Raw genomic sequence first — 57671 nt, forward strand, 5'->3', positions numbered from 1 at the left:
AGTTCCATCAATACACTGACTTCTTCTTCAGGTCGCTTCCAGTTTTCACTTGAAAAAGCGAACAAGGTTAAAGACTCAATACCAGTTTGACGAGCAAAGCGTACCACTGCTCGAACAGACTCAACACCTGCCTTGTGCCCGAAAGTACGAATTTTCCCTTTCTTTTGCGCCCAACGACCATTGCCATCCATAATGATGGCAACATGTTTAGGGCCAGCAACAGATGCTGGCCCTACTGTATCAGTCGTTTTGGCTGCGTTTGACCGCTTCCCAATCATAATACTTGTTACACTTCCATCAGTTCTTTTTCTTTAACAGCAAGCATGCCGTCAACTTTCTTAATGAAGTCATTCGTTAAAGACTGAATATTTTCTTCCGCTGCGCGGCTTTCATCTTCGCTGATTTCTTTCTCTTTAAGTAATTCTTTTACGTCGCTGTTGGCATCGCGGCGGATGTTTCGAATTGAAACTCGACCGTTTTCTGCTTCATTGCGCACTACGCGAATAAGATCTTTACGACGCTCTTCGGTAAGCGGAGGAAGTGGAATACGAATAGAACCACCAGCGCTCATTGGGTTTAATCCCAAATCTGCCTGCATAATGGCTTTTTCAACAGCTTGAATAGCACTTTTATCAAAAACAGTCAGTGCTAATGTACGGCTATCTTCCGCAATGACGTTAGCCACTTGCTTAAGCGGTGTATCTGTACCGTAGTAAGGTACCATAATGCCATCTAATAAGCTTGGATGAGCACGGCCTGTGCGAATTTTGCTAAACTGGCCTTTAAGTGCACTGATGCTTTTATCCATACGCTCTTGCGCATCTAATTCAATTTCATCAATCACGTTATATTTCCTATTTTCTTAATTAACTATTGTCAGCGTGACAAATTAGGGTGCCAACTTGCTCACCCATAACAACACGTTTCAAACAACCTGCTTCGTTCATGTTAAATACACGAATAGGTAGGCTGTGATCTCTAGCAAGTGTGAACGCTGACAGGTCCATCACTTTAAGTTCTTTCTCAAGTACTTCTTGATAAGAAAGTTGATCATATAAAGTAGCGTCTGGGTTCTTAACTGGATCATCGCTATAAACGCCATCAACTTTTGTGGCTTTTAGTACGGCATCGGCTTCGATTTCGATTCCGCGTAGACATGCGGCTGAATCGGTTGTGAAAAAAGGATTGCCTGTGCCCGCTGAAAAGATAACCACGCGGCCAGATTTTAATAAGCTAATTGCTTCTGCCCAGTTGTAAGCATCGCACACGCCATTTAACGGAATAGCTGACATCATACGCGCATTAACAAAGGCACGATGCAGAGCATCACGCATGGCTAAGCCGTTCATTACGGTAGCTAGCATACCCATGTGGTCGCCTACAACGCGGTTCATGCCAGCTTTTGCAAGCCCTTCGCCGCGGAACAAGTTACCGCCACCAATAACCAAACCTACTTGAACACCTAGTTCAACAAGTTCTTTGATTTCTTGGGCCATACGGTCAAGTACTTTAGGATCGATGCCAAAGCCTTCTTCGCCCATAAGGGCTTCGCCACTTAGCTTTAACAGAATGCGTCGATATGCTGATTTCGGTGTGATACTCATTATTCGATATGTCCTCGTAAACCCATTTTGTCTTATGCTTTTCTATTGTTTGCACACTGCCTTCGCAGGTAAAAAGAATAGGACAAAATGCTTTCGTAAACGTTTAAAGATTTTACCGCTCTGCGAATTAAATTATCCTAGCAAAACGGTAACTCGCGGGTACTAGCTATAAAAAAGCACCTCCGAAGAGGTGCCTTGTAGTTTATCTGACATTAGCACAATGCAAAAGATAAACGCCCAATTATTTCTTGGCCGCTTCCATTTGTGCTGCAACTTCTGCTGCGAAGTCTTCAGTTTTCTTCTCGATACCTTCACCCACTTCGAAACGTACGAAGTTAACAACATCAGCAGAGTTGTTTTTAAGCAACTCAGCAACGCTGATTGAAGGATCTTTAACGAAAGGCTGACCAGTCAAGCTTACTTCACCAGTAAACTTCTTCATGCGGCCTGCAACCATCTTCTCTGCGATATCAGCTGGCTTACCAGACTGCATTGCAATACCGATTTGGATTTCTTTCTCTTTCTCAACAACTTCAGCTGGAACATTTTCAGGCTTAACGAACTGAGGGCTAGCCGCTGCAACGTGCATTGCAATGTCTTTAGCCAACTCTTCGCTGCCACCAGTAAGAATTGAGATTACGCCGATACGACCGCCGTGCACGTATGCACCCAATGTATCGCCTTCCACGTTAATAACGCGACGAGGAGAGATGTTTTCACCGATTTTCGCTACTAATGTGTCGCGAACGTCGCTTACTTTAGCACCGTTAAGTTCAGACGCATTCAACGTGTCGATATCGTTGATGTTGTTCGCTGCTGCTATTTCTAGCAACTCGTTACCAAACTTAAGGAAACCTTCGTCACGTGCTACGAAATCTGTTTCACAGTTGATTTCAAGCATAGTCGCACGACCGTCTTGAACTTTAGTAAGGATTACACCTTCAGCTGCGATACGGCCTGCTTTTTTAGCTGCTTTCGCTTGGCCTGATTTACGCATGTTTTCAATGGCTAGCTCAATGTCGCCATCCGTTTCAACCAGGGCTTTCTTACAATCCAGCATACCTGCGCCTGTACGCTCGCGCAGTTCTTTAACTAGTGCTGCAGTCACTGCCATTTTTCAATTCCTCAGCAATAAATATAAATTCGGTTAGGTAAAAGGGGCGTTATCGCCCCTCTCAATACGTTTCGTATTGTTGCACTATCATATGCTTTTGATATGACAGTAAAGCGAACAGAATTACTCTGCTGCTTCTACGAAGTCGTCTTGCTCAGCTTGTACTTCTAGGTTGCTTTCGCGACCAGAGATTACAGCGTCAGCAGCGGCGTCCAAGTATAGTTGAACTGCGCGGATTGCATCGTCGTTACCAGGAATGATGTAATCAACACCATCTGGGTTAGAGTTAGTATCCACAACACCAACTACTGGGATACCCAAGTTACGTGCTTCTGTGATAGCAATGTGCTCGTGGTCTGCATCAACAACAAAGATAGCGTCTGGTAAGCCGCCCATGTTTTTGATTCCGCCAAGGCTGTTTTCAAGCTTTTCCATTTCACGCTGAAGCATTAGGGCTTCTTTTTTGGTCAGCTTTTCGAAAGTACCGTCTTGGCTTTTCTGCTCAAGTTCTTTCAAACGCTTGATTGATTGACGAACTGTTTTCCAGTTAGTCAACATACCACCTAACCAACGCTTGTTAACGTAAAACTGGTCACATTTAACAGCTGCATCTTTTACCGCATCGCCAGCAGCGCGCTTAGTACCTACGAAAAGGATTTTCCCTTTCTTAGATGCTACGCTTGATAGGTAGTTAAGAGCGTTGTTGAAAAGTGGAACTGTTTTTTCAAGGTTGATGATATGAACTTTGTTACGTGCGCCAAAGATGTAAGGTTTCATCTTAGGGTTCCAGTAACGAGTTTGGTGACCGAAATGCACACCGGCTTTCAGCATGTCACGCATAGAAACATTTGCCATTTTAATTTCCTCTCGGGGTTAGGCCTCCATATACCCATTGTATCGATCCCACCTATAAAATAAGTAGAACACCCCGATACGCAGTGTTGGTATATGTGTGTTTTAATTAAATTTAATTTACCCTTTTGACCAAGTGCTTTTGAGGGCATTCCGTCAGGGCGCGCGCTTTATACCATATTAAGCGTATCCACTCAAGTTTTACTGCCAGTTTAGCCATTACTTGCATTCTTTAAGACTGCCCCTATACACATTCAATCCTAATGGCTAAAATATACCTATATATAGATATATTCTGCGCGTTAACCTCTGCCCTATTTTACAAGCGGTAGCGTAACGGCCTAAATAAACGAATAGAGAGACGCTGTGTCAGCTATTATTAAGACCTCTGAAGAAATCGAAAAAATGCGCGTTGCTGGAAAACTAGCAGCCGATGTACTCACTATGATTGGCCCCTATGTGAAAAAGGGTGTGACCACAGATGAGTTAAATACGATATGCCATGATTATATTGTTAATGAGCAGCAAGCTATACCTGCGCCATTAAACTATGGTCACCCGCCTTTTCCTAAATCAATTTGTACGTCGGTAAACCATTGCATTTGCCACGGCATTCCGTCTGATAAAAAATTGAAAGATGGTGATGTTATCAATATCGATGTCACCGTGATTAAAGATGGCTATCATGGCGATACTTCAAAGATGTTCACAGTAGGTAAACCTGCAATATTGGCTGAGCGTCTAACTCGCATTACGCAAGAATGTTTATACAAAGCGATTAAAGAAGTTAAACCAGGCATGACGCTGGGTGATATTGGTCATATTTGCCAAACCCACGCAGAAGCGCATAACTATTCAATCGTTCGCGAGTACTGCGGCCATGGTATTGGTGCTAGCTTCCATGAAGAGCCACAAATTGTGCATTACGGTAAGCCTGGCACTGGCGATGTACTTGAAGCAGGCATGTGCTTTACCATTGAACCTATGGTGAATGCCGGTAAGCGTTACTCGAAAATTCTTCCTGATCAGTGGACCGTGGTAACGAAAGACAGAAGTTTAAGTGCACAGTGGGAGCATACCTTACTTGTTACTGAAGACGGTGTAGAAGTACTAACCCTGCGTGACGAAGAAGACCTTCCACGCGTCATTTCGCACAGCTAAATTTTCGCACACTGACAAATCATTGGTCAGTTTCGACAAACACCTCTTTGCCTAGTGTTTTATAGCGGATATCTAAACATATAGCAGCGTAAACCCTGTTTGGTTGCTATATGTTTTCTGCCTCTATTACACCGTCTTTTCTTATTCCTTTCTATTTCCTTTTTATTATTAGTGGCTACTATTAGTGGCTACGATTGTAACGCCAAAGCTTTTTTGTAAAAGCGACAGCATACTAGTTAACGCGCTGTTCTTTTTAGCTAATGCATTGGCTATTTTGAACTATCATTTTGCCTGTCTTGAAAACAGTGCCTTCTTATTACATCCTACAGTCGCAGCAGACCTATAACATTTTTGTATATTTATTCACAATTAGACCTTGAGTATGCAACTAATCGGCACTGCGATTTCGTTTCATTTCGTGATAAGGTTCGGTGTGTTCAAAAAGCTGTACGCATAGAAGGTGTAATTTGACGCTGCAATCCCTAATAAAAAATATTGATCAAATAACGTCGGTTGACGACTTAGTTGCCATCAAGTCGTGTGTGGAAGATAGCTACGCATGGATAAAAGCGTCATTCGATAGTATTCCTGTTAACCAACTTGTCACGGGGCGTGCCCAATTTGTTGATGCCCTTTTGTGTCACTTGTGGCACCTCTATGGTTTAGACAATGAAAGTGAATTAGCATTATGTGCCGTAGGTGGCTATGGACGGGGGCACCTTCAACCTTATTCTGACATCGATTTACTGATAGTGAGCAAACGAACCCTTAAGCCTACTACCCAAGAAAAAGTCAGTCGCTTCATTACGCTGCTTTGGGATATTAAGCTTGATGTGGGTCAGTCGGTGCGTACCATCAAAGAAACCGTCAGCCTAGCAAAAGATGACATCTCCATTGCTACTAACCTAGTGGAAAGTCGACTGCTTTGTGGCAGCGAATCTATTTTTGAAAAGCTATGGGATGAAGTTAATGGGCGAAATTCTTGGACGAGTAAAGCGTTTTTCTCGGCCAAGTACGATGAACAAAAGCGACGTCACGCTAAATTTAACGGTACAGCCTACAACCTGGAACCTAACATCAAAGAAAACCCAGGCTGCTTAAGGGATATCCAGTCTATTGGTTGGGTAGCAAAAAAACACTTTAAAGAATATGACGGCTGGAACCTTGTAGGTCACGGTTACTTTACCGAGCAAGAACACAGCGAATTAATTACCTGTAGAATGCATTTGTGGAAAATGCGTTGTGCCTTACATCTGGTTGCAGGGCGAAGTGAAAACCGCCTTCTTTTTGATTACCAACCTGATGTTGCCACCATGTTGGGGTATGGAGAAGAAGGAAAAAGCTCAGTTGAAAAAATGATGCGTGATTTCTTCCGCACCGTTGCCCGAGTTTCTGAATTGAACCAAATGCTTTTGCAACGGTTCAAGTATGACATGCTTAATCAGAGTGTTCAGCGTACCGCGATTATTAACGACAATTTCGAATTACTCGATAATATGATTTCGCCTCGCCATGAAAATGCATTTTCTTCGCCAGAAGCCCTTTTAGACTTTTTAAATGTGGTCACTAATACCCCTGAAGTTCAAGGTTTAAGCACCACCTGTATTCGCCAAATAAGAAACGCACATCGTGCATTTGAGGATGCTTACTTTGTTGAGCGCCCCGCATGCCGTGAAAAGCTCATGATCTTGCTTAAACAACCCGACTTTTTTAATTTTGGTTGGGACATTATGCATCAGTACGGCATTCTACAAGCTTACTTACCTGAGTGGGATGCCATCGTAGGGATGATGCAATTTGATTTGTTTCACGCCTATACAGTGGATGAACATACACACCGCTTAGTAAAGCACGTGAATTACTTTTTCTCGAAAGAGAACAAAGATTTTCCACGCTGCGGCCGCATCTGTCGTAATTTAGACAAGCCAGAAGTGTTGTATATTGCCGCTATATTTCACGATATCGCTAAAGGTCGTAACGGCGACCACTCAACGCTAGGCGCGATTGATGTGGCTAAGTTCTGTGAACAGCATGACGTACCGGCGAACGACGCGGCCATGATAAGCTGGCTAGTGGAAAACCACCTGCTAATGTCGGTAGTGGCACAACGCAGAGACATTTACGACCCAGACGTTATCAGTGAATTTGCTGGCGCGGTAAGAAGCCACAACCACTTAAATTTACTTTATACCCTTACTCTTGCAGACATTCGGGCAACTAACGATAATTTGTGGAATGATTGGAAAGCATCTCTGCTCAGAGAACTTTATTTAATGACGCAAAAAGCATTAGATAACGGGTTACAATGCCAAGTAACATTAAGTGAGCGAGTAACCACTCACAAATATCAAGCGCAACAAATTCTGCACGAGCGCGGGGTTAGCTCTGAATCGATTGATGGATTATGGGCGCGGTTAGATGATGACTATTTTGTACGATTCAAGCCCACCCAAATTGCATGGCATACCGAAGAAATCGTTAAGGCTCAGGATGATTGGCTAACACCAGATAGCGACCAGCTTTTAGTTAAAGCCAATGACAACAGTGCAAAAGGCGGCACGGAAATTTTTCTTTTCGGTAAAGATAGAAAAGCCTTATTTGCACAAGTAGCTTCCGTATTAGACAGTCGTAATTGCTCTATTCACGATGCCCATGTTACCGTAACCCGCGATGGCTATGTGTTTGACAGTATGTTGGTGCTTGAAAATGATGGTTCAAGGCTAACATCTGAGTCCCGTATTCAATCGCTAGAAAAAGCGATTAGCACTCAGCTTGAAAAACCAGGCCGTTCACACGAAAATAAGCGTAAACTACCTCGTCAAATGAAACAGCTAGACGTGCCAACTAAAGTACGCTTTTTCGGTGTGAGCGATGAAGCCACACTCGTTGAGTTAGAAGCACTAGACGCGCCCGGCATTTTGGCTAAAATTGGCCATGCTTTTGTTGATACCAATGTCACCTTAAAGCTGGCAAAAATTGCGACTATCGGCGAGCGCGCAGAAGATATATTTATTGTCAGTAATGATGCTGGCAAAGCATTAACCCAAGAACAACAAGTGAGCTTGAAAAAGCGCATTTTGTTTAAACTCGATCAACTTGAAGATATCACGATACCATGAATGAATTGAAAGCCATTATTGAAGACGCCTTCGAAAACCGCGACAACATTAGCCCTTCTTCTGCCTCTGCAGAAGTGAAACAAGCCGTTGCCGATGCTATTGCATTGCTTAATAGCGGTAAAGCGCGTGTAGCTGAAAAAATCGCGGGCGAATGGGTTGTTCATCAGTGGTTAAAGAAAGCCGTTTTGCTTTTCTTCCGCCTACACAACAACGACGTTATTGAAGGCGCTGAAAGCCGTTACTACGACAAAGTGCCTTTAAAATACAGCAACTATACTGCTGAACAATTTGCTAATGATGGCGCGCGTATTGTGCCTCCTGCTGCAGTCCGTACTGGTACCTTCGTGGGTAAAAATGCGGTTGTTATGCCTTCGTACGTAAACATTGGTGCATTCGTTGATGAAGGCACCATGGTAGATACATGGGCAACGGTGGGTTCTTGCGCACAAATCGGTAAGAACGTTCACTTATCTGGCGGCGTAGGCATTGGTGGTGTTTTAGAGCCACTTCAAGCGAACCCTACTATCATTGAAGATAACTGCTTTATTGGCGCACGCTCTGAAATTGTTGAAGGCGTTATTGTTGAAGAAGGCGCGGTTATTTCAATGGGCGTTTACATTAGCCAAAGCACCCGTATTTATGATCGTGAAACCGGCGAAGTACATTATGGCCGCGTACCTGCGGGCTCAGTAGTGGTTTCTGGTAACATGCCAAGTCCAGACGGTAAATACAGCCTATACGCTGCCATTATCGTGAAGAAAGTAGACGCTAAAACCCGTGCTAAAGTAGGAATTAATGCCCTACTACGCGGTGTTGAATAAGTCTGTATTCACGTATTAAACGTTTTGCATTAAAAAAGGGCGCTTAGCGCCCTTTTTTGTTTTTCGATATTTGATTCGAAACGCGTTACACGCCTAGCTGCGCTTTAATACTGTTTACCCACTCAATAACCATGGCTTCAGGTTCAAGGGTTTCAAGGGCATCCACTTCTAGCATATCGGCTACCGCTTTGCCTTGCAGCTCTAACAACAACTCGTTGAATTGACGACCAGCACCACAAAAGCTTTCCCCATAACTACTGTCACCTAACGCAGCAACAGCGAAAGGCTTGTCGTTTAACAAAGGGAACTCGTCTTTCAAGTCAGAGAAGACAAATTCTAAATTTGGTGGAACATCGCCTTGGCCAGTCGTAGAAGTAATCAATAAGATAGCGTCAGCATCGGTAAAGTCACTTACTGAAGGGTCGCTCTCAAGCTCGCAATCTACGCCTTGCTCTGCAAGATTTTCTTCAACCTGCTCTGCTACATGCTGCGCATTACCATACACGGTACCTGCAAAAATTTTTAATGTTGCCATTACTTCCTCATCATCTTTTCAAATCGTATGGGTTCCCGGTTAGGCAGTACACTTTCGTGGCCCAAACCTTAAACCTGGTATTCTTGCCACGCATTTAACACTCGTTGCATTTCTGAATGCATTCTAACAGACACCGATAGCCACTTTTTAGTTATCGGGTGATAAAAACCCATCTGCGTACAACTTAAGGCCAAATTTTGAAAACTAAAGTGGGTTTGCAAAAATTTGTTCTGTTTTCCGTCCCCATGAGTGGTATCACCCAGTATAGGATGTCTGATATGCACCATATGTCGGCGTAACTGATGTTTACGGCCTGTGGACGGCAAAAGTTTTACCAACGAATAGCGGGCAGTTTCATATTTGCCAACGGCGAAAGGTAGCTCATAGTTCGCTAAACTTTCGTATACCGTTGTAGCTTGTTGCGGTGCCTGTTGCGGGCGCTTGTGTTTATCGGCAATTTTATCGTAGCGATATTTGAGCGCATAATCGATAAGCCCTGAATGTTTAACGTAGCCACGCACAATAGCGTGATACTGTTTTTGTACCTGCTTATTCATCAACTGCTGGCCAAGCTGCGCTGCCGTTTTACTGTCGAAGCTAAACAAGAGTACACCAGATGTAGGTCTGTCTAATCGGTGGGCGGGGAATACATGCTTGTTAAGCTGATCCCTTAAGGTCTGCACCGCAAAACGCGTTTCATGCCTGTCGATAGGACTTCTGTGCACCAGTAAGCCAGGCGGTTTATCGATGGCCACGATATGCTCATCTTGATATAAAATATTGAGCGGTGGATATGGTTGCTCACTCGTACTGCCAGCATTTTTACTTGGGGTTTCACATTGGGTTAAAGGAAATTCTTCAGGCATAATTTACTTCTTATTGCGTTCGGTCAGTTTATCAAGTGCAAGCAACTGAACTAGGATAGGGTCGGGACAGTCTGGCGCATACATGTGCGCTGCAGGCGAAATTGTCATCTTCCCTGGTAACTGGCCTACTGCTATTAACTGATGACATTTAGGCACAAAGACATAGGCCAGCCACTCGAAAAAAGACAAGGTATCAATAGAAAAAGGCGCAGTACTGGCTAATTGCGCTTCGCTAGGTGCTTTGCTCGGCCAACGTTGCGTTTGGCGCAGCGCAGCTTCTAGCGCATTTAAATGATGCTCGAATTCTTCTATCAACTTCATCGTCATAACAGGGTTAACGGCTTGGCATGTAAATCAGAGCGGCAGTATACCAGAGGCAGCACGCATTCCGCTCGCGCCTTTAAAAGAACAATGCCTTTGCCAGTCGGCGGGTAATATATGCTAAACTTTGCGCCCTAAAATCAGTTTTATGAAGTGAGAACGCCTGAAATGAACGCAAACAGTATTAACTCTATCAGCGAATTTTTATTGCATGCAGGTACAGAATATATTGTTTTTGATATGGGTCGAAGACTCACTGCTTTGGACAATCAGGCGTTTTTGGATATAGAAAATGGCTCAACCGTGGCGCCCTTCCCTCGCCAGCAACATGCGTGGTTCGGCATCGTTTTTTGGAACAAGAACAGCTCAAACCAGCACTATATTTGGTTTATTAAATTACCACTGGACGAGCAAGGGTTGGTTGTTACAGCTACACGAAACCATTTCCTTCAAATTATCGTTGATGCACTAGGCCAATCAATTTCTGATGACTCTGAAGCGGCCAATACATTGCCAGATAACCCCTATTCATTTGTGCCTGCGCAGTCATTACTTGCGCAATTTAATGCACTGGTTCGTGCAAAGCTGAACCAGCCTATTAGCGCCAGCGCACAACACGTTATCGCCTATGTAAAAGCGCCTCAGGTGGCTGATTGGCAAAATATTCCCTTACAAGGGATTGCGGATGTAGTTACCCGGCTAGATACCATGGAAAATGGGCAAGAAGTGCAAGACTGTGTGCTCAGTAACTTTTCGCTTTTTGCTGAACCGTTTCAACGGGCTTTTATGGAAATGGCCGAAGTTGCCACCGTATCCGAGCCACTTAACCAATGCATGCTTTCGGTGTTAGACGGCGATGAAGTGAGTTTAGCTGCGCTACGTGGTTTATCTTGTGAAACCAAAAACGACACTATCTATACGCAATTAGTTTCGCACTTTGAAGCTAAGAAATTGAATCGCTTGGATATATTAAGTGTTATTGCCGCACGCCATTTTCAACAAATGGACGAGAAATTATTGTTACTATTTTTTGAAGCGGTTGCCGAGGTTGATAGCAAAGAAAACTACAATGGCGAAGTATTCCGCGGCTTCTTCTCAGATCTTGTTCAAGTACCCCAGTTACGTGAATTAGTGCTAGGCATACTAAGAACCCCAGAACGCAGTGACTTACTTGCCAGCGCAATTGGTACTTTGTTCTCGCAAACCAAGGGATAATGAATGACGCTTCTTGAATTAACGTTATGGTTAGGCTTGGGCTTTGTCGCCTTTCAGTTTTGGCGCATACGAAGTATTTCGGAATTTACCGATAGTTACTTGCGCCAGTATTGTAAAAACAATCAACTGCAACTGCTCAGTATCGCCAGAGCCAAAACCCGCATTACCTTCAACTACAGTAAGCCCGATTGGCATAACATTTTTGTGTTTGAGTTTTCAGGCAATGGGGAAGACAGATACAGCGGAGAAGTTGAATTGGTAGGTAAACATATTATTAGAACTACCTTGCCACCCCATAGGGTAAATTAAGTTTATCAGGCTTGTGCCACCCGCTATACAAATAGTCATTAACAAGATAACGGTGCCGAACAACACTGGATGACTAGTAAAATTAACACCTAGCAAAATTGACGTTTTTAGTGGTAACGCTAAAAATTACGCAAAAAAAGGGGTAGCCTCTCTGCTACCCCTTTTCCTGGAATTTTGAGTTTCCCTCTCTGCGTTCCTTTGCGACTAAAATCTTCCCGATTAAAATCCATATACGCCCCTTTCCATCTTCTCTCGCGTGTTCCAGTGCGAGTTACCCATCCTTGCGTAAGTCCCTTTCCATTTATCCTTAACATCCCACCTATCCTACACGTGGGGGCCTCATCCTAAGGCTGTTCCTTGCCAGCAAAAGCTGGTGTTCCTATCCTTTCATCCTTTCTACATTACACATCCTGTGCAACTTGCTCAATCCATAAGCGGTCCGTTCGTTCCTGAGCTGCCTTGCTCTTACGCATCCTGCGCAAACTATCCCTGCTTAAGCCTTCCAAGCTTTCCTTTACGATATATCCTATATCTTTCCTTTTTATGACGATCCTTCGCCAAATCCTTTCTACTTCCTGTTGCGATTCCTTATCGCTTACGCTTTCCTTGCTTGTCCCTTTGGTAATTCCATTTCAGCACGTCCGGTGCGCTTATCATCCCTGTGATGCTTCCTGCTTTTCCCTCTCCCCTCACTCCTGTTGAGGGATTCTCTTCCTTAAGTTGTCCAAGGCTGTCCTTAAAATCATCCTGACTCATCGTGTTTCCCTGTGACGCCATTAATAATATCCCTACCAAGAATTCCTGCTAGGCAGAATTACAATAAATTAAGGAGAAAGTAAGGAGTTACTATGATCTAAAAATGAAAAAACCATATAAATCAACAACATTAGACTTTAGTCTAGATATAAACCACGAAAAAAAACCCACATTTCCTACACTTTTGTAGGAAATGTCGTACAAAGCTTGTCGTCATTATGACCAATTGCGAATTTTGTGGTGTCTGTCATTCGAAACGAGAATCTCGTTCAAGAGAAAAATTGCACAAATTTACATCAATATGGAAAAGTCATGGCTCACTTTGGTATTGAGCTTAGTTAGTTTGCACGTAAAATTAAGCGCTTATGAAAAGAGGAGCGAAGACTCCTCTTTTGTGAAAGGGCCTAGTCGTTATTTATTGTGGATAAATGGTCTGCTAAACCGGGTATGGAGTCAGCACCATGAACGACTTCTATGCTTGAGTTGCTGAAATCATCGCCTATGGGCTCTATTCTGCCTCCCAAACAAGCGCCCAAAAAGGCTTCAGTAACGGCAAAAAATGAAAGGTTATTTTCCGGCTTATTAAAACCATGTCCTTCATCTGGGTAAAGTACATAAGTGACTGGAATATCCCGCTCTTTCATTGCATCTACAATTTGGTCAGATTCTGCTTGTTTCACCCGTGGGTCGTTTGCACCTTGCCCAATAAGCAAGGGTTTAACGATTTTGTCTACATGAGTGATAGGGGAGCGTGACTTTAACAGTGCTAGACCTTCTTCAGTGTTAGGATCGCCAATGGCTTGGTAAAATATTTGGCGAAAACTCTCCCAGTAAGGGGGAATAGAATTAAGTAAGGTCTCTAAGTTGGACGGGCCAACAATGTCTACTCCGCATTTAAAGGCCTCAGGTGTAAATGTCAGGCCGGTCAATGTGGCATAGCCACCATAACTTCCTCCCATAATAGCCACTTCATCGGTTTTTGTTATACCGCGGGAAACCGCCCAATTTTTTGCATCGATCAAGTCATCATGCATTGCGCCTGCCCACTCCTTATTCCCAGCATTTAAAAAGTCTTTACCGAACCCTGTTGAGCCGCGAAAGTTAACTTGTAAAACGCTATAACCTCGATTGTTTAGCCATTGGGGCATAGCACCAAAACCAAATTCATCCCGCGCCCAAGGACCGCCATGGACCAGTAATACCATTGGAGAAGCATGTTCAGCTATACCGTCTTGATTTGGGTCAGAAGCCAAAGGCAAAGACAAATAGCTCACTAAGTCTAAGTTGTCCCGTGAAGGGATAACCACGCCGTGCATAGTTGATAATGGAAGAGTGTCGATTTCTGGTTGTGTGATAAATAAATCGTTTAATGTGCCCTCTATGGTATTAAATACTTTGTAAACGGGTGACTGGTTGCTGTTATCGGTAAATACGGTCCAGAGGGAGTTATCTAATGTTTGTGCCAACACTTGGGAAGCGCCACTAAGTTGGCTGTTTAATTGACTGATCTTTGAGGTAAAAGTTTCGTCAATAGCGTACCAGACAGGCCGAACATAATTTAACGCATACGCTAGAGGTTGATGATTCCGAGGAGAAAATAACACATTAGACAAATCTACTTTTTCGTCGCTGGCGATAACTTCAACCGTATCTTGCCCTATTGGGAGATATACAAGAGCTGCGGTATTACGCTCTCGGGTATCGAGCATATATATACCGCGATTTTCATTATCAAAGCCAAGAATTGTGGTGGTTTGTACATCTGAAAATGGAATACTAAACCACAGGCTCCACTTATTATTCGATTTGCTAAACACTTGATTTGAGCCATCGGCAGCGCTCTTTACCGCAAGGCGTATCGTTAAGTCATTGTCTAGCTCGTAATACCCATAGCCATCATTCTGCTCAAGTAACGTACGCTTACCTGTTGCCACATTTACGCTATAGATATCATGCCACTTAGGATCGCGATCGTTCATCCCTACTATAACTATACCCTGATGATGTTCGCTTTGTTTCATTTGGGCGGCTTGTACCCCGTCATAAGGCGTTAAATCTGCTATCTCGCCACTATCAATATCAATTCGATAGAGATGCCAGTTTTCATCACCATTTTTGTCTTGAGTGAAAAAAATCTGACGACTGTCTAATGACCAAAAATGAGTGGGAATGCCGCGCCCTGTATCTTGGGTCATTGGCTTGGCGTTGGCGATATCCCCGAGTTCGGCAACCCAGAGATTCATTACGCCATCGACCGGCGCTCTGAAACTCATTTTATTACCATCTGGGCTAATTCTTCCCTGATAGCGACTTGGGTTTCCAAGCAAAACTTGTCGTGGAATTAGTGAAGATGAAACTGCTTTGTGTTCAGTTGAGAGTGCATTTGCGCTTTTGGTCTGTAATGTCTGATTTGTACAAGCAACTATCGAAAGTAGGCCGCTAATAATTATTGCGCCGTGTAATAGCCTTTTCATGAAGTTCCCTTAAATTTGGTATTTAGAAGTGGCCCAATACCGCTTACAACACTCTTGGTCCTTGTGTATTTGCATTATAAATATAGCTTAAAAATCACCCTACAGAATCAGCTTATTAGTTATCTCTAGCTTGCTTTACAAGTAACTGAAAGAGGTCCTCATTACGAATGATGATTGCCAGGGCTTTTTCAGGCGCACTAAAGCGAAGTTTTTTTTTGCTTTGATTGATCGCAGAAAGAGAACGCACTAAAATACTGTATAAATAACCAGTACTTTTTAGAAGTGTATGCTTAAATTTATTCCTATCACAGCGCAAGCGGGCATCGTTGGTTTCGAATCGCCAGCAGCAGAATATACAGAGCTAGGTTTGAGTCTAGACTCCCTCCTTATCGACAAACCGGCTGCTACCTTCATTGGCTACGCGCAAGGCAAGTCGATGATGGACGATGGCATTCACGATGGCGACCTGCTGATTGTCTCAAGGGCTGAAGACATTTTAGACATGTGCATTATTGTGGCGACCTTAAACGGCGAGTTCGTGTGTAAGCGTGTAGACAAACGCCACGGCTGCTTACGTTCTTCATCCCCATTGTACAAACCTTACTTTTTAAAAGAAGGCGACGAGTTTTCAATAGAAGGGGTGGTAACGCGCTCTATTAGGCTTCACAAAAAACTTTCCCACCGATTAGGAAGTGAGTAGTGTTTGCGCTGGTAGATGTCACGTCCATGTATGCATCAGTAGAGAAAATCTACAACCCTAGCCTGCGAAACAAACCTGTAATGGTTTTGAGTAATAACGATGGCTGTGTGGTCGCGGCCTGCCCTATCGCCAAAAGATTAGGATTTAAAAAGTTTGTTCCCTACTTTCAGGTAAAAGAGGAAGCCAAAAAAGCTGGGGTTGTTGTGTGCTCGTCTAACTATGAGTTGTACGCCGACGTGTCTTCAAAAATGTTTTCTGTGATGGCGCAATTCTGTGATGAATTGCACGAGTACAGTATTGATGAAGCTTTTATGCGCTTTTCGCCACGCCTAAACGATAGCGAATGGCTGGCCCTAGGGTATGAGATAAGAAAAACCATTTGGCGGGAGGTAAAGCTTCCCGTGGGTGTTGGGTTTGGTCCTACTCCAACTCTTGCTAAAGCCGCTAATCACGCTGCAAAAAAGCTAGACGGTTTTCGAGGTTCAGCGGTTATTAATACGCCACAGGAAAAGCAGGCATTATTATCCCGTATGGCAGTAGCAGATGTATGGGGTATTGGTGGGCGCTTGGAAAAACGATTGATGGCCATGGGCATTAATAATGCCTACACACTGTCACAACAATCTCCCGCTAAAATGCGTAAGTATTTCTCTATCGTACTGGAGAACACCGTTAGAGAACTTCAAGGGGAACTAAGAATGACGTGGGATGAAATAAGACCCGCTAAAAAAGAAATTTATAGCACCCGTAGTTTTGGAAATAGAGTGACCACACAAGATGAATTAAGAGCAGCGTTAGCGACCCACGCTGAAATAGCCACTAAAAAACTCCGCGCTCAACATTCCCTTGCTCACAGCGCCACCTTTTTTGCGGCCAATTCTCCTCATGACGATGGCAAATATGTAAAGCAATCGGCGCTTTCTAACTTTGCTGTGCCTACCAATGATACGCGACATATTATTCACGCAGCATCTGAAGCGCTCAATAAACTGTTTATTCCAGGCGTGCGGTATTACAAAGTGGGGGTGGGTCTGTTGGACATTTGCGACGAGACACATCGCCAAGACGATTTGTTTACGCCCAGTACAGACAACTCGGCATTAATGGCAGTGCTTGATAGTACCAATGCTAGGTATGGCAAAAACACGATGCATTTTGGCGCTAGGGGCTTTCAACAAAATTTTGCCATGAAAAGAGACTTTTTGACGAAAAGAGCCACTACCCGTTGGGAAGAGATCCCGAAAATTAAATGTTGAGACGCTGGATAGCTTGCTCTGGCTTTTACAAAAGTTGCGAGCATTGCATACAAGTAACTTAAGACTTTTGAGCAAAATACGCCATGATTTCAGCCTTGGTCATTTCTTTCGTTTTATTCGAAAAGCAATAATAGTGTGGGCGTTGATCGCTGAAGTACTGCATATCCATTTCCAGCCCATCTAGTGCTTGAAATATACCGACAGGAATATTGTACTCGCCGGTCTCATTAAGCCTATAAAAAAGGTGGGAACCACAGTTGCCACAAAAACCGCGAGAAGCCCAGTCTGACGACTGATGAATGCTTACATTATTGCCAGCGGAGGTTGTGTCTTCAAATTTGACCTGCGTACCGCATTGTAATGCGAACAGCGCCGAGCCGCCCCACTGTCTGCAAGAATCACAATGGCAAACTGTGAATTTAGGATTAATATTCTCTGCAACAACGTTAATAGCCCCACACAGGCAACTTCCTTGCGCGCTTAGCATCAGCGTACTTCCTTATTAATAATGACGTAAAATTTAACCCAGTGTGCGCATTTTTTATGACACTTTATGCAGGCTTTCGCCTAAACATGACATCTCCTTTCACGTGAGATAGGCTTAGCTCTCCCACCACGTCATAGTTATCGTCGTTAAAAAAGGGCTTATGTTTAGCTACTGTAACAAACACTGCTACCCCTTCACTTTTAGCATCTTCTTCCACCACACTGTCGATAGCACCCAATAGTGTATGACCGAGTCCATGGTGCTGATAATCAGGGTGAACGGCAATAAAACTTAGCATATGAAAGTTAACAGCAGGAACTAATGCGCGTACCTTTTCTTCTTTTTCTAGCATTTGCTTTGTACCAAAAAGGCCAGCGGTAAGTAACATACGCAAACGCCAATGCCAGTAACGCCCAGAACCAAATGCAGCATCTGGCGCGGTAAGGCAAGCAACCGCGAGTAGTCTCTCGCCATCGAACAACCCAACAATAGGCTGTTCCGCCACCCAAAAAGCGTTCAACTCTTCTCTGATAGCAGAGCGCAACCGGCTTTCATAACCTTCTTTTTCAGCTTGAAATATGTCGCTAAAAAGTGGGTCGTCTACGTACGCATTAAATAATATAGAAGCAGCAACCTTCAAATCATCCACGCCGAGGTAAATTGCTTTGATAGACTCAAGGGAAGACACTAGTGGCTCCATTGCTTTATTGACTATAGCGTCATTGGCTATGGGGTCATTGACTGTGGGTTGCTCACCCCCTTGCGTATTCATCACTTGGCTGTCGGTTAGGGTGTCATTTGTCATGGGTGCTGCCCTCATTAATCTACGAATTTATAGTCACAGAAAGCAAAAAGTGACCAATTAATGGTCACTTTACGGTAAAAACACCAAGATGTTAAATTAATGTTACCTTTAATTCATTAGGTGGTAAGCGCTATCACCCCAACCTACTAGGCCACTATCTTTAAATACTATTGGGGTACATTCATCTTTCGTTGTTATGCCATCACCCATGGTTCTTTGAGTACGATAAAACAATACGCGATAGGTACCGTCTTGCTTTTCATAAAGCTCGTTGAAATCAGCCACACCCATTTTTCTTAAGACGCTTTCATAGCTCATTCCTTTTTCAAGGTTCGAGATATGTTTGCGGTTATTGTACTCTCGGTCTTCTACATCAGTACCGTAATGGCTATCACTTCCCCCACCTACAGATACCACGCAACCCGTAAGTAAAAATGATGATGCTAATGCGAGCGGTAAGATAATCGATTTCATGTGGTTTCCTCTGATTTTTATCGTTTATAATTTTGTTATATGCAATAGAGTAATCAAGAATGAGACCAACTATTTAAAATGCTGATTTTAATAGGTTTATTTTAAATTAGTGGTGGTTGTATTTATAAAGCGTGGTTTATTACCTTAATTAATGGTCAGTTTGACACAAATTATTGGTTAAAAAACCTAGCGAAATCAATCTGGAATGGATAAGCTGAACGTCTTGTAATTTATTGGTCAACGAAATGTCACTGCAAAATAACAATCTGCAGAAATTAATGATTGTATGTCAGCAAATGGTGCAAAAAGGGACTTCGCCTTCTGTTGCACTACTTAGAGCAAAAGCGCCTTTTAAAGCATCGGTAACAGAGGCTATTGAGGCTATTAAACATTTCAATGCTGCCAATGGCGCATCTGATCCTGCATCTATTAACGGGAAGGACGTAGAGACAATTGCGTCGCTTTCAAAGCGGGTTGCAGTGCTTGAACAGCAAATGACGGTGCTACAACAGCGGCTAGAAGCATCTATTAAGCCCTCTTAATAGACCCTCCTTAAAAGGGCCTAGTCTCGTATTACAGCAGAACCGCTTAATAGACAATGACGCTGCTCGCATTCAGCGCCAGCTACTTCAGCGCCACCAATATGGGCAACGATTAGATGCCGTGTATATTCTAACCGGCATGACACAGGACCTTATTCAGGTCGTAGTGTGGCGATAAATGCAGGTAGGCTTGGCGAAATAACTTTTTTAGGTGGCCTTCCAACTTGCTCTAATACCACTTCTCCAGTGCTATTTAACACACTTAAAACAAAATCATCCTCATCGGTTAAGGCGAAAAAGAGGGTAGGTTCTTGCTTAAGTCTCTTTTTCATTAACAGGTGCCCAATTAAGTTTTGTTGAAGCCGTTCAAAGTCTTCTTCATTCCAAACTTGCAATAGCTCACAAGACCCATGTTCAGCTACTACCGGTAGATTATTACTGAAGAATTGAGTAAAGAACTGACAAAAATCTGCGTTGAGCGTAATGTCCAATGCCTCTTCGACATTCTTAAAACTTAGCGCTGAATGCTGACTATCACTTTGGCGCTTAGGCTCCCACGGTACCAATTCTCCTTCATTTCCCTGCTTTAAGTAGCAAGGTGAGGGCCATTGACTATCATAAGGTATGGTCAGCGGGCTACCACTGCCCTCGTAGCGAGAAGTGAATGCACCGATAAGTTGGGTTAATTCATTACTAATTGTTAAGGCCATTATGGGGTTACACCAATATTTTTGAGGTACACTATAGGTATAAGGTGCCAAGTTCAAGTAAGACGGCACATCTAAAACAGTTAAAATATATAGGTAAATATGACTTCGAAGGCAAACGATAAAATTTCTATTTCTGCCCCCAAAGATCTCTCATTGGGAAAGCAGGTTGAATATGAATTTCATTACAACCCCGACCTACTTCAGGGCGTGCCCCGTAGCTTAAGCCGAGATACGTTATCGTTGGATGCTAACGCCCTGCCCTTTACCGGTATTGATACATGGACTGGGTATGAGCTATCTTGGCTCAACAAAAAGGGAAAGCCTAACGTAGCCTTGCTTGAATGTTATGTACCTATCACCTCGGCAAATCTCATAGAGTCGAAATCATTCAAGTTGTATTTAAACAGCTTTAATCAAACCGCTTTTGAAAGCTCTGAGGATGTGCGCGCCACATTGGCATCAGACCTGTCAAAATGTGCGGGTGAACCCGTAATGGTTAGCTTAACGCTTCCCAATCAATTCAATACACTAACATTCAAAGAATTTGAAGGTGTACTGCTTGATGAACTAGATATCGCTGTTGAAACTTACGAGCCTGACACATCGCTCTTAAAAGTAACGAGCGATAAAAAAGCCGAAACCTTGGTTTCTCATTTGCTGAAATCGAATTGCCTTATTACCAGTCAGCCTGACTGGGCAAGTGTGCAAATTCGTTATGAAGGGAAAGGCTTAGATCATGAAGGGCTACTGAAATATTTGATTAGCTTCAGACAACACAATGAATTTCATGAACAGTGTGTAGAGCGTATTTATTGTGACATTATGCAACACTGCCAACCTGAGAAGTTGACAGTATGCGCGCGTTACACAAGGCGAGGAGGGCTCGACATTAATCCTTTCCGTTCAAATTTTGAAACACCCTATGCAAATAAAAGGCAAGCTCGCCAGTAATTTAGCGCACAGATTTAATAAAAATCACTAAATGTGCAGGATGACTTCACCTAAGGTTGAGTAAACAACGATTATGGACGCCAAACAGCTTCAAACCTACAAGCAACACAATACGCTACTTTCACAATTTATCGTTCGCTTGTCTGCCTTTTATGAAGGTTTTTCCGACAAAATTGATAGTGAACTACAAATATTGAGAGGGCATTTGTCTGGTACGCCAAACTTTACTCTTGCCACGGTGAGCATCAATAAGCTTAATAGCGCGCTTCAACATCAAGAACTGACTTTAAAAAAATACAGTATTGAAACCGTCGCCTTGTTAGAAAGTGCAACTAAGCGTCTTCAAAAAGTCGTGTTTGAAGATCAAGTACTTCAAAAACGAGCCACACAGCAATTGATAACCCTGAACCAGCCGGTTGGGGATATTTTTAGTATTTACAAGCTGTTCCAGCAAGCTATTGAGTTGCATCATGCGGCATTGGCGAGTAGCGCAGCAAGTGAGCCTGCGGTTGGAAATAGTAAAGGTGAAGCACCTGTACTAGAAAATAATAAAAAGAGCAATAAAGACAATACGGTAAACCCTCTTTATAAGTCTATTTTAGAGGAACTAAACCAACTTATTGCCAGCTACGCTCAACGCCAACCTGATGATAGTCAATTAGTTGATATACAGAAAAAACTAACGGAAGGCATGTCGGAAGACCAATTGCTGAAAAGCTGTGTTGTTATTCTTCGAATGATAGTGCAAGACGCGATGGCTGAAGCCAGCTTAACCGGCAAGGTTATTCAAAGCTTGCATAACTCCTTAGGCAAAATGGGCGGAGACGTTCAGCTTAGTATGGAAAACAGCCGCACTCAGTTTGAGCAGCGACAAGTTGGTAATGCGCAGTTGCAATCACATATTGAAAGTATTGAAGAAGCGGTATCACACAGCGACTCTTTGGAGTCACTTAAAGAGCATACGCAATTCTGTGTTCAAAATATTGCCAGCACATTGAATGAACAAGCGCAGTTAGACTCTCAAGGCCAAGAGTCATTAATGGGGTTACTTGGCTCAATGCAAAGCAGAATTGAGCAGCTACAAAAGCAAACGCTTACCTATAAAAAGAAGCTGGCTGAACAAATGATGCTCAGTCAAACCGACCCGCTTACCCGCTTGCCTAACCGCCAAGCTTATAATGAAAAGTTATCGAAGGCGGTTCAGTCTTGGCAAGATAACGGCGATGACTTGGCGGTGGCCGTTATCGACATAGACCACTTTAAGTCAATCAACGACCGTTTCGGTCATGCTGCCGGTGATAAAACACTACAAGTGGTAGGCAAGAATCTTAAGCAGCAGTTAACAGAGAACACCTTTATGGCGCGCTGGGGCGGTGAAGAATTTGTTTTGCTTCTGCCAGGCATGAGTAAGCAAAAAGTCACCAGTTTGCTTGAAACTATGAGAACTAAACTCGCCTCTTTACCGTTTAAATTTAAGCAAGAAAAAGTCACCATAACGGCATCATTTGGCGCTTCATTTTTCAAAAAAGGTGACACACCAGACGCCGTTTTTGAACGGGCTGATAACTTGCTATATCAAGCTAAAAATAGCGGTCGAAATCGCGTTATCACTGACAGAGACGAATAAGTATGAAGAAAGTGCAGTTAAATCCTGTTGGTTGGATGAGTCAGTTGTCGCAAATTGAAGTGGCTCAATTGCAAGATACAACAAATAGCGCACTTTACGGCATGTTTCGAAACTGTTGTTTAGCAGTACTCAATAGTGGTGTCGATGAAGATGATTATGAAGTGCTATTTGCACCTTACGAAAATTTCGATATCAAGTTGGTTCGAAGAGAGCGTGGCGTCAAAATTGAATTAGTCAATCCACCCGAAGTAGCTTTTGTTGATGGCACCTTGGTTAATGGTGTGCATGAGCATATTTTTGCAGTGCTTCGCGACCTGCTTTTCATGGGTAATAAGTATGCTTTTACCCACAAAAGTGCGCCTGTCGACAGTGTGAGCATTACCGACATGGTGTTTGACATGTTACGTCATGCTCAGGCACTTGAAGGAAACGATAGCCTTAATACTGTGGTGTGCTGGGGCGGGCACTCTATTAATCTAACTGAGTATAAATATACGAAAGAAGTGGGATACCAGTTAGGTCTTAGAGAAATGAATATTTGCACAGGCTGTGGACCAGGTGCAATGAAGGGCCCAATGAAAGGGGCTACCATTGGGCATGCAAAACAACGCTATAAGGCAGGCCGTTACATTGGTATCTCTGAACCTAGCATTATCGCAGCAGAGCCACCCAACGCGATTGTTAATGAACTCGTCATCATGCCAGATATTGAAAAACGCCTTGAGGCCTTTGTTCGCCTAGCCCATGGCATTGTGATTTTTCCTGGCGGTGTGGGTACTGCCGAAGAGTTGCTTTATTTGCTTGGCATTTTAATGAATGAACGAAATGCCCAGCAGCCCTTCCCTGTGATCCTTACCGGTCCAGCGGGTTCTGAGGCTTACTTTGAAGCCATTGATGTATTCATCGGTGCGACGATAGGGAAAGAAGCACAGAGTAAATACCAGATCATTGTTGACGATCCTGAAGAAGTAGCTCGGGTTATGCGCACAGGGCTTGGGCGAGTTAAGAAGTACCGAGAAGCAATGGGCGACGCCTACAGCTTCAATTGGTCACTGAAAATAGAAGAAGATTTTCAGCGCCCCTTTATTCCTACTCATCAAAGCATGTCAGGTTTAGCTTTACATCATGATCAGGATAATGCCTCGCTAGCGATAGCGTTAAGGCAGGCATTTTCAGGTATTGTGGCGGGCAACGTCAAAGCGGAAGGTATTCAGCACATTAAACAGCATGGACCATTTAAGCTAACAGGGGATGCCAAGTTAATGGAGCGGGTTGATACACTATTAGAATCTTTTGTTTCTCAACAAAGAATGAAGCTTCCTGGCTCTGCATACACACCTTGCTACACAATTGAGAAATAACTAGACGCATTTCCTTACGTTTAACACTTACCGTCGACGAACTTTTTACGGTACACTGTAGACTTAAGTAGTTATTCAAACAAAGGAACTGCGAAATTACAGTTTGTAACCTATATACATGTTGTAAATTGTTTATATTAGCGCAGAAAAACGAAAAGTTAGGGTTATGAACTCCAAGGTAATTCGACTCATTTTTGCTGGCATAGCATTGTATGCAGCTTTTGTATTTCTAGTGATTTCAGTTTATCCCGATAAACCTGAAAATATGGACTGGAAAGACCGCGAAGAATATAACCGCGTGCAAATTACCAAATTAAAGCTGGGTAGCACCCGAGAGGAAGTGCTGGCCTTGCTTGGTTCGCCTGATATTACCGAAGCCAAACGACAAAATGAAAATGCTATTCAAGTGATGTTTTACCGTACCCAGCACGTTCGTGCTGATGGTTTAACCACGCAAGACGAATGCACGCCATTATTGTTTGAAAACGAGAAACTAATTGCGTGGGGCGACGGGGCGTATTCAAGTTACCAGCAAAGCTAGCCAAATGGAGCTCAATGATGCTTCTGAGCTTTCGGACGCTCTGCTTTCGCTACCTGCACTGACTTCATCGCCTCAAAACACTGTTAACACTTGTCTTCAGAGAGCTAAGCTTACACTTTCATTTGCTCAAGCCCACCCCGCCATTCCTTTAGCCCTTCAAAAATGTACGAGTGATATTGATACTCTCACCCGGCATATGTTGAACCTAGCACTGTTTGGCAAGCTCAATAACTATAACGACCACTTTTTACAGCATATTATTGCGGCTCACTTGGCTACGTACTATTTAGTCGCTTCTAATCTGGCTTCTTCTAATTTAGCTAAGAAATCGAAAGATGAGGCAATCAGTCAGAAAAAAGCACTGTTTGCGTTCATCAACGACCATCATCTCACCATGTGGCGACAAATTATTGCGTTGCAAAAAGTGCTTTTCAGCTCACAATCAATAAAGCATGTCGGCGAAGCAAAATTAACATCTTTGCAGCGCATAAGTTTGATAACCAGTGTGTTCTCCTATTGTTCTGAAACCCACTCAAGGTCGAGCCTTCTGGCGTTTATCGCTCAGCGTGTACCTACAATGCAGCGAACTTTCCTGCATCCTATTGCATCACTCATTTCAATACCTTCGCCTGGGGCTAGCGTGTACGTAAAAGCGCACCCCGCCATTGTAATTGATATACAAAAACAGCATGCGCTTGTGCATTCACCTAGTAGAGACGAAGACGAGAAAATACTATGGGTTGAACGCACTGCACTTTTGGCCCCCAAAGACCTGTACCTGAGTTTTGAAGCATTCACTGGTCAATATCAAGCATGTGAGAATGCCCGAAGCGTGAAAGGAGAGCAGCCTTTTTTACCCGCCACTTTCCCTATTCAGCGCCCTCCCTCTGCCCTAATAGCGATTATTGACGAATTACAAAAAACTGATGTGGATGTACCTAGTTTATGTCAGAAGGTAGAGAAGGTACCCAGCTTCCAGCAATTCTTGCTTTCCACTGCAAGCTTAGACAATCGCCTTAAGCTCACCGTAACAAGCCTTAAACAAGCGATACTAACCTATGGTTTGGAAAGAGTGGGCGATATGCTGGTACAACATGCTTTGATAGAACGCTTAACCCAACACCAATATCCGTTGCTTGCCATCAGCAAACAATTTACCTCTTTGGCGTGTGGTACTGCGGCGCAGTTAGCATCAATAACAAAAACCAAATTTACTCCTCAATCTGCCGCGCTAGTAACCACATTTTTATGTGCGCCCTTATTCACGCTGCCAGGATTAAAAGTCGCGACGAAACTACCGGTTAGTCAAAAAGACTACTTTCAGATAGATAAAGCCTTCAAGGTTAAAGGCGTTTCTTCATGGCACGCTATTTCAGGTGAACTTGCTGGAAATTGGCACCAAAGTGCAACATGGCGAGCGGTAATTCATCAGTCAGGCAGACGACACGCAGAGGTAGCCGCGTCTTTGAAAAAGGAACACGCTATTTTACAACTCGCTTTTGGCCTTGCCAGAGAGTATTTGTTCCCGTTAGATGCACGAGATGCAGCCACAGATAATACCTTCGACACCTTAGTAAGAAGCATTAACTTGAAAAGAGAAGATATCCGCAACGTGATGGAAAGACTTGGCGAATATCTGTTTTGCCCACTTAATTTGCACTAGTAAAATTAATCTTTACGAATGGCTATAACTTAGCCCCGCTATCGTATAAAATACGCCGCTTAGCGCCGCTTCAAAAAACTACCCCTAATTTTCATAATAATAAAAAGATGAGGCGGTCTTCTTTGGCGCGTTTCGCTCGCTAAGCTAAAATGTAGTAAACCTAACGATTTTGACAATAGAATTATCAGAGGATCCTTCCACATGACTCAGCAACACATTACAGTCATTCGCGGTGACGGCATTGGCCCAGACATTATTGATGCAACCACTAAAATTTTAGATAAAGTTGGCTGTGATTTTGCCTATGACTACGCAGATGCAGGCTTAGTTGCCCTTGAAGAGCATGGTGAACTTCTGCCACAAGCAACACTTGACCTTATTGCTAAAAACAAAGTTGCACTTAAAGGCCCACTAACTACACCAGTTGGCGAAGGTTTCACATCAATTAACGTTAGCTTGCGTAAGCAATTTAAACTTTACGCAAACTTACGTCCTGTGATCTCGTTCAAAGGCACTAAAGCGCGTTACGAAGATATCGATATCATTACCGTGCGTGAAAACACTCAAGGTATGTATTCAGGCCTTGGACAAGTGGTTTCTGAAGACGGTAACGAAGCTGAAGCAATGAGTAAAATTACTCGTGACGGCGCTGAAAAAATCGTTACTTTCGCTTACGAATTAGCGCGTCGCGAAGGCCGTAAGAAGGTTACCGCAGTGCACAAAGCTAACATCTTGAAGTCAACTTCAGGTTTGTTTTTGAAAGTGGCTCGAGAAGTGGGCGAACGCTACCCAGATATCGAATCTACAGAAATGATTGTAGACAACACGTGCATGCAGTTAGTAATGAACCCACACCAGTTCGACGTGATTGTTACCACTAACTTATTCGGTGATATCCTTTCTGACTTATGTGCTGGCCTTGTTGGCGGCCTTGGTATGGCTCCTGGCGCTAACATCGGCGAAGACTGTGCTATTTTCGAAGCTGTTCACGGCTCTGCTCCTGATATTGCTGGTAAGAACTTGGCTAACCCAACATCTGTTATTCTTGCTGCAGCTCAAATGCTTGAATACTTGAACATGGGTGATAAAGCAGAAAAAATTCGTAGCGCATTAAAAGACGTTATTGAAACTGGTGACCGCACTACTCGCGACCTTGGTGGTGAAGCCGGTACAAATGAATTTACTCAAGCGTTGATTGACCGCCTTTAAGGTTAAATAGACGTTATTGATAAAGCGGGCTTAAAGCCCGCTTTTTTGTATCTGTCTCTTACTGCATACATTTTTCCCCTGCTTCCTCTCCCTCTTCCCCCCCAAAAAAAAGAAAACAAAAGAAAAGAAAAGAAAAGAAAAGAAAAAATATGGCACGCCTCAACCTAGTGTTGGCACTTCGATAAAACTGTCCCAAAACTGGTCTTTTCATATTTGCCTCTGTAGGTAACATCAACGCTGTACAAATGGTGTACACCTCAAACAAGGAATGACAATGAAAAGACAATTAACAAGCCTTATGGTTTTATCTGCGCTATTTATTTACACACCAGCCATATCGGCTACCCCATTAGATAATGATGCTTCATCATCAATGGTGAGTGTTGGTATAGCTAAAAAAATCGACCTTAATGTCGCTAGTATTGAAGAGCTTCAAACATTACCTGGCGTAGGTATTTCTAAGGCAAAAGCGATTATCGCTTACCGACAAGATGTTGGGCCGTTTTTAGAAGTTGCACAAATAACCGAAGTAAAAGGCATTGGTGAAAAGATGCTATCTAAGCTACAAGGTTATGTTGTAGTAAAAGACTGAGTAATTCACTTGGTGTTACTCAGTTTGGAAGACTCGCACAAAAAAGCGCGCCGTAAGCGCGCTTTTAAATAGCTGTAATGTTAGATGCTATAATTTTAGATGCTTAGGCTAGCAATATACTCTTTAAATTCTTGGCCTAACGCTGGGTGTCTAAGCGCATACTCTACGTTAGCTTTCATGTAACCCAGTTTACTACCACAGTCATGGCTCTTACCTTTCATGTAGTAAGCGTCAACTTGTTCCACCTTCATTAATGCATCGATAGCATCTGTAAGTTGAATTTCATCGCCGGCACCAGGAGGCGTGAACTCAAGTAAGTCCCAAATCTTCTCAGATAGCACGTAGCGACCTACAACCGCTAAGTCAGACGGCGCTTCATCAAGGGCAGGCTTTTCTACCATTTTGTGTATTTTAGCAGACTCACCAGGCTCGATCGCTGCGCCATCAAGGTCTGCAATACCAAATTTGGTCACATCTTCTTGAGGAACTTGCTCTACCATAACTTGGCTAACACGAGTGGTATTAAACTTAGCAACCATATCTGCAAGGTTATCTTTTTTCGGATCGCTTGCTGCATCGTCAATGATTACATCTGGCAATACTACCGCAAAAGGCGCATCACCAATGATTGGACGGGCACACAATACAGCGTGACCTAGACCATTCGCCACACCTTGGCGTATATGCATGATGGTGACATCTTTTGGACAAATTGACTGTACTTCTTCAAGTATCTGACGCTTAACACGCTTTTCCAATGTGGCTTCAAGCTCAAAAGACGTATCGAAGTGGTTTTCAATACTGTTCTTACTAGCATGGGTTACCAATATGATTTCTTTGATCCCTGCTGCAACACATTCTTTCACAACATACTGAATTAGTGGCTTGTCTACCACAGGAAGCATTTCCTTAGGAATTGCTTTTGTAGCAGGAAGCATTCGGGTGCCTAGACCCGCAACTGGAATAACGGCTTTCTTTACTTGACTCATAATTTAATGTCCTTGTACTGATAATCCTCAACCTAAAATGAAGTATGCAATCCACATTCCATACTAACAACTTCATTTTGGCTCGAAACGGTTACGCATTAATAAAACGTAAAGTTCACTTCATAATGATTTCTATTATAAAAAATAAAAAGCTTCATCGTGAAGCACATATTTCAATTCACAATACATACAACTGGTGCTGATTAGCGTAATACCATTGAAAAATAATGTTTTTGAAATAAAAGGATTTGCTTAATCAGCGCCCCTTTTTAACTCATCACCATGCACCAACAACAATCACCTGCACATCTTTGGTGAAACTTTACGTTCATTAAGCAATGCTTTTAAAACTCCAACTAAAACCATTGCATAAACAACTTAAAGCCTACTTTGCACTACGCTCTTGAATCTTTCCTTGCTTCCCACCGATGCCGTCAATTAGCCCTTTCAGTAAATAATGCCCACGTTTCTTACCATCGGGAAAGTAGAACCGATTAACAATATATCGTAGCGGTATTGCGGGAAGATGACGGCACTTCCAATAAAGTGGCACATACCCCCTTCTAGCTAAGAGTAATACGTTCCTCATTTGGTAGTAAAGTCGAATTGGTGCACCTTGCTTGAAGGTTAGGCCTAGCACCTTTACACGATCATCACCTTGACGGTGCGGCATGCATACTGATAAAGACTGGAATATAGAAAAACCGAGCTTATTGGCTCGCCAGCACCATTCATGATCGACACCGTCTATGAATAGGCCTGTTTCTTTATTTCCGACCGTAGAAAATGCAGAAGAAGATAGCATCATACCTGACGCAATAATTTGTTTTACTTCTCTAACCTGGCTATCGATTTGACGTCCCTTTTGAACCCGGCCTACGGCAAGTTTATCGGTAAATCGACAGTGTATTGAAGGGCCAAGGGCCGCTATCTTATAAGACTGCTCAAGCGTATGGTATTGGGCTAATAAGTCTAACGCCATATTCGCCGTAAAAAGGCTATCTTGGTCTAGCACTACCGCATGGGACATACCATTTTTAAATAGGTAATTGAGGCCTATATTTTGAGCCTCAGCAATGCCTACGTTATCAGGGTAATGGAAATACTTGCAGTGAGAAGACAGCGATAAGACGTTTTTTTCAGAAGAATTGTCAACTAATACGATAGGCCATTCACAGTGCATGAACCCATCGATAAGTGATTGCACATGTTGAATATCAGGGTGATAAAGTACAACGACAATTCCACAGTTCAATGTTTGCCAAACCTATCCAATAAATGACGATCGAGTTTATACGCTAATTTAACGACTTTCCCAGGCATTAACCGAAGCGTTAGTACACCACATGCATATGCGGCATTATAAGGCGTTAGCTTTTTTAGTTTAAGCATGGCATTAAACCTTGCTCTAAATTCGTTGAGTGACTTACTAAAGCCTCTACGCTTATAAAAGTTATTTACTCGCCTGAAATTCAATAAACGATCTTTAAGGTTTCTAAACACAAAGCCGTTAGAAGCCAAGGTCACCCAAAGAAAATAGTCTTGAGTGTTCATCAGGTTGCTATCGTATCTATAGCCCTGTTCAAACACCGTGTAACGTATTACCACGGTAGGATGATTCAGTGAGCACCGCCGCGGCAATATACTCACAATTTGCTTGTGAGACGAAGGCATGACTCTCGCGCCCACTTTGATACCGTGCTCGTTGATTTCAGTTAGCGCCGATCCCAATACTGATATATAGGCATGCTTACGTAAGTAGCTTATTTGGCGTGCGAGTCTGTTTGGAATGGAGATATCATCCGCATCCATTCTTACGAAGTACGCAGGACTCAACGATAGTCCCCATTCGGCCGCTTTGTTCATGCAGCTGGCTAAACCAGGTTTAGTCGCGTTTTGGGCTAGTACAACCCTATGATCGGAAAAGGCTTTATCTTTAAGTTTATTCATCATCTTAACGGAAATTTCTCCGTCAATGACAATGATATAAACAAAATCTCGATAGGTCTGATTGAGAATACTGTCAATCGCTTGTTCTACCCACTCAACCTTGTCGCCCCCATAGACAGCCATGGCCACCAAGGTTTCAACACATTTGTTCTTATAGTTGTTGTGAAGAATTGAAAGGTTTGAGTCCAAACAGAATTACCAATTTTAAAGCGTTGAAACATTGGAAAAGTAAAAGAAAAGCGCTTTCTAATCTTATTACACCGGCGTTCGAAATTTAGTTCTAGCATTCAATTTATCAACGCATTAGGAATATTACGCTAAAGCTTTTTGATAAAGCGAAGCACGCTCCAAATATTTTGAATGACGATACTATACAAGACAAGTAGACAAATAAAACCCCAAAACATGATGTATTCTGGTACTAAGTATATCTCACCCACAATCCCAATTACGCAATAACAGGCACCCATACACAAAATCGCAATGAGAGATTGACGGCTCGATAAGCCTGCTCGCATAAAAATATTGTGTAAATGTTGGCGGTCTGGGCGAAGCATGGATTGGCCCTTACGTGCACGGCGATACATTATTGCAGCCATATCCATTAACGGCAATCCAACTAACCACACCGCGGTGATTGGTCTGAATGCAGCACCAGCACCTTGAGTATGGTCGACAAGCAACCATACAATCGTTAGGCCCACGAACATACTGCCCGCATCACCCATAAATATTTTATTTCCTTTAAAGCCCTTCCAACTTAAGTTAAAGGCCAAAAACGGTACGATGGCAGCCACTATAATTAAAGGCTCCATAATGGCAGCACCGTTGCCAGTAAAAGTTAGAAACCCCGCTAAAGTAAGCAGAATAACTAAGCTCATGCCCCCAGCAAGGCCATCGATGCCATCAATCATATTAAAGGCATTGATAACACCCACCACGCAAACAACAGTAAAAAAATACCCACTAATATTTAGCGCAATATCACCATTGCCAAAAATATTACCTAAAGACGTGACATAGTTTTGCGCACTCCACGCCATAATTGAAGCCACACCGAATTGGCACATCAAACGCCCTTTAGCGCTTAAATCGAAACGGTCATCAAGCATACCGAGAAGCACAACAAAGGCCGAGGCAGTAAAGAATAAAGGATTATTTTTCATCCAGACATCAGTAGCAACACTTGCGACCAATACCGCCATAAAAATAGCCACACCGCCGGTCAACGGAATAATACCCGCATGGCGTTTTCTCGCGCTAGGCTGATCAACCAAGCCGAATTGATGTGCTAGCGGTGTCATCACCACTAACAAAATAAGGGCTACAAAAAACGCAGTAAAAAGAGGAACAAACTGCAGGTACGCTAACATATTAAACAAAACCTCGTGCCACCACGGCCATACCACCAGAAATCAGTGCTTCACTGATAGGTGTTCTTCCAAAGTGTGACATGTGAACCAAATTGGTATCCATATTAAAACAACGTCCTTTAACGGCCTACCGAGGGCTTCATTCTTTTATTTGAACAGGATAGGAAAAACTCCCTTATCATAATAAACATTCTTTGTTGTAACCACCCTTAGTAGCAAAAACTTTTGTAACAGAATGAATACTGGCTAATAAGCACCAATACTTTGAACAAATTTCATACACCACCCCCTTAGTGCACTGTCTTTAGAACAAATAAGCATCCATCGAATTGCAATTCATGCCGAACGCGTGACGAAAGCATGTTTTTTTTTATTCTTATGGTATCCTAGCGCCAAATTGCTATATGGATATGACAGTCAATGTTAAATACGCAAAAAAGGGCTTTCTTACTCGTTGCGCTTACCAGCTTGCTTGCGGCGTGCAGTAATGTGCCTAAATCGACAACCGCCGATATTCCACTAGTACACGCATCGCTAGCATACTCTTTGTCTGCCGAAGAAGATGTAGCAATAAGCATTCCAAATTTAAATTCATCGTTTAGTCAGGTGCAGAATATTCAGATTATGCTTGAAGGCATTGATTACCAAGCGACTAAATTGTACACCTCGGCCACCGGTAACGACTGCATTCGATTTCAAGCTACGCTTTCTGCTACCCAGCCTGAAAACGAATCTACCAAAGACAAGCTTATCGTTTGTAAACGCGGCGGAGCTTGGTCTATTTTGAGCCCATTAGTAGCCTCGGCTCAATCACGAGGAGAATAAGTTGAAGTTGTTAAATTTAGTTTCTTTTACCGCCGCAGCTGTACTTTCAATCGGTTTATTATCTCAAACGGTGAATGCTCAGAGTGCAGAGCAAATAGAACAGCTAAGACAACGGGCTCAACAGACAGGCTCGTCATCAACCTCTAGTGCTGCAACAGGCGTGTCTCCTCTCAGCGTTCAGAGCCAACGTACTTTGCCAGGCGCAGGTAGCACGCAAAATACAATGGGGCAATTTAGCACTCAGCCTAGAGACGGACTTTCTCTTCCGGGTGAGCCGACTATTGAAAGTGTTTTCCCGCAACAACAAGCCATGGCCAACCCACCGTTTGCTGCGAACTTATTTCTTGGTGGTTTCGAATCAGAGAGAACCACAGGTTTAAACGATAACTATTTGGTTGCCCCTGGGGATAAAATTTCTATATGGCTTTGGGGTGCAATCAACTATTCAGATGTTTCCACTGTTGATAACCAAGGCAACATCTTTATACCCAATATTGGCCCAATTCGGGTTGCTAACACACCAGCGGGTACAGTAAACCAAACAGTAAGTAGTAAAATTCGTCAGGTTTATACCAATGATGTAAATGTATACGTCAACCTACTTACATCAACGCCTGTGGCGGTATACGTTTCTGGACCAATCTTACGACCTGGCCAATATGCGGGCCTAGCATCTGACAGTGTGTTGTATTATTTGAAACGGGCGGGCGGTATCGATTTTCAACGTGGCAGCTTCCGAAAAATTGATGTTATTCGCAATAATGAAATTATAGCTACCGCAGACTTATATGCATTTTTCAGAAACGGTAAGCTTCCAAAGGTATCGTTTAAAGATGGTGACACTATTTTAGTGCGTCCTATCGGCAATACTATCGTGGTTGAAACCGGTGCCCGAAATAGTTTTACTTTCGAGTTTTCAGATGAAGAGCTTAACGGTGAGATAGTTAACTACTTTGCTCGACCAGGCGAGTTTGCTTCTCATGCATCAGTCGCTGGCGTAAGGGACAATAAGCAATTTGCACGTTACTTGAGTCTAGCCGATTTTGAAGCCCTGCCCCTTAAGGCTGGTGACACTGTTGAATACGTGGCCGACAACGAAGCACAAATCTATCGAATTAACGTAGCTGGCGCATTCTCAGGTGCATCACAATTGATGGTAGACAAAGGCACACGTTTACTTGATGTGCTGGATCATATTGAAGCGGATACAACCTTATCTGATACGCAAAATATCTATCTTCTGCGAGAAAGTGTTGCGATAAAACAAAAAGAGATTATTGAGCAAGGTTTGGAGCGCTTGGAACGCAGTATGTACACTGCCCCCATCAGCTCTACGGGTGAAGGCGCAATTCGTGCACAGGAAGCTCAACTTGTGGCTGACTTTATTGCGAGAGCCCGTCAAGTTGAGCCACAAGGTCGAGTGGTTGTGTCTGAAAATGGCGACACTGCGAACATCCTTTTAGAGCCAAATGACACTATTGTGATCCCAGAAATTACGGATCTTATACATATTGGTGGTGAAGTTTTACTTCCGCAGTCAGTTGTATTTAACCCTGATGCAGATACCGAAGACTATATTGCATGGGCAGGTGGCTTCACCGAACGCGCTGAAGATGAGCGTATTTTGATAGTACGCAAAAATGGCAACGTTGCTTTTGCCAATATCGATAACGGTATTTTAACTGCTAATGGCAGTGGTGCTCATCTATTACCTGGTGACCAGATTATTGTGCTGCCAGCCATTGATACTAAAGTGCTTCAAGCAGTGAAAGATATTACTCAAATCGTGTATCAAATCGCCATTGCTGCGAACGTAGCCACAGACTAGTTATGGTAACGTTCAAAGAACAAGTTTACGCTTGGAGAAGTGTGATTTTCGCACTTTTCCTGCGTGAGTTTCAAAGTAAGTTCAATGATAAATTTGGGCTTAGCTGGGCTTTTATAGAGCCTTTTATTTTCATTGCCGCACTTTCGTTTATAAGAGGCCTGATAAGCGGCGACGATGTTCACTCTATACCACTTTTCATTTTCATGATGATTGGGTTGGTCGGCCTCCAAACACTGACTACTAACCTTCAATCGGTATCAACATCCATCCGACGGAATAAACCATTATATGCTTTTAGGCAGGTTCAACCGCTTGCAGCTGTTGTAACTGCGGGCTTTGTTGAATTATCAATAAAAACCGTAGTTATCGCACTACTGGCTTTGGCACTCTATCTTTTGGGTGATGGCTTTGAGATTCATGACCCACTGATGTTGATCACTCTTTATATCCTACTTTGGTTGTTTTCTGTTTCAATTGGCTTGGTGTTTGGTATTGCGCTAGCTTTTGTTCCTGAAGTAGACAAAATTAAGTCAATGCTTACACGTCCCTTGATGTTTATCTCGTGTGTATTTTTCAGCCTCCAAGATATGCCTGAATATCTCTGGCCATATTTCACTTGGAATCCTCTTGTGCATTTTAATGAGCTTGCCCGATATGCTTGTTTTGAGTCTTACGGACATAAAGGGGTATCTTTTAGCTTCGTGGTTGAAATCACCATTGTATTTTTATTCTTAAGCCTTTCTCTTTATCACATTACGTGGAAAAAGGTGCTGTCACGATGATCAAACTAGAAAACGTGACAAAAAGCTACCCAAGCAAAATGGGGCCCCAATATATTTTTAAGAATCTCAACTTTGATTTCCCGACTGAAAATAATGTGGCCATCTTGGGTAAAAACGGTGCGGGTAAATCAACCTTGTTTCGTATGTTAGCGAAAAGCGAATACCCAGATAAAGGGCGCGTGCTTACTAATAAAGCGATGTCATGGCCGGTAGCGCTTCAAACTGGCGTGCATCCACAAATGACAGGACGTGAAAATACGCGCTTCATCGGACGAATAAATAATGTGAAGTCGTTGCCTGAATACGAAGAAAAAGTTCAAGCATTTGCTGAGTTAGATAAGCGCTTTGACTTACCCGTGCGCACTTACTCTTCAGGCATGCGGGCTAAGTTTGTGTTTGCTTGTTGTATGAATATTGATTTCGACATCTATCTTATCGATGAAGCCACATCTGTAGGCGACCCATTGTTTAGAAAAAAAGCCAGAGCGTCACTTAAAGAAAAAAGTGAAACGGCGGGGGTTATCATGGTAAGTCATGAACTGGATCAAATTCGAGAGTTCTGTACATCCGCCGTCATTATAGATGACGGCAAATTATCTTATTACGCTGATCTCGAAGAAGGCATTGACGTGTATACGCAAGATGCAGCCAATAAAAAATCGTTAAAATAGGTTTATCAAACGTGGAAAAAATGCTTACAAAACTGAATGACCTGATGAAACAGCATAAAACACTTTTTCTTGTGCTGCCTTGGTTTTTATATGCCTTCTATCTCATTATATGGGCAGCCCCTCAATATGAGAGTCAAAGTCAGTTAATCGTAAAATCTAGTGATGGCGGCAGCAGCTTCGACCCTTCTTCATTACTTATGTCGGCAGGCATGGGTTCCAGTGGATTTAGCAACGAAAGTCAATTAGTAGAAGCTTATATCAAATCTGCAGACATGATTAAGTATTTGGATGAGACCATTAGCTTAAGAGAACATTATATGTCTGATGAGGCCGACTTTTTTAGCGGCTTATCAAGTTCTCATAAGCAAGAAAGCTTTTATCAGTTTTACTTAGATCACGTTGAAGTGAGTGTAGATTCGTCGTCGTCCGTTATTTCACTTCGTACCCGCGCATTCACCCCCGAATTCGCCCAAGTTATAAACCAAGCAATTGTGGTAAAAGCGGAAGAATTTATAAACAATATCAACAACAATCTGGCCAAATCAAAGTTGACGTTTGCGAAAGGCGAGCACGAAATTGTCGAGCAGAAACTTCAGCTAGCTAAAACCGAAATCCTAGGCTTTCAGTCTAAATACAATGTACTCGACCCTACCGCAGAAGGCGCGGCTTTTCAGCAAATTGCTTTTTCATTAGAAGCCACCTTGGCACAAAAGAAAGCAGAGCTGAGTACCATTTCAACCATGATGTCTGATGCAGCGCCAGAGGTGATTAATATCAAGCGAGAAATCGGTGCGTTGCAACGTGAAATTAATAAGCGTAAAGAACAGATTAGTACCTCTGATCCCGACAACTCTGATTCAGATATTTCTGTTGGTGAACTCATGGCGCAATACAGTAACCTACAGGTTCAGTTGCAATTAGCCATACAAGCATTTTCTTCTTCTCTTATTACCCTTGAAAATGCTCGTGTAGAAACTTATCAAAAGTTACAACACTTGGTGACCATTGAATCGCCTACCCTACCTGATGACAATAAGTACCCTACGGTTGTTTACAACCTAGTCTTATTTGGCGTAATACTTTTATTGCTTTATGGCATCGTTCGAATTGTACTAGCCACGATTAGAGAGCTGTAAGGGTCAATATCAAGAAACCTATTTGTATCGCACTTAGTACTGTTCATAGTAAGATTAGTAACATAAGTGCGATACAAATTTTCAAGTAGAAAATGGAAAGTACACTATTTGCTCTTTCATTATTTGAACTGCCTCTCTACAAAATTCCTAAAGTACAACCTAAGCGACAACGCTCAAATTTCAAACAAAACTTGCTTTTGACAGTCTTAAAAGTGGAGTTTAACGTCCAAATCTTGTGTCTTCACTCGAGCTTTAGTATAACGGCTTATCCTATATTGGACCTATATCAAAAGAGCGTGTGCATTAAGCGCTCTATTATAACAACCATAATTAATATGGAATGATAACGTGACTATAAAAAAATCTAACGACACCAGCTTTTTCGGCCATCCAGGGGGCCTTCGAACGCTGTTTTTCACAGAAATGTGGGAGCGCATGAGTTATTACGGTATGCGTGCCCTTCTTGTTTTATTTATGACAGCCAGCCTACAAACACAAGGGCTTGGTTTTACGGTAGCAACCGCTGGGGCAATCTATGGCCTTTATACCGGTGCAGTTTACTTTTTAGGTTTACCTGGTGGTTGGTTATCTGACCGCCTCATTGGTGGCAAAAAGGCCGTGTGGTACGGCGGTATTATTATCTTCTTGGGGCATGTAGTACTTGCTATCGACCTACAGAACTTATTTTTTGTAGGTTTAATTCTTGTAGCAACCGGTACTGGTCTGTTAAAACCCAATATTTCAGCCATGGTTGGACAACAATATGGCGATGAAGATGCTCGAAGAGACAGTGGTTATGCCCTTTATTATATGGGTATTAACATTGGTTCTCTTATTGCTTATTTAGTAACAGGTTACCTACAAGAAAACTGGGGCTGGGACTACGCCTTTGGTGCTGCCGCTATTGGTATGGCTATCGGTCTTATTCAATACTACTTTACCAACTCGTCGCTATCTTCAGATTCAACTGCTCCAACTAATCCTTACACCGGCAGTGCCAAGAAAAACGCGTGGACAGCCGTTATTGCTACCGTAGCTTTGGCTGTCGTAGTTATTGTTCTTGCCCACATGGGAACAATTGTTATTGACCCTCTGTTACTTGCTCAGCAAGTAGCTGTATTTTTCACCGCGGTATTTTTCTTATACTTTGGCTTTATCTACTTTAAAGGTGCGCTTAGTGATAATGAAAAAAGACGTATGTGGGCATTATTTTTAGTCTGTATTGCCTCTGCGTGTTTTTGGTCAGGCTTTGAGCAAGCTGGCTCTTCATTGAACTTATTTGCTCAGAACTATACTGATAGAGCTTTGTCCGCTGGTTCAATCTTCACATCATGGTTTGGACTTTCCACTATCCCAACCGTATGGTTCCAGCTTTCAAATTCCTTATTTATTATTATTCTTTCGCCTTTCTTTGCCGCCCTTTGGATTAATCTTGCCAAGCGCATGATTGACCCTTCGTATACGCTAAAATGTGCGATTGGCCTTGTGATCATGGCGACAGGCTTCTTGGTGATGTTTATGGCCTCTCAGTACGCTGCACAAGGTTTAAAAGTAGCCCCCATGTGGTTGGTCACTACCTACTTTTTACATACAGTTGGTGAACTATGTTTGAGCCCGGTTGCGTTAAGTGCGGTAAGTAAATTGTCACCCAAACGTTTTGCAGGTCAAATGATGGGGGTTTTCGTTTTAACCTACTCTATCGGTAACATCATTGCCGGATTATTGTCAGGTAATTTTGACCCTGAAAATGTATCTGAAATGCCTAATCTTTACCTACAAATCGCGTTGTTTAGTATTGCTATCGGTATTGTGATTGCTTTACTCAGCCTAAAATCGCGTTTTTGGGAAAAAGCAGGCGTTGAACCGCAAGCATAGTTTGTTTAGTGAGAATCGAAACAGGTGAACAAATTTTGCTGAAAGGGACTCATTAGAGCAATTTCGGTTTTAACCTTTCTTGCAATCACCTACAATAACCGCCGGTACACAATATGTGTCGGCGGTTTTTATTTGAGTACGCTATGAAATTTTATTTTTCCACCCGAAATATTCCTCAACTGAAAGGTCTCCCTCTTACCGAACGCGTTAAGCGTTTAGACAGAGCAGCATCACGGATGACCGTTCCAGAAAAAACACTCATGAACGTGCTCAAGCTACTGGTTTTCATACCCGCTTTTGTGCTTATATTACAAACCGCATCGAACTGGACATCACTGTTGTGGGCGGGACTTGTATTTCTTCTTTACCCGCTATTAGTTAAACCGATACAACATTCTATATGTGCTAAATATTTGGCACCTAATTCAGACAAGGAGCATGCATGAAAACCATCTTGGTTACCGGTGGCGCAGGATACATTGGAAGTCATACTGTACTTCAACTACTCGAACAGGATTACAGCGTTGTTGTCCTCGACAACTTGGCGAATTCAAGTGCAGAGTCACTGAGACGTGTTGAGGCTATCTCGGGAAAATCGGTCACTTTCGTTCAAGGTGATATTCGAGACACTGCCGTGCTTGATGGTATTTTCAGTGAGCACAGTATTTACGCCGTAATCCACTTCGCGGGCCTAAAAGCCGTAGGAGAATCGGTTCAGCAGCCCCTGTCTTACTACGAAAATAACGTTTATGGCACGCTTACCCTGTGTAAATCGATGCAAAAGCACAACGTTAAGAACATCGTGTTTAGCTCTTCTGCCACAGTGTATGGCGACCCGGCAGCCCTTCCTTTACGGGAAGATATGGCGACTGGACACCCAACTAACCCTTACGGTATGTCTAAATTAATGGTAGAGCATGTGTTGGCTGATTTGTTTGTGTCAGACAGCGAATGGAACATTGTGCTACTTCGTTATTTTAACCCAGTAGGCGCCCACGCATCTGGCAGCATTGGTGAAGATCCTAACGGTATTCCAAACAATCTCATGCCATATATTTCACAAGTCGCTACTGGGAAATTAGCAAAGCTGAGTGTATTTGGTGACGATTACGACACCCATGATGGCACAGGCGTACGTGATTACATTCACGTAGAAGACTTGGCTAATGGACACTTAAAAGCGATTGATAGAATTGCTTTAAATATGGGTCTTGATAAATACAACTTGGGAACCGGCCAGGGTTACTCAGTGCTAGATATGATTAAAGCATTTGAAAAGGCATCGGGTAAAACGATTCCTTATGCTATCGCACCGCGCCGTGGTGGCGATGTAGCTGCATGTTATGCAGACCCAACTAAAGCAGCTACCGAATTGAATTGGCATGCTGAGAAAGGTTTAGAAGCTATGTGTGCGGATACATGGAACTGGCAATCACAAAATCCTCAGGGTTACCCCAAAGGTTAGTTAGCCAGTAGTGTATGTAGTGAGGCAACTTGCAACGATACGCTAAGCAGAATCTAAAAAGCCCCTCAACGAATTACCGTTGAGGGGCTTTTGTTTTTAGCTTCTTAGGTGTTTAGCTTAGTTAGCTGCAAGCTAGAGCTAAGCGCTAAATAGCTAAGAGTTAATGACCTTGAGGGGCGTCTTATTCAGGGCCGTCCTCTTCAGGGCCATCTGTTGAAGAGTCATCTTCAACATCCATTTCTTCATACTCAAGCATAGCTTCGAACTCGGCGAAGTCATCTAACTGTTCTTCTTCTATCGCCTTATCACCACTTTTACCGTCTGTAACTTTAAACGCAAGGTTTTCGAAATAAGCATTTTTTACAAATGCATAATCATCTACCGACTGCTCCAGCTGTTGCTCTTGGTCAATCAGTGAGGCACGCCCCTCTAATAAGGACACTAAATACCGTGCAATAGCAAACTGCCCATCAATAATCGCCATTGGGTATACCATTCCGTCTACAACGTTACCGGAAAAGCTTCGAGGATCATTTGGACCAAGTGCAGGTAACATTAAGAATGGTCCCGTTCCTACGCCCCATTTACCCATGGTTTCGCCAAATTCTTCTTCTTTTTTGGTTATACCTATATGGTTAGCAACATCAATAGTGCCGAATAGTCCCACGGTCGAATTAAGCACAAAGCGGGCTAGGCTATCCATACCGTCGTCCACTTTGCCTTGAAACATATTGTTCATAAAGTTTGCAGGCTCTTGCAGGTTTTCAGCAGCGTTGAACAGGCCAACACGTGCAAAATGAGGCATAACCGTGACATAACCTACCGTGATCGGGCGCAGTATGTACGCGTCTAACACTTCCCAGTTGAAGTCCCACATTACGCGGTTTACTGGCTCTAGGGGATCCCTTGGGTCGCCCGCATCTTGTACTTGGTTATTATTCTGATCAACTTGTTGAGAAGCTTGCTGAGTTGCACACCCGCCTAGCAAACTCGCTAACACAAGCGCAGTTACCGAGCCCCACTTTGAAAATTTAATCACAACAATTCCTTCTCTATCGTTACGTTGATATCTTTCATATTTTGAGGTGCCACCTCGATAACCTGACTACCTTCCCACTCACCGGGTGATACGGACACATCACCATCGGCAGATACACGCGCAGTAAGCGTAACTTTGCTCAATGAGTCTAACGTGTATTGTGGCATCATTGCATTATCCGTATTTAGTGCAATAGTGATAGGAAAATCTTGTAACGGGATCTTAACCACGGCTGCCGGCATTCTGTTTTCTGAGTTCGCGTCTTGCGCAAATACGATAAGAAAGCCGGATTGAGGTAAGGCTGAACGGGCTTGGTCCGATACATCTACGGTTATATTAAAACCTGTTTTCGCACTAGCGGCGTTATTAGGGGCACTCTCAGGAGCTTTCACAGAGCTTTGCTCTTCAGACAAATCATTAATAGAGCTGCTATCTTGCACAACTACTTGGCCTTCTAATGCTTGCAGCTCTTGCTCACGCATGGCTAGTCTCTGACCAATATCGTTGCCTGCGGGCAATTTATCTTTTACTTGCCCATAATAACGGGTTAGGTTTTCTAAATCGCCTAACTGCGCAGATACCACTGCCATCATTAGCGCCAAATTGTCATTTTCCGGTGTATTCTGTAATAACCTTGATAGCACACCTTGTGCGCGATTGAGGTTATTCACATCCCCTGTGGTCATCAAGGCTTGCGCTAACGTAATTTGGTGGGAAGTATTCCCAGGCTTTAACGCAACCGCTTTATCTATCGCTTCGATTGCTTGCACTTCTTGACCTAGGCTTAACATAAGCCGGCCCAAATACAACCAGCCAGTATCATCTTCAGGCGCTTCTCGTAGCCGCTGGCGAATAGCCAATGCCAAGTTAGCTACATCTTCAGGCCCTAAATCACTTCCATTGCCACTGGCTAATTTTGCGCTTAATTCCGGTAACGCCACAATAGCGTCAGATGCACGCTGTACTTGGCTAAATTGATTTACCGAAGCGTATACCACCACACCGGCAACGACGGCGATTAGACCACCAACAACTAAAGGCATACCTGCTGAGCCAGTGCGCGTGGACTCAAAACTACTTTCATCAACCAGCGCGACTTTTAATTCATCTACCGCCACACGCATATCGTGCTCGGTGATTAAGCCTTCTTTCACTTCTCTTTTAAGCTCTTGCAGTCGCTGCTTTACAATTTGCGTGTTGCTTAAACTATCAGCTTTAGCGTGATTTTTTCTACGAAGCCAGGGGAATCCCAATAGCATGAGTACTAAGGTAATTAACCCTGAAACAACAATATAAAACTCGGTCCAACTCATTCTTTTTCCTGCTCAAGCAATGCATCTGCCTTAGCCAGTTTGGCTTTGATATCCTGCGGCGCTGCTGAAGATTTCCGACGCACTACAAATAAAAGTGCGAAAATCACAAACAATACAGGTGCAGCCCATAACCACATAGTGGCAATCGTTACCGGTGGCTGGTAGTGCACAAAGTCGCCGTAACGGGCTTTCATGAAATCAATGACTTCAGCCTCTGACTTACCTTCTTTTAATAATGCGTAAACCTTACGGCGCATATCGTGGGCAATCATGGCGTCGCTGTCGGCAATGTTCTGATTCTGGCACATAGGGCAGCGTAATTCGGCGGTTAAACTTAAAAATTGAGCACGTTGCGCGGGCGTATCAAAAGCAAAATTATCTTCAGCGCTAAAAACCGAAAAAGTGATAAATAGGGTCAACAGGACGATTAAACGCTTCATTCTCCTGCTCTCCCTGTATCTTTAATATCAGTATCAATATCAGTTCCAGTTTCACCGTTCGCCTCAGCCACTAACTGCTGATAAAGCGGGCCCACTTTGTTTTGCCAAACACGCTCATTAATGTCACCAATATGATGCATGCGAATAACACCGTTGGCATCAAGTACGAAGTGCTCTGGGGCACCGGTAACTCCTAAATCTAAAGACGTATCGCGATATACATCAAAAATATTGAATGCATAAGGATTTCCGTAACGCCTTAGCATAATGGTCACTTCTTGCTGCACCCGAGTGAGCGTTTTTGTACCGAAGTCAGGGTCAAGATCTTGATCAAAATATAAGCCCACAAACTTCACACCTAGCTCATCTTTAAGCTGGGTTAAATACGGCATTTCAACGGCGCAGGTTACACACCATACCCCCCATACATTCACAATCGTTACCTCACCTTTCAGTGAATCTGGTGTATAGGTTGTATCTGGCTGCATTAAATCGGGTAAAGCAAATTCGGGCAGGGGTTTACCTTTTACCTGTGAATCGAGCTCTCGTGGGTCTGAAAACAATCCTTGGAAAAGAAAAATCACCAGCATCGAGAACAGAACCAATGGAATGACAACTAAAGGTGCCTTTTTCATTGTGTGACCTCCTGACTACCGGCATCACTTGCATTTTTCGTCTCTACTTCTGAGTGACTATCTTTTCCAGTCATCCGATTGATAGCTTTCGAGACTTTTTTCACTTTGGCCATGCGGTAGCGTTTATCGCTAATCGAGAAAATACCGCCAATCGCCATAACAACAGCACCTGCCCATAACCACACAACAAAAGGCTTAATGTAGATTCGCACAGCCCAAGCTCCGTCATCAAGAGGCTCGCCCATGGCAATAAATAAATCCCGCGATACCGTAGAGTGGATTGCCGCTTCTGTCATTGGCATTCGCTGAACAGTATACATACGCTTTTCTGGCTCTAAATGTACAACAAACTCATCCGCCTTGTTAACATCAAACACACCTACATCAGCGATGTAGTTTGGCCCTTGGAATGGCTTAACATCGGTAAAAGTAAAAGCATAACCACCCAGCTCTACCGTTTCGCCCACTTCCATTCTCACATCTCGCTCTAACTCATAGTTAGACACTAAAGTAATGCCGATAATACTGATGGCAAAGCCGATATGACCTAACACCATACCCCAGTGACTTGGGGTGAGCTTGCGTAGTTTTGTGAAGGTTCCAGTATTACTTGGGTTAGCATTAACCCGCTGAAGCACTTCTTGTACCGTGGTAACCAAAATCCAGAACACGAGGATCATGCCTAGCACACCCATATATTGAGGCGTGTCGTAACTGAAGTTCACTAAAAGCGCCGCACTGATGGCAATACCAGCGGCAACCAACAACTGATTTTTAAGTGCACCTGCGGTTTGATGTTTCCAGCGAGTTAACGGGCCTAGGCCTAGGAACAATACAAACGGAACAATCAACAGAGTAAACATCTGATTAAAAAATGGCGCACCTACTGAGATACTGCCTAAGCCTAATTCTTTGTGTACTAGAGGCAATAAAGTACCCAATAGCACCACTAGGGTTGCGGCGCACAAAAATACGTTATTTCCCATTAATAACACTTCTCGGGAAAAGGCTTGATATCGACCTGGACTTTTTAATGCGGACGCACGCATGGCATATAGTAATAAGCCCAAACCGCTCAGTACGATAAGAATACCCAATATAAATAGCCCGCGGGTAGGGTCGCTTGCGAAAGAATGAACAGAAACTATCACGCCCGAGCGCACTAAAAATGTGCCCAATAGGCTTAATGAGAATGCAGCAATAGCGAGCAATACGGTCCATGACTTAAAGGCTTTTCGCTTTTCGGTAACCGCTAAAGAGTGCATTAGCGCGGTTCCCACTAACCAAGGCATAAAGGATGCATTTTCTACAGGATCCCAGAACCACCAACCACCCCAGCCAAGTTCGTAGTAAGCCCACCAACTACCGAGTGCAATACCTACAGTAAGGAACGCCCACGCAGCAATAACCCAAGGTCGTGACCAACGAGCCCACGTAGAATCGAGTTGGCCTGAGATCAACGCTGAAATAGCAAAAGCGAAAGCGACAGAGAAGCCAACATACCCCATGTATAACATGGGTGGGTGAATGATCATGCCGAAATCTTGCAGCAGCGGGTTTAAATCGCGCCCATCGACAGGAAAAAACGGCAGCATGCTATTAAACGGATTAGAGGTAAGTAGCATAAATAAATAAAAACCAATACCCACCATGCCAAGAACCGATAACACCCTTGCGACCATGGTAAGCGGTATACCGCGGCTAAAGATGGCAACTGCAACCGTCCAAATTGACAGCATCAATACCCACAACAAAAAAGAGCCTTCATGGCCGCCCCAAACTGCAGTAATTTTATAAATAAGCGGAAGTTGGCTATTGGAGTGCTGCGCCACATACTCAACACTGAAATCGTCGGTAACAAAGGCGTAGGTTAAGCACAGGTAAGCAATTAGGGTGAACACAAATAACCCAATAGCCAAAGGCTTAGCGGTAGCCATCAGCGTGTCGTGCCCACGGTGAGCCCCCCAAAGCGGGTAGACTGCAAGCAAAATAGATAATACTAAGGCGAGAGTTAACGCGATATTTCCAATCTCAGGTACCATGACTACTGGGCTCCTGGTTTAAACTTTGACTCTGGCTCTAATTCTGGCTTGGATTTAGAATTTGCTTCAAATTTTGGTGTCGCGTCATATTGATAAGAAGATGAGGCATCGGTAACAGGCATATTGGCAGGCTTTTCATGCTTAATACCTTTCATTTTTTCTGCCAACTCAGGTGGCATGTATTCTTCATCATGCTTAGCCAGCACTTCTTGCGCGGTAATTTCTGTTGCCGAAGTAAGCACACCGGTAGCCACAATCCCTTGGCCTTCACGAAACAAGTCAGGCAGTATGCCAGTGTAGGTCACCGTGACGATGGGCCCCGTATCTATCAAATCAAAGGAAACCGCTAAACTTTTGCTGTCGCGGCTCACACTGCCGGGCACAACCATGCCGCCAATACGAAGACGTTGACCAACATGAGGCATTTGCCCTTGCTTACCTTCAATAATTTCACTTGGCGTATAAAATAAATCGATACTGTCGTTCAATGCATAAAGCATTAAGCCAATAGCGCTGGCAATTAACAGCCCAACAATACCCACTACCGCCAAACGCTGCTTTCTTCTAGGGTTCATGCAACTATCTCACTTTAAAAACTACTGACTACAACTTAACGTGCTGATGAAGCGTGTGATTTTTCTCTCGCTTCTTTAATTCGCACCTGACGCTGTTGTTCTTTTAAAACCGATTTCAGTAACCCTTTATGTTGGCGAAAACTGAATACCACTAGCAGTATCATTACGCCAAAGGTTACACCAAAAGATAACCATACATAGAAGGCATAGCCTCCCATGTCTAAAAATGCTGAGAAAGAATCAAACTGCATTAGCTATTCTCACTTGTTGCTTGCGCTAACTTTTGCACCCAAGGACGATGCATTTCACGGCGCACAATTTCGCTGCGTAGCCTTATGGTAGTGACTGCCCCAATAAAAAATGCGAAACCTAATAAGCTTATTAGTAATGGCCACAACATTTCAGGTGCAATCGAGGGCTGATCAAATTTGCTGATAGTGGCACCTTGATGCAAAGTGTTCCACCACTCTACGGAATAATGAATAATAGGAATATTCACTACGCCTACCAACGCCATCACGCCAGCGGCTTTACCCGCTTGTTGTTTATCCTCAAAGGCACCGTAAAGCGCAATTACGCCAATATACAAAAACAATAAGATAAGTTCTGAAGTCAGCCTTGCATCCCAGACCCACCAAGCTCCCCACATAGGTTTACCCCACGCTGCGCCAGTAAATAACGCAATGAAAGTCATGACTGCACCTACCGGTGCCATCGCTATCATGCTCATGTAGGCCGTTCGCCACTGCCACACCATTCCCACTAACGCTGCAATCGCCATCGCCACGTAAGTGCCCATAGACAACATGGCGCTTGGCACATGAATGTAGATAATGCGAAACGAATCACCTTGTTGATAATCTTGTGGTGCAAATGCTAGCCCCCACACCGTACCAACGGCCAGGCATAACAACGCACTAACCCACAACCAAGGCTGCAAGGTCACGCACAATTGGTAAGCATTTTCTGTTTTAGCGTAAGGATGTAACCACTTCCACATCAGTTTTGACTCACTTTCAAAGAATAAGCTATGGCAAACGGCGCAGCGGCAGCAGCCAATAACAGCATGGCGCCAATAATAGCAAGTTGAGGATGATAAGGTAATTGCAGTGCGGCAGAATCTACAGCAGATGTGGCAAAAATCAATAACGGAATAAATACAGGGATTAAAAGCAATGCTAAAAGCAGTCCGCCCCGTGCTAACCCTACTGTTAATCCCACTGCAATAGCACCAATTAGCGACAGCAAAGGTGTGCCAATTAACAAAGTAAGCATTAATGCTATAAACATATCCATGCTTAGGTTTAAAAACATCGCGAGCAACGGTGACAATATTAGCAAGGGCACGAAACTCACCAGCCAATGTGCCAGTACTTTTACCGTAGCAACGGCTGGCAATGACATACCACTTAACGTGTATTGCTCTAATGAACCATCAATAAAATCATCACGAAAGAGGCGTTCCATGCCTAACAAAGATGACAATATCGCAGCAATCCAAATAACCCCAGGTCCAATACGTTGTAAGGTTTCTGGTGAAGGGCTCACGCCTAGAGGGAATAGAGTAACCACCATTAGCAAAAACATGAGTGGCTGAACCAACTCAGCTTTTTGTTGAAATGCAATCTGCATGTCACGTTTGAATATACCAAGCAGCAACGGGTTCAAAATCGATACTCCAGATCAATAATGCGGTATGGACCCGCCTCATCAGAAAGTGCCTGATGGGACGTAGTAATAATCATGCCCCCTACAGCCACATGTTGTTTCATTTTGCGCTCAAGTAATATTACGCCAGCGGTATCAAGGGCTGTGAATGGTTCATCTAATATCCACACCGCTGCCGGCTTAAGCCAAAGCCGACTCAGTGCAACGCGGCGTTGTTGTCCCGCAGATAAAAACCTGACGGGCACATCTTCAAGGCCAACTAAACCTAAGCGTTCAAGCACTTGATAAATAGTGCTATCGATATCAGATGCTTGGGTAAGATCTCTATTTTGAATACCGTGTTGCGCTAGCCAAAAGCGTAAGTTATCAATGGCAGACAAAGCACCATTTAATGCGCTTTTGTGGCCTAAATAAATAAGATTTTGATAATATAATGAAGGGTTACTACTGATATTCACGCCGTCGAAAGTCACGTCACCGTGTTCGGGCGAACTCAAGCCAGTAAAGATACGCAAAAGGCTGGTTTTGCCTGCACCGTTAGGCCCTCGCAAATATACTAATTCCCCTGCATTAAGATTTAACGAAAAATCGTCAAACAAAACACGATCGCGTTTTATGCAAGTTAGTCCAGATGCACATAAACCGGACACGCAAGCTCCTTTACTATTGACTATTCAAAACCGGCGTAGTTTATCACAGTAAGATTCTTTCGCAGTCGCGAATTATGATTAAATATGATTTACTTCAATCACAAACGCGGTGATATGTCTCACTTATTACCTATACTTCATATAACCGATTAAACTCGTCGTTCATCTTGCCGATAAGCTCGTTATGACATCACAGTTAAGCGCACTGCTTTCAAATATTACTCAGAATACTTCAGGGTCGAAATCGTCGGCAGCATCTGTGATGAATAATTTATCCCAAGCTGCAGCGCTTGATACCGCCGCGAAGGTAACCGTGGCGCGATTGCCCGAACAGATACTTGCTATTCAAACGCAAGGGCAACCAGCAACACAGGTTTCATTGTTGAAAAGCGCAGATTTATTGCCGCCACAGCGCCCTCAATTAACCTCTTTCAGTCAAGGTGGAGTAACTCAAGCTGTCCTTATTAGCACTGAAACAGGCATGAGTACCAGTCAAGTTACCGCGATGCAGCTTAAAACCCTTTCACTTTCGTTAGCGACAATGCTGGCATCTATGCCGACACCACAACAGAACATGCGCATTAATGTGCAGGCAACGGTTACGCAAGTAACGAATAATCAACTGAGTCTATCGCTAGCAGATGGTCAGCAGTTAAATGTAGCACTAAAGCCTAACGCCGCAGCGCAATTAAGTAGCGATATCAAAAACAATGGCAAGCTGGTTTCACTGTCACTTAATCAAGTGCCTGGTGATACGGGTAAATTGGCAGTTGCAATAACGTCAACGAAACATACAAACTTGGCCACACAGGGTGCTCAATCAGCAGCTTCCACTTTACAAGCCGCCCCTTTATCGATAACAGATAGCAAAGTTTCGGCTGTCATCACCAATACATTGCGCGCACAAGGTATCGCTTTCGGACATGGCAACATAGGCAACGCTAATGTGCCAGATACAATTGCTAAGCAACTTCCGAACATTCAAACACCAAATACTTTGCAGCAAGTATCTATGCTCAGCCTTAAGGGCAATACACTAACATCGTATTCCGCTGTAAGTCAGGCAGTATTGAAGTACCCTTCACCTGAAGGTGGTACTGTCATTCCAAGGGCTTCAGAGCAACTTGCCGCTAAACTTAGTGCTTCAGCTATTCCTGTGGGAGCCATAGTTGAAAGAGGGGTTGGAAAAGGGGTTGAAAAAACGGCTGGCAATAATTCCACTGTGACGGATGCCACAGCGAAAACTTCTGCAAATGGTAATGACAATTTAGTTCAACGAGCAAAAGCAGATAATGCTAATCAAGCGTCGAGTTCTCCATCAATTAAGTCATCGCCGGATTTAACCACCGCGTTAGGTAGCAAAGGTGTTTCGATACAAGGGACTGATGTTCACAAAGCTATTATTACATTGTCTCGCGCATTACTTAGCCAGACAGGCTCTACCCAACAAGCGCTTACACAGTTAACGGCAATACTTAACGGGACTGTCGAAGGCAGCGATAAAACCACTGCCGTATTAAGTCAAATAGCTAAGCAAATTACGGGAATAAATAGCAACGCATTACCCAGTGCTAGACCACTATTAACACCCCAACCATTTAATGCAACTAACACACCTGCTGCAACTACCACACCTGCCTCATCTAATTCGAGCCAAGAGAGTAACGCTTCCACAAATGACAATACTGCTAGCTTGAAAACGGCCGCCGGAGATATAAATACAGGTAGCACTGATACCAATTTGCGAAAAGGCATTTCTCAGCTAATCGCTTTGCTCGGTGGGTCGGGGAATGGCATTCGCGGAAATGCAACACAGGGCATAGCCCCCCCTCCAAATACAGCCCCTTCGAGTGATAAAGCAGCAACTCAAGCAACTAGTTTACAGGATGTAGAAAAAAGTGGTTTAGAGGCAAAATCCTCGACGCCAAATACCCAACAAAACACCCAAGCGACTCAAAATAACACCGATGCATCATTGGCTTCGCGCATTCATGCTTTGGTTAACTCCCCCGCTATCGCGGTAACGCCGCTAACCTTAACGTCTCCAATTGCGGCGTCTAATTTTGTGCAAGGTTTAGTGGCATTATTACAGCTATCATTAGCGGGTAGAGCACTATCAAGACAACCATCTCTTAAAGCACAAATTGATTCACCGGATAGCATTATTAGTAAAACGATAACCAATACGTCTGCTACTGCCCCTTCTAGCCGTGTTGCGCAAGATGTTGCCAACCTTGATAGTCGCACAAATTTACTGGCTAATTTAAAAACTTTATTGGCAAACCATCAACACAGTAAAGTCGCTCAAGCCGAAACTCGGGTTCAAGGGCAAGATAGTTTTTTCTATGCATTACCTTCCGTGTCTCAACATTACGCACCGGCTGAACTTTTAGTGCAAAGAGAGCCTGACCGACAACACGAAAAAGAGGGTAAAGACGGAGATCGACGTTTATGGAATGTCACCATGAAGCTAGATATTGGTGATGCGGGCCAACTACTCGCAAAATCTAAGATAGACACCGATACCATCACTATTGACCTTTATACTTCTAACGAAACCGTACTCACTCGGGTTGCTGATACCTTGCCTTTTCTAGAACGACGATTAGCTGATTTAGGGCTGAATGTTGAGAAAATGAGTTTTCAGCGGGGACACATACCTGAAACACTAAATAAGCGTCCACATCAAATTTTTGAGACCAGAGTATGAGTGAGAAAGCGAAGCGTGCCATTGGGCTCAAATATGATGGTGGGGATAAAAAAACAGCTCCAAAAGTTGTCGCAAAAGGCTACGGCGACCTTGCAGAAGCGATTATCGCCATGGCTGAAGAGTCAGGCATTCTTATCCATGAAGACCCCTATCTTAGCGAAGTACTTAGTACTTTAGATTTGGGGCAAGATATACCTGAATCGTTATATTTTGTTATCGCCGAGCTACTAGCATATTCCTATGTTTTGCAGGGAAAAATACCGCCAGGGTGGGAAGGTGTGGTTAAGCATATAAATTATGAAGCATAAGCAATAATAACGCTTATTTATCACTTTCATTTTCTGATTATAGACTTATTCAGCGCTAAGCATTATCAAGGTTCTAATGATTAGCACAGTAAAAGATAATCAACTGACGCTTTTAAGAGACTTTGAGTCCGGTCACTTTCGAGTAAATTTCCTTAGCCTTGTTCAACAACGTAGGATCGAACTCCAGCGCTAAGTCATTTTGCGTTTTTATTATTTCACCAGCAGATATATTTAATGAAGGATCACCATGACCCGCACTCCCAGTCTTCTTAAATTTTTTATAAGAGCTGGTTAATTCGGCGCCCAGGCCCAACCAATTTTTAATTCGATTTAAAGTTTCAGATGTTGAATCAACAATATTATCAGAGTCGATTATCAGAACGCTTTCATATTTTTGAGCTATTTGGTATAGGTAACTGAGCCGGTTTGTATAGTATTTAAGCATTGCATCGACATCTAGGTAACCTTCGTCACCAGTAACTTCTCCCATTTTAACAATACTTTTTACCGTTGCTTCTGGTTCGCGAACTAAAATTAAAATATGTACATTGCTTCTTTCTAGAATCTCATTTGAAACAACAAAACTGTTATGTAGCAACTTGTCTAAAAAAAAGCCTTTCGTTGTTGATTGCCCTGTGTCTTTTAACAATTCAACGTGCATTTTTATAAGCGAACTTTTTTTAGGGTAGTCATAATGAAGTTCACCATACCCACACACTTCACCATGACTACCCAGTACATGCGACAACAGGGAAGACCGACTTCGCATATGACTTAAAATTAGAATGTAGTTTTGCTTTCCTAACAATACGCTCGGGTGTTTAAGAATTAAGAGCGCCTTATCTATCTTACTTTTAATTGACATTAGCTTGATATCCTATCAGCAATACAATTACATCATTGTTTAAAATCCATACTGACTTAAATCACAATGAAGTTCAAGATAAGGCTAAAACACTATAAACGTTACCTAAACAATACCTTCTCTTTGTTAAACCAGTACACACAAAATGTGATCAGTGCGGCGGCAATAGCGACGGTAGATGTGAATATACCGAACAAGGCAAAGTAATCCATAGTGCCTTTAAATAACTCCTTCATCGCTAATGCAACATTGGTAAGTGGCACCCAAATCCAACCACCTTCTAATTTAACACCTGGCATCATGGCAATTAGCACAGGAAAAACCACTACCATCACCAAGGCGCCCATGTAACTTTGAGCTTCCTTGAACGATCGTGCATAAATAGACATTGATAATAATACTGCGGCAAATATGGCGACTACCGGTATTAGCATTAGGAAGATTAGTACAAAATCAATCATACCTATCATTGCCATTACTTCAGCCACAAACTCAATGGCCATTCCTTGCGATAAGACAATGCCCCATATGGCCATAGAAGAAACGGTGATAAGCGCAGTAATTAGCCCCGCTAAACCGATGGTTAAGAATTTACCCAGCACAAGTTTGTAGCGATCCATTGGTGATATTAGCAATGTCTCTAATGTACCACGCTCCTTTTCACCAGCGCCTAAGTCAGATGCTGGTGCCATAGCCCCTTGCAGGCATAGAATGAAAATGAAATAAGGTAATAACCCACCCAGACGCTCACCCCAAACTTCACGATCATCCGCTATGTTTTCTTTTTCAATGACAATTGGCGCCAATAATGCCTTTTGCTGATTCTCGTCTAAACCCAGTTTGGCAAAGGCTGACTTTTGAAATTCATCGGTGTGAATATCAACAATTTCAGAGACTCGCCCCATTACTTTATTTAAACCAGCATCATTTAAATACAATTGCAGTTTATGCTGTCCAGAAGCAAGCACATCACTGTTGAAGCTTTCAGGGATGACTAAAACAAAATCTACCGTTTCATTTTTAATGAGCTTGGCGTAGTCGGCTTCATCTTGAATATCCACCACCGTAAATTTGTCACTTGCGCTAGCAAACTGCCTCGACATCTCTGGTGCATATTGCTCGCCCACAATGGCATATTTCAATACTACGTTTTCAGCTTTTTCAGTGGCGGAATTCATGAAAAACATGGCTACACCAAAAATTAATGGGAAAAGCAGCAAGGGCAATACAATCATAAAGATAATGGTTTTGCGGTCGCGCAATAACTCTTTGAATTCCTTCTTAAAGATTAACCACATTGCCCACCTCCCCAGTATCCAATTTTAATGTTTGTAAGAAACTTTTATGCATTTGTCCGCCCGATAGCGCACTGAAAGCGGCAAGGGAATCGTTAAATACAGTCTCACCTTGATTAATCACCGTTACGCGGTCGCAAAGCATTTGAACTTCATCTAAATGATGGGTCGAAAAAATAACCGGCGTTCCTTTGTCTTTAAGTCGTTGTATAAAGTCCATCACTGTAGAAGTAGCCATAATATCTAAACCAGTGGTGGGTTCATCAAGCACTACTAGGGAAGGTTCATGAATGACAGCACGGGCGATAGCTGTTTTTTGTTTCATACCCGAGGAGAAATTTTCTGCACGTCTATCTAAAAAGCTTTGCATATCGAGTAAATCAGCCATTTCTTCAATACGTGCAGAAATGGTTGATTTACCTAGCCCGTGCAATTCGCCAAAATAAGCAATATTTTCTCGCCCCGTCAGCCTGCCATACAAGCCGGTTGAACTAGATAGAAAGCCTATTTTCTTACGTGCAATAATTGGGTTGGCAAGTACATCTTCACCATCAATTATTACAGTACCGCCATCTGGTTTTAGTGCCGTTGAAAGCATGCGTAACGTGGTGGTTTTCCCTGCTCCGTTAGGCCCTAGTAAACCAAGCACTTCTCCTTGACCGCATGAAAACGAAACATCTTTCACTGATTGAAAGTAGCGTCCTTTTAACCGTGGATCCTTTTTTTCTTGCTCACTTAGCTTTTTGGGGTTTTCCACCTCGAAGCGTTTAGCAAGACTAGATATTTCAATCATTATCCCTTCCCTTTTTTTATTATTTAAATCGAATGCTTACCGTACTAGTCTTTGCCTTTCTATTTTTATTACAGCTTTACTGTTTTTTTATTTTAATTCAATGCAGAGTATGGAATTAAAATGTTAAGAAGTATGTTTTTCGAGCACAAAAAAACCCACCATTTGGTGGGCTTTTAAAGAACACGATTCGCGACTATCTATTACAGATAGTACGTTGCGAGTTACTGCTGAGCATCATCTTCTGCAGCAGGTGCTTCTTCTACTTTCACTGTTTTAGGTAAAAGTAGCTCAGCGCGAATTTGTTTTTCAATCTCATCGGCAATAGCTGGGTTTTCTTTCAAGAACTTCATTACGTTCGCTTTACCCTGACCAATACGGTCGCCTTTATAGCTGTACCAAGCACCAGCTTTATCAACCAATTTTTGCTTAACACCTAAGTCGATAAGCTCAGCTTCTTTACTGATACCTTCACCGTAGCGAATCATAAACTCAGCTTGCTTAAACGGTGGTGCTACTTTGTTCTTCACAACTTTAACGCGAGTTTCGTTACCTACTACCTCGTCGCCTTCTTTAACTGCGCCAATACGACGGATATCTAAACGAACAGAAGAGTAGAACTTAAGTGCGTTACCACCCGTTGTTGTTTCTGGGCTACCGAACATCACACCAATTTTCATACGAATTTGGTTAATGAAGATACACAAAGTATTTGAACGCTTGATGTTACCAGTAAGTTTACGCAATGCTTGCGACATTAATCGCGCTTGTAAACCAACGTGTGAATCACCCATGTCGCCTTCAATTTCCGCTTTTGGTGTAAGGGCTGCAACCGAATCAACAATAACTACATCTACACCGCCAGAGCGAACCAGCATGTCACAAATTTCAAGCGCTTGTTCACCCGTATCAGGCTGAGAAACTAAAAGTTCATCAATGTTAACACCAAGTTTTGATGCATAAATTGGGTCTAACGCGTGCTCAGCATCTACGAAGGCACAAGTTTTACCTTTCTTCTGAGCTTCTGCAATTACCTGCAAGGTAAGTGTCGTTTTACCCGATGCTTCAGGCCCGTAAATTTCTACCACACGACCGCATGGCAAGCCGCCTATGCCCAAAGCGATATCAATGGTGAGTGAACCTGTAGAGATAGCCTCAATGTCCATCGCTTGGTTGTCGCCTAAACGCATAATAGCGCCTTTACCGAACTGCTTTTCAATTTGCCCAAGTGCGGCACTTAAAGCTTTAGATCTATTACTGTCCACATCAATATCCTCTAGGATTAGCGGTTAAATTCTTTAGTTGGTGATGTCTTTGTTGAAGCGGCCTTTGCAACCTTTACTAACAGCATCATTCATCAATACAGCTAGCATTTATTGCATCAACATTTACTTAACGACACCTTACCAAGTGTTGCATGCATTCTATACTGTACAAGCATACAGTTTCAACCGGAGTTTTCATTTTATTTTGCTTATTAGGTTCTTATTAGCTGCTTCTTGAATAATCATCTAATCAATCAGCTAACATTGCCAGTAGGTGAGTAATTGCAAATTCTATTGCAAGCAGGCGAACAGTCTCTCGGTCTCCAGCAAAAACCTGCTTAATGGCTTCAGTCTTTTCGCCGCAGATAAACCCAAACCAAACCGTACCCACCGGTTTTTCTTCGCTGCCACCACCTGGGCCTGCAATACCGCTTACGGTTACCACGACATTCGCGCCGCTTTTGTGCTTAACACCCGCCGCCATCGCTTCTACGGTCTGCACCGACACCGCACCATGCGCATTTAAGGTTTCAGGCTTTACGGCTAATTCACGCATTTTAGCGTCGTTTGAATACGTCACCCAACTTTGATTAAACCAGTCCGAACTGCCAGCAATACTGGTAAACGCGAACGCAATTCCTCCCCCTGTGCAAGATTCTGCGCTTGAAACCGTCCAGCCTTTACGGCGAAGGGCATTACCTAACGCAGTCACCATCTCTGTTGTATTGTCAGATACCATGAATGTCCTTTTATCGCTATGGGCGCTGTTATCAGCTTTGGCCGAAAGGCGTTAAACTGTGCTGATGTGCTTACAGGTGTGAGCTATCAATCTATTAATGAAATTAGGAAATGGTTGAAAATTCCGTACTCATATCAATAATACACAGCAAACGTGAAAAGCGATTATTTTAGCATCCCTGCTCTTTTAATCACTCTTCTGTTAATAATTCTTCTGTTAATATAACAAATTGAGTTATCGCAAGTATCAGCAATAAAAAAGCACGAGGCATTTTTTGGAATCACACACTCCTATGATGCGCCAGTATTTAACGATAAAGGCGCAGCACCCTAACATTCTTATGTTTTACCGTATGGGCGACTTTTACGAGTTGTTTTT

At 43.1% G+C, this 57671-nt stretch carries 58 protein-coding genes and 1 pseudogene (2 of these 59 running past the window's edge); 26 read left to right on the forward strand and 33 right to left on the reverse strand.

Annotated features, from left to right (window positions below; all coding sequences use genetic code 11):
- From uppS to rpsB, 5 genes are all read right to left on the reverse strand, one after another.
- On the reverse strand, positions 1–278 hold the start of the coding sequence (gene uppS / locus R1T43_RS16115) for a polyprenyl diphosphate synthase (protein ID WP_211069716.1). The gene continues 505 nt to the left of window position 1, outside the view; the window shows 278 of its 783 coding nt (coding positions 1–278); it begins with the start codon at positions 276–278; its stop codon lies beyond the left edge, outside the window.
- Positions 279–286: 8 nt separating this feature from the next.
- A complete protein-coding gene (gene frr, locus R1T43_RS16120; RefSeq protein ID WP_013785186.1) occupies positions 287–844 on the reverse strand; it encodes a ribosome recycling factor in 558 nt (185 codons plus the stop codon).
- A gap of 22 nt (positions 845–866) precedes the next feature.
- Positions 867–1604: a UMP kinase gene (gene pyrH / locus R1T43_RS16125; protein ID WP_013785187.1), complete on the reverse strand. Its 738-nt coding sequence runs from the start codon at positions 1602–1604 to the stop codon at positions 867–869.
- A gap of 241 nt (positions 1605–1845) precedes the next feature.
- Positions 1846–2718 (reverse strand): translation elongation factor Ts, encoded by an 873-nt coding sequence (gene tsf / locus R1T43_RS16130; protein ID WP_013785188.1) that lies wholly within the window; start codon positions 2716–2718, stop codon positions 1846–1848.
- A gap of 123 nt (positions 2719–2841) precedes the next feature.
- The gene (gene rpsB, locus R1T43_RS16135) at positions 2842–3573 is read right to left on the reverse strand and encodes a 30S ribosomal protein S2 (RefSeq protein WP_211069717.1); all 732 of its coding nucleotides are present in this window, start codon (positions 3571–3573) and stop codon (positions 2842–2844) included.
- A 363-nt stretch (positions 3574–3936) separates the two neighbouring features.
- On the opposite strand from rpsB, the gene map reads away from it, so the two are divergent.
- From map to dapD, 3 genes are all read left to right on the forward strand, one after another.
- Positions 3937–4731, forward strand: coding sequence for a type I methionyl aminopeptidase (gene map, locus R1T43_RS16140; protein ID WP_211069718.1), 795 nt, complete (start codon positions 3937–3939; stop codon positions 4729–4731).
- Positions 4732–5198: 467 nt separating this feature from the next.
- Positions 5199–7850, forward strand: a complete 2652-nt coding sequence (gene glnD, locus R1T43_RS16145) for a [protein-PII] uridylyltransferase (protein WP_317350352.1) — start codon at positions 5199–5201, stop codon at positions 7848–7850.
- On the forward strand, positions 7847–8671 hold the full coding sequence (gene dapD / locus R1T43_RS16150; protein ID WP_317350353.1) for a 2,3,4,5-tetrahydropyridine-2,6-dicarboxylate N-succinyltransferase: 825 nt from the start codon (positions 7847–7849) through the stop codon (positions 8669–8671). The genes glnD and dapD overlap by 4 nt, the downstream gene beginning before the upstream one ends.
- Positions 8672–8756: 85 nt before the next feature.
- Here the strand turns inward: dapD and R1T43_RS16155 are convergent, their stop codons facing one another.
- The 3 genes from R1T43_RS16155 to R1T43_RS16165 all read right to left on the reverse strand — a co-directional run bounded on the left by R1T43_RS16155 (position 8757) and on the right by R1T43_RS16165 (position 10399).
- On the reverse strand, positions 8757–9206 hold the full coding sequence (locus R1T43_RS16155) for a flavodoxin (protein ID WP_231518009.1): 450 nt from the start codon (positions 9204–9206) through the stop codon (positions 8757–8759).
- 68 nt (positions 9207–9274) lie between these two features.
- A complete protein-coding gene (gene truC, locus R1T43_RS16160) occupies positions 9275–10072 on the reverse strand; it encodes a tRNA pseudouridine(65) synthase TruC (protein WP_317350354.1) in 798 nt (265 codons plus the stop codon).
- Between the two features lie 3 nt (positions 10073–10075).
- Positions 10076–10399, reverse strand: coding sequence for a YqcC family protein (locus R1T43_RS16165; RefSeq protein WP_317350355.1), 324 nt, complete (start codon positions 10397–10399; stop codon positions 10076–10078).
- Between the two features lie 162 nt (positions 10400–10561).
- On the opposite strand from R1T43_RS16165, the gene R1T43_RS16170 reads away from it, so the two are divergent.
- Together R1T43_RS16170 and R1T43_RS16175 are read left to right on the forward strand one after the other, a co-directional pair.
- A complete protein-coding gene (locus tag R1T43_RS16170) occupies positions 10562–11608 on the forward strand; it encodes a DUF3549 family protein (protein ID WP_317350356.1) in 1047 nt (348 codons plus the stop codon).
- Between the two features lie 3 nt (positions 11609–11611).
- Positions 11612–11917, forward strand: coding sequence for a DUF3301 domain-containing protein (locus R1T43_RS16175; protein ID WP_013785197.1), 306 nt, complete (start codon positions 11612–11614; stop codon positions 11915–11917).
- 588 nt (positions 11918–12505) lie between these two features.
- On the opposite strand, the gene R1T43_RS16180 is transcribed toward R1T43_RS16175, so the two are convergent.
- Positions 12506–12673 carry a hypothetical protein gene (locus R1T43_RS16180; protein ID WP_317350357.1) on the reverse strand — a complete coding sequence of 56 codons (168 nt, stop codon included), beginning with the start codon at positions 12671–12673 and terminating at the stop codon, positions 12506–12508.
- A 404-nt stretch (positions 12674–13077) separates the two neighbouring features.
- Positions 13078–15147, reverse strand: coding sequence for a S9 family peptidase (locus R1T43_RS16185; RefSeq protein ID WP_317350358.1), 2070 nt, complete (start codon positions 15145–15147; stop codon positions 13078–13080).
- A 286-nt stretch (positions 15148–15433) separates the two neighbouring features.
- Here R1T43_RS16185 and R1T43_RS16190 point away from each other — a divergent pair, with 286 nt between their 5' ends.
- Together R1T43_RS16190 and R1T43_RS16195 are read left to right on the forward strand one after the other, a co-directional pair.
- Positions 15434–15847 carry a LexA family protein gene (locus R1T43_RS16190; protein WP_317350359.1) on the forward strand — a complete coding sequence of 138 codons (414 nt, stop codon included), beginning with the start codon at positions 15434–15436 and terminating at the stop codon, positions 15845–15847.
- Positions 15847–17103, forward strand: coding sequence for a Y-family DNA polymerase (locus tag R1T43_RS16195; RefSeq protein WP_317350360.1), 1257 nt, complete (start codon positions 15847–15849; stop codon positions 17101–17103). The genes R1T43_RS16190 and R1T43_RS16195 overlap by 1 nt, the downstream gene beginning before the upstream one ends.
- Before the next feature lie 58 nt (positions 17104–17161).
- Here R1T43_RS16195 and R1T43_RS16200 read toward each other — a convergent pair whose 3' ends face one another.
- The 3 genes from R1T43_RS16200 to R1T43_RS16210 all read right to left on the reverse strand — a co-directional run bounded on the left by R1T43_RS16200 (position 17162) and on the right by R1T43_RS16210 (position 18869).
- Positions 17162–17590: a GFA family protein gene (locus tag R1T43_RS16200; protein WP_211069727.1), complete on the reverse strand. Its 429-nt coding sequence runs from the start codon at positions 17588–17590 to the stop codon at positions 17162–17164.
- A gap of 64 nt (positions 17591–17654) precedes the next feature.
- Complete coding sequence (locus tag R1T43_RS16205; RefSeq protein ID WP_211070026.1) at positions 17655–18290, reverse strand: GNAT family N-acetyltransferase; 636 nt, start codon at positions 18288–18290, stop codon at positions 17655–17657.
- Between the two features lie 213 nt (positions 18291–18503).
- Positions 18504–18869, reverse strand: coding sequence for a DUF3192 domain-containing protein (locus R1T43_RS16210; RefSeq protein WP_211069728.1), 366 nt, complete (start codon positions 18867–18869; stop codon positions 18504–18506).
- 245 nt (positions 18870–19114) lie between these two features.
- Here R1T43_RS16210 and R1T43_RS16215 point away from each other — a divergent pair, with 245 nt between their 5' ends.
- Positions 19115–19411 carry a hypothetical protein gene (locus R1T43_RS16215; RefSeq protein WP_211069729.1) on the forward strand — a complete coding sequence of 99 codons (297 nt, stop codon included), beginning with the start codon at positions 19115–19117 and terminating at the stop codon, positions 19409–19411.
- A gap of 152 nt (positions 19412–19563) precedes the next feature.
- Here R1T43_RS16215 and syd read toward each other — a convergent pair whose 3' ends face one another.
- Positions 19564–20121: a SecY-interacting protein gene (syd, locus tag R1T43_RS16220; protein WP_317350361.1), complete on the reverse strand. Its 558-nt coding sequence runs from the start codon at positions 20119–20121 to the stop codon at positions 19564–19566.
- 99 nt (positions 20122–20220) lie between these two features.
- Here syd and queF point away from each other — a divergent pair, with 99 nt between their 5' ends.
- From queF to R1T43_RS16255, 7 genes are all read left to right on the forward strand, one after another.
- Complete coding sequence (gene queF, locus R1T43_RS16225; protein ID WP_317350362.1) at positions 20221–21072, forward strand: NADPH-dependent 7-cyano-7-deazaguanine reductase QueF; 852 nt, start codon at positions 20221–20223, stop codon at positions 21070–21072.
- Positions 21073–21145: 73 nt separating this feature from the next.
- On the forward strand, positions 21146–22699 hold the full coding sequence (locus tag R1T43_RS16230) for a GGDEF domain-containing protein (protein WP_317350363.1): 1554 nt from the start codon (positions 21146–21148) through the stop codon (positions 22697–22699).
- A 2-nt stretch (positions 22700–22701) separates the two neighbouring features.
- Positions 22702–24060, forward strand: a complete 1359-nt coding sequence (ppnN, locus tag R1T43_RS16235; RefSeq protein WP_317350364.1) for a nucleotide 5'-monophosphate nucleosidase PpnN — start codon at positions 22702–22704, stop codon at positions 24058–24060.
- A gap of 166 nt (positions 24061–24226) precedes the next feature.
- A complete protein-coding gene (locus R1T43_RS16240) occupies positions 24227–24601 on the forward strand; it encodes a DUF3192 domain-containing protein (protein WP_013785210.1) in 375 nt (124 codons plus the stop codon).
- Positions 24558–26264 carry a histidine kinase gene (locus tag R1T43_RS16245; RefSeq protein WP_317350365.1) on the forward strand — a complete coding sequence of 569 codons (1707 nt, stop codon included), beginning with the start codon at positions 24558–24560 and terminating at the stop codon, positions 26262–26264. The genes R1T43_RS16240 and R1T43_RS16245 overlap by 44 nt, the downstream gene beginning before the upstream one ends.
- A 201-nt stretch (positions 26265–26465) precedes the next feature.
- Positions 26466–27473: an isocitrate dehydrogenase gene (locus R1T43_RS16250; protein ID WP_013785212.1), complete on the forward strand. Its 1008-nt coding sequence runs from the start codon at positions 26466–26468 to the stop codon at positions 27471–27473.
- Between the two features lie 274 nt (positions 27474–27747).
- Complete coding sequence (locus R1T43_RS16255; protein WP_211069735.1) at positions 27748–28065, forward strand: ComEA family DNA-binding protein; 318 nt, start codon at positions 27748–27750, stop codon at positions 28063–28065.
- Between the two features lie 95 nt (positions 28066–28160).
- Here the strand turns inward: R1T43_RS16255 and galU are convergent, their stop codons facing one another.
- The 4 genes from galU to wecA form a co-directional block, all read right to left on the reverse strand.
- On the reverse strand, positions 28161–29054 hold the full coding sequence (galU, locus tag R1T43_RS16260; protein ID WP_013785214.1) for a UTP--glucose-1-phosphate uridylyltransferase GalU: 894 nt from the start codon (positions 29052–29054) through the stop codon (positions 28161–28163).
- A gap of 385 nt (positions 29055–29439) precedes the next feature.
- Positions 29440–30309 carry a glycosyltransferase family 2 protein gene (locus R1T43_RS16265; RefSeq protein ID WP_317350366.1) on the reverse strand — a complete coding sequence of 290 codons (870 nt, stop codon included), beginning with the start codon at positions 30307–30309 and terminating at the stop codon, positions 29440–29442.
- Positions 30306–31193: a glycosyltransferase gene (locus tag R1T43_RS16270; protein ID WP_317350367.1), complete on the reverse strand. Its 888-nt coding sequence runs from the start codon at positions 31191–31193 to the stop codon at positions 30306–30308. Before R1T43_RS16270 ends, R1T43_RS16265 begins: the two co-directional genes overlap by 4 nt.
- Positions 31194–31321: 128 nt before the next feature.
- Entirely contained in the window at positions 31322–32377 is a 1056-nt protein-coding gene (wecA, locus tag R1T43_RS16275; RefSeq protein WP_317350368.1) for a UDP-N-acetylglucosamine--undecaprenyl-phosphate N-acetylglucosaminephosphotransferase, read from the reverse strand.
- A gap of 420 nt (positions 32378–32797) precedes the next feature.
- Between wecA and R1T43_RS16280 the strand changes: the two genes are divergently transcribed.
- From R1T43_RS16280 to galE, 8 genes are all read left to right on the forward strand, one after another.
- On the forward strand, positions 32798–33202 hold the full coding sequence (locus R1T43_RS16280) for a hypothetical protein (protein ID WP_317350369.1): 405 nt from the start codon (positions 32798–32800) through the stop codon (positions 33200–33202).
- Between the two features lie 7 nt (positions 33203–33209).
- Complete coding sequence (locus tag R1T43_RS16285; protein WP_410549024.1) at positions 33210–35030, forward strand: polysaccharide biosynthesis/export family protein; 1821 nt, start codon at positions 33210–33212, stop codon at positions 35028–35030.
- Positions 35031–35032: 2 nt separating this feature from the next.
- A complete protein-coding gene (locus tag R1T43_RS16290; protein ID WP_063458209.1) occupies positions 35033–35812 on the forward strand; it encodes an ABC transporter permease in 780 nt (259 codons plus the stop codon).
- Positions 35809–36483 (forward strand): ABC transporter ATP-binding protein, encoded by a 675-nt coding sequence (locus R1T43_RS16295; protein ID WP_211069742.1) that lies wholly within the window; start codon positions 35809–35811, stop codon positions 36481–36483. Before R1T43_RS16290 ends, R1T43_RS16295 begins: the two co-directional genes overlap by 4 nt.
- A gap of 11 nt (positions 36484–36494) precedes the next feature.
- Positions 36495–37619: a capsule biosynthesis protein gene (locus R1T43_RS16300; RefSeq protein WP_317350370.1), complete on the forward strand. Its 1125-nt coding sequence runs from the start codon at positions 36495–36497 to the stop codon at positions 37617–37619.
- Between the two features lie 354 nt (positions 37620–37973).
- Positions 37974–39494 carry a peptide MFS transporter gene (locus R1T43_RS16305; protein ID WP_317355891.1) on the forward strand — a complete coding sequence of 507 codons (1521 nt, stop codon included), beginning with the start codon at positions 37974–37976 and terminating at the stop codon, positions 39492–39494.
- A 143-nt stretch (positions 39495–39637) separates the two neighbouring features.
- Positions 39638–39940, forward strand: a complete 303-nt coding sequence (locus R1T43_RS16310) for a DUF6170 family protein (RefSeq protein ID WP_057796321.1) — start codon at positions 39638–39640, stop codon at positions 39938–39940.
- Entirely contained in the window at positions 39937–40959 is a 1023-nt protein-coding gene (gene galE, locus R1T43_RS16315; protein ID WP_317350371.1) for a UDP-glucose 4-epimerase GalE, read from the forward strand. The genes R1T43_RS16310 and galE overlap by 4 nt, the downstream gene beginning before the upstream one ends.
- A 181-nt stretch (positions 40960–41140) precedes the next feature.
- Here galE and R1T43_RS16320 read toward each other — a convergent pair whose 3' ends face one another.
- The 10 genes and pseudogenes from R1T43_RS16320 to ccmA form a co-directional block, all read right to left on the reverse strand.
- Complete coding sequence (locus R1T43_RS16320) at positions 41141–41995, reverse strand: VacJ family lipoprotein (protein ID WP_282145558.1); 855 nt, start codon at positions 41993–41995, stop codon at positions 41141–41143.
- Positions 41995–43311: a c-type cytochrome biogenesis protein CcmI gene (ccmI, locus tag R1T43_RS16325; RefSeq protein WP_317350372.1), complete on the reverse strand. Its 1317-nt coding sequence runs from the start codon at positions 43309–43311 to the stop codon at positions 41995–41997. The genes R1T43_RS16320 and ccmI overlap by 1 nt, the downstream gene beginning before the upstream one ends.
- A complete protein-coding gene (locus tag R1T43_RS16330; RefSeq protein ID WP_211069747.1) occupies positions 43308–43751 on the reverse strand; it encodes a cytochrome c-type biogenesis protein CcmH in 444 nt (147 codons plus the stop codon). Before R1T43_RS16330 ends, ccmI begins: the two co-directional genes overlap by 4 nt.
- Positions 43748–44386, reverse strand: coding sequence for a redoxin family protein (locus R1T43_RS16335; protein ID WP_317350373.1), 639 nt, complete (start codon positions 44384–44386; stop codon positions 43748–43750). The genes R1T43_RS16330 and R1T43_RS16335 overlap by 4 nt, the downstream gene beginning before the upstream one ends.
- A complete protein-coding gene (locus R1T43_RS16340) occupies positions 44383–46428 on the reverse strand; it encodes a heme lyase CcmF/NrfE family subunit (protein ID WP_317350374.1) in 2046 nt (681 codons plus the stop codon). The genes R1T43_RS16335 and R1T43_RS16340 overlap by 4 nt, the downstream gene beginning before the upstream one ends.
- Before the next feature lie 128 nt (positions 46429–46556).
- Positions 46557–47003: pseudogene (gene ccmE, locus R1T43_RS16345) on the reverse strand (cytochrome c maturation protein CcmE); the annotation flags it as partial.
- Between the two features lie 35 nt (positions 47004–47038).
- Complete coding sequence (gene ccmD, locus R1T43_RS16350) at positions 47039–47254, reverse strand: heme exporter protein CcmD (protein WP_211069750.1); 216 nt, start codon at positions 47252–47254, stop codon at positions 47039–47041.
- Positions 47254–48003 (reverse strand): heme ABC transporter permease, encoded by a 750-nt coding sequence (locus R1T43_RS16355; RefSeq protein WP_211069751.1) that lies wholly within the window; start codon positions 48001–48003, stop codon positions 47254–47256. The genes ccmD and R1T43_RS16355 overlap by 1 nt, the downstream gene beginning before the upstream one ends.
- Positions 48003–48671, reverse strand: coding sequence for a heme exporter protein CcmB (gene ccmB / locus R1T43_RS16360; RefSeq protein WP_013785234.1), 669 nt, complete (start codon positions 48669–48671; stop codon positions 48003–48005). The genes R1T43_RS16355 and ccmB overlap by 1 nt, the downstream gene beginning before the upstream one ends.
- Positions 48668–49321 carry a cytochrome c biogenesis heme-transporting ATPase CcmA gene (gene ccmA, locus R1T43_RS16365; protein WP_317350375.1) on the reverse strand — a complete coding sequence of 218 codons (654 nt, stop codon included), beginning with the start codon at positions 49319–49321 and terminating at the stop codon, positions 48668–48670. The genes ccmB and ccmA overlap by 4 nt, the downstream gene beginning before the upstream one ends.
- Before the next feature lie 184 nt (positions 49322–49505).
- On the opposite strand from ccmA, the gene R1T43_RS16370 reads away from it, so the two are divergent.
- Together R1T43_RS16370 and R1T43_RS16375 are read left to right on the forward strand one after the other, a co-directional pair.
- The gene (locus R1T43_RS16370; RefSeq protein ID WP_317350376.1) at positions 49506–52031 is read left to right on the forward strand and encodes a flagellar hook-length control protein FliK; all 2526 of its coding nucleotides are present in this window, start codon (positions 49506–49508) and stop codon (positions 52029–52031) included.
- Positions 52028–52339: an EscU/YscU/HrcU family type III secretion system export apparatus switch protein gene (locus tag R1T43_RS16375; protein ID WP_317350377.1), complete on the forward strand. Its 312-nt coding sequence runs from the start codon at positions 52028–52030 to the stop codon at positions 52337–52339. The genes R1T43_RS16370 and R1T43_RS16375 overlap by 4 nt, the downstream gene beginning before the upstream one ends.
- Positions 52340–52451: 112 nt before the next feature.
- Here the strand turns inward: R1T43_RS16375 and R1T43_RS16380 are convergent, their stop codons facing one another.
- From R1T43_RS16380 to R1T43_RS16400, 5 genes are all read right to left on the reverse strand, one after another.
- Positions 52452–53204, reverse strand: a complete 753-nt coding sequence (locus R1T43_RS16380; RefSeq protein ID WP_317350378.1) for a hypothetical protein — start codon at positions 53202–53204, stop codon at positions 52452–52454.
- A 101-nt stretch (positions 53205–53305) separates the two neighbouring features.
- Positions 53306–54502 (reverse strand): ABC transporter permease, encoded by a 1197-nt coding sequence (locus tag R1T43_RS16385; protein WP_317350379.1) that lies wholly within the window; start codon positions 54500–54502, stop codon positions 53306–53308.
- The gene (locus tag R1T43_RS16390) at positions 54486–55292 is read right to left on the reverse strand and encodes an ATP-binding cassette domain-containing protein (RefSeq protein WP_317350380.1); all 807 of its coding nucleotides are present in this window, start codon (positions 55290–55292) and stop codon (positions 54486–54488) included. Before R1T43_RS16390 ends, R1T43_RS16385 begins: the two co-directional genes overlap by 17 nt.
- A gap of 221 nt (positions 55293–55513) precedes the next feature.
- Positions 55514–56554, reverse strand: a complete 1041-nt coding sequence (recA, locus tag R1T43_RS16395) for a recombinase RecA (RefSeq protein WP_129736818.1) — start codon at positions 56552–56554, stop codon at positions 55514–55516.
- 250 nt (positions 56555–56804) lie between these two features.
- Positions 56805–57293: a CinA family protein gene (locus tag R1T43_RS16400; RefSeq protein ID WP_317350381.1), complete on the reverse strand. Its 489-nt coding sequence runs from the start codon at positions 57291–57293 to the stop codon at positions 56805–56807.
- Positions 57294–57585: 292 nt separating this feature from the next.
- Here R1T43_RS16400 and mutS point away from each other — a divergent pair, with 292 nt between their 5' ends.
- Positions 57586–57671, forward strand: partial view of a DNA mismatch repair protein MutS gene (gene mutS / locus R1T43_RS16405; RefSeq protein WP_317355894.1) — the start only. The gene runs 2542 nt beyond the window's last position; only the first 86 of its 2628 coding nucleotides appear in the window; its start codon is at positions 57586–57588; the stop codon falls past the right edge of the window.

Source organism: Alteromonas sp. CI.11.F.A3 (assembly GCF_032925565.1).
Classification (GTDB): domain Bacteria; phylum Pseudomonadota; class Gammaproteobacteria; order Enterobacterales; family Alteromonadaceae; genus Alteromonas.

Excerpts from the sequence above, each read along its gene's own strand:
- R1T43_RS16230 (WP_317350363.1), top strand. The coding sequence starts at position 21,146 with ATGGACGCCAAACAGCTTCAAACCTACAAGCAACACAATACGCTACTT.
- R1T43_RS16240 (WP_013785210.1), top strand. The coding sequence starts at position 24,227 with ATGAACTCCAAGGTAATTCGACTCATTTTTGCTGGCATAGCATTGTAT.
- R1T43_RS16185 (WP_317350358.1), bottom strand. The coding sequence starts at position 15,147 with ATGAAAAGGCTATTACACGGCGCAATAATTATTAGCGGCCTACTTTCG.
- R1T43_RS16205 (WP_211070026.1), bottom strand. The coding sequence starts at position 18,290 with ATGGAGCCACTAGTGTCTTCCCTTGAGTCTATCAAAGCAATTTACCTC.
- R1T43_RS16175 (WP_013785197.1), top strand. The coding sequence starts at position 11,612 with ATGACGCTTCTTGAATTAACGTTATGGTTAGGCTTGGGCTTTGTCGCC.
- R1T43_RS16310 (WP_057796321.1), top strand. The coding sequence starts at position 39,638 with ATGAAATTTTATTTTTCCACCCGAAATATTCCTCAACTGAAAGGTCTC.
- R1T43_RS16355 (WP_211069751.1), bottom strand. The coding sequence starts at position 48,003 with ATGTGGAAGTGGTTACATCCTTACGCTAAAACAGAAAATGCTTACCAA.
- tsf (WP_013785188.1), bottom strand. The coding sequence starts at position 2,718 with ATGGCAGTGACTGCAGCACTAGTTAAAGAACTGCGCGAGCGTACAGGC.
- truC (WP_317350354.1), bottom strand. The coding sequence starts at position 10,072 with ATGCCTGAAGAATTTCCTTTAACCCAATGTGAAACCCCAAGTAAAAAT.
- R1T43_RS16290 (WP_063458209.1), top strand. The coding sequence starts at position 35,033 with ATGGTAACGTTCAAAGAACAAGTTTACGCTTGGAGAAGTGTGATTTTC.
- R1T43_RS16375 (WP_317350377.1), top strand. The coding sequence starts at position 52,028 with ATGAGTGAGAAAGCGAAGCGTGCCATTGGGCTCAAATATGATGGTGGG.
- queF (WP_317350362.1), top strand. The coding sequence starts at position 20,221 with ATGACTTCGAAGGCAAACGATAAAATTTCTATTTCTGCCCCCAAAGAT.
- ppnN (WP_317350364.1), top strand. The coding sequence starts at position 22,702 with ATGAAGAAAGTGCAGTTAAATCCTGTTGGTTGGATGAGTCAGTTGTCG.
- R1T43_RS16255 (WP_211069735.1), top strand. The coding sequence starts at position 27,748 with ATGAAAAGACAATTAACAAGCCTTATGGTTTTATCTGCGCTATTTATT.
- R1T43_RS16400 (WP_317350381.1), bottom strand. The coding sequence starts at position 57,293 with ATGGTATCTGACAATACAACAGAGATGGTGACTGCGTTAGGTAATGCC.
- R1T43_RS16295 (WP_211069742.1), top strand. The coding sequence starts at position 35,809 with ATGATCAAACTAGAAAACGTGACAAAAAGCTACCCAAGCAAAATGGGG.
- dapD (WP_317350353.1), top strand. The coding sequence starts at position 7,847 with ATGAATGAATTGAAAGCCATTATTGAAGACGCCTTCGAAAACCGCGAC.
- R1T43_RS16180 (WP_317350357.1), bottom strand. The coding sequence starts at position 12,673 with ATGAGTCAGGATGATTTTAAGGACAGCCTTGGACAACTTAAGGAAGAG.
- pyrH (WP_013785187.1), bottom strand. The coding sequence starts at position 1,604 with ATGAGTATCACACCGAAATCAGCATATCGACGCATTCTGTTAAAGCTA.
- R1T43_RS16210 (WP_211069728.1), bottom strand. The coding sequence starts at position 18,869 with ATGAAATCGATTATCTTACCGCTCGCATTAGCATCATCATTTTTACTT.
- R1T43_RS16165 (WP_317350355.1), bottom strand. The coding sequence starts at position 10,399 with ATGACGATGAAGTTGATAGAAGAATTCGAGCATCATTTAAATGCGCTA.
- galU (WP_013785214.1), bottom strand. The coding sequence starts at position 29,054 with ATGAGTCAAGTAAAGAAAGCCGTTATTCCAGTTGCGGGTCTAGGCACC.
- R1T43_RS16190 (WP_317350359.1), top strand. The coding sequence starts at position 15,434 with ATGCTTAAATTTATTCCTATCACAGCGCAAGCGGGCATCGTTGGTTTC.
- R1T43_RS16340 (WP_317350374.1), bottom strand. The coding sequence starts at position 46,428 with ATGGTACCTGAGATTGGAAATATCGCGTTAACTCTCGCCTTAGTATTA.
- rpsB (WP_211069717.1), bottom strand. The coding sequence starts at position 3,573 with ATGGCAAATGTTTCTATGCGTGACATGCTGAAAGCCGGTGTGCATTTC.
- R1T43_RS16200 (WP_211069727.1), bottom strand. The coding sequence starts at position 17,590 with ATGCTAAGCGCGCAAGGAAGTTGCCTGTGTGGGGCTATTAACGTTGTT.
- R1T43_RS16385 (WP_317350379.1), bottom strand. The coding sequence starts at position 54,502 with ATGTGGTTAATCTTTAAGAAGGAATTCAAAGAGTTATTGCGCGACCGC.
- R1T43_RS16280 (WP_317350369.1), top strand. The coding sequence starts at position 32,798 with ATGTTAAATACGCAAAAAAGGGCTTTCTTACTCGTTGCGCTTACCAGC.
- ccmI (WP_317350372.1), bottom strand. The coding sequence starts at position 43,311 with ATGAGTTGGACCGAGTTTTATATTGTTGTTTCAGGGTTAATTACCTTA.
- R1T43_RS16330 (WP_211069747.1), bottom strand. The coding sequence starts at position 43,751 with ATGAAGCGTTTAATCGTCCTGTTGACCCTATTTATCACTTTTTCGGTT.
- R1T43_RS16390 (WP_317350380.1), bottom strand. The coding sequence starts at position 55,292 with ATGATTGAAATATCTAGTCTTGCTAAACGCTTCGAGGTGGAAAACCCC.
- galE (WP_317350371.1), top strand. The coding sequence starts at position 39,937 with ATGAAAACCATCTTGGTTACCGGTGGCGCAGGATACATTGGAAGTCAT.
- R1T43_RS16170 (WP_317350356.1), top strand. The coding sequence starts at position 10,562 with ATGAACGCAAACAGTATTAACTCTATCAGCGAATTTTTATTGCATGCA.
- R1T43_RS16155 (WP_231518009.1), bottom strand. The coding sequence starts at position 9,206 with ATGGCAACATTAAAAATTTTTGCAGGTACCGTGTATGGTAATGCGCAG.
- wecA (WP_317350368.1), bottom strand. The coding sequence starts at position 32,377 with ATGTTAGCGTACCTGCAGTTTGTTCCTCTTTTTACTGCGTTTTTTGTA.
- ccmD (WP_211069750.1), bottom strand. The coding sequence starts at position 47,254 with ATGCAGTTTGATTCTTTCTCAGCATTTTTAGACATGGGAGGCTATGCC.
- R1T43_RS16335 (WP_317350373.1), bottom strand. The coding sequence starts at position 44,386 with ATGAAAAAGGCACCTTTAGTTGTCATTCCATTGGTTCTGTTCTCGATG.
- R1T43_RS16380 (WP_317350378.1), bottom strand. The coding sequence starts at position 53,204 with ATGTCAATTAAAAGTAAGATAGATAAGGCGCTCTTAATTCTTAAACAC.
- R1T43_RS16215 (WP_211069729.1), top strand. The coding sequence starts at position 19,115 with ATGTCACTGCAAAATAACAATCTGCAGAAATTAATGATTGTATGTCAG.
- R1T43_RS16370 (WP_317350376.1), top strand. The coding sequence starts at position 49,506 with ATGACATCACAGTTAAGCGCACTGCTTTCAAATATTACTCAGAATACT.
- R1T43_RS16250 (WP_013785212.1), top strand. The coding sequence starts at position 26,466 with ATGACTCAGCAACACATTACAGTCATTCGCGGTGACGGCATTGGCCCA.
- syd (WP_317350361.1), bottom strand. The coding sequence starts at position 20,121 with ATGGCCTTAACAATTAGTAATGAATTAACCCAACTTATCGGTGCATTC.